Here is a 57,374-nt window from a genome sequence, read left to right on the forward strand (position 1 = left end):
ATTACTGAAATAAATAAACCAACGACTAATCCTAGTGTAGCATGCAGCCGAAGCCGTTCGGCGCGCCTGCGGGTCACCTTGTCGGCCGCATCGGCCGGGAGGCAGAAGATTTCGTCCAGCGTCAGGTAGCAGGCGTCATCGAGCTCACCCAGCCGACCGGCGCGAACCAGCCGATCCGCCCGCTCGCGCACGGCCAGTCGCAGACAGTGGGTGATCCGGACGACGCCATCGCGCGCTCGTTCCCGCGCAACGGTGGCTCCAGCCGCCATTCGCGCGGTGCGGCTCGGCGACGGATCCACGGGTTCGCGCTTGGGCGCGGGCATTTGTGCGGCGCGGGCGGCGGCGCTCACCAGAAGTGCGGGCCGGTCACCGAATGTCGGATTGATCAGCTCGCATTCGCCGGGACCGCGGTGGCCGATCCGTACCAGCTCCTCGTCGAGCGCCGCCGCGAAGGCGGGCGATATCGCCCGTGCCCCGGCGATATCGCCGGCGCGCGCCACCTCGGCGAGATCCGCGTCGGCACGGCACAATTCGGCCAGTCGCTCCACCGCGAGCATGGGTTTGGCCGATTCCAAACGGTTCAGGTCGATGGGAACCTCGCCCGCGTCCTTGCCGCGCGCATGGATGGCGGTGGCGGCGCCGGTCATCATTACGCCGATCGCCGCGGCCTGCCAGGCCTGGTGCAGGCGATCGCGCCAGAGCAGGGCGCGCACGTGCAGCTGTTCATCGGTGAGTGCGCGAATATCGCTGGCGCTCAACGCTTCCGCATGCGAAGCGGCATTGATCAGCTCCGCCGTCTTCGCGAAGCGGCGCGCGGTGGCAATGACCCGGGAGGTCGCGCGCGCCGTCGCCAGGGAGCTGGCGAGCCCGGTCGGCATCGGCGGCTTTCCGTGCGGCTGCAGGGCGATCTCGGCCGGAATATTGCCGTAGGCATCGCGACGGATGCTCTCCTCGTCCCAGCCCGGCATATTCTCCGCGGCCAGCACACCGATCGAGGCATTGATGTAGATGTGGTGGCCGAGGACGGTGGTGACCCGACTCGTCCAGTGCTCCAAGGCGATTCCGTCGAGCGCGATCATCTCGCCCATGGCCTCGTTGCTGAGGCGGATCGCACCGGCCTGCAGGTCGATGGTCAGCGGGGTCAGCGGGCCGGGCAGCGCCTCGGAGGTATTGGTTGCGGTGTGCACCGGATAGCGCTCGTCGACCCGATCGTCGAACTCACCCTCCAGCCCGTCGGGCGCAATATCGGCCAGCGGGTGGTTGTCAGAGGTGGCAGCACGGGCGGGAATCACATGCGACGGCAACGGGATAGCGCCGCGACGGGGGCGGAACCCGCCGCCGCCGGGCTTGCGCCCGATCATGCCGCGCACCAGATCGGCGATCACCTCGCGGGCGGTCCAGCCGCAGCGGAAGCCCCATTTCTCCTGTGCGACAGTCGGATCCAACAGCTGCTGCGGGCCGGTCCGACCGGGCACCCGGGACGCGTACCGTACGCCCGCTTCGCGCAGCATGCGGCGCACTTCCGCAGTGGTGACCACTCCCGAGGCCGCGAGCTCGACGATCTCCAGCCCATCCGCCCCGCCGGGCGGCAGTGCGGTCGCGGCCAGTACCAGGAAGCGGTCCAGGTCGTCGCTGTGCAGCAGCTGGAACCCGTCCGCGGATTTCGAACCGAGGATCGGCTCCAGTGCGCGGCGGGTTTCGTGATCGATCCGGCGGCCCGCTATCGGCGCGGTGCGCACCAGCACACCGTCGGCACCCCGCACTGCGGCCTCGACCTCGGATCGCCGCGCCGAGCGCGCACCCGCGATCACCGGAACCACCACGCGTGCACCGGCATTGCGTGCCGCAGCGGCGACCTCGGCAATGCCGCGTCCGGCCAGATGCGCGACGCTCGCGCAGCCCTCGACGGCCTTCGCGCAGGCCGTGCGGTCGGCGGGATCTCCGGCCGTGAACTGCACCCGCGGATCGATGCCGCGATGCCACCGCTGGTCCAGTCCGGCCACTTCGTGCCCGGCGGCCAACAGCATGCGCGCCACCGCGCGACCGCTCGGCTCGGTGATTCCGGTGACCAGGACCCGCATCGATTTCCTCTCCTCACTGGCGCCGGAACAGACAAACGTGACGCCGTTCACACACCATCGCGAGTGCGGGGCGCGGCGACCGGTTCCAGTCCCACTGACCGGGAGCATCCGACTCGACCACCGAGATCATCGTTTCCGCCACCCGGTCGGCCAGCGCAACCTCGAGACCATGACGGTCCGCAATCCGGTCGCGCCGCGCGCGGCGTCCGAGGTGAATTCCTACGACATCGAGACCGACGTGCTCATCGTCGGATACGGCTGTGCGGGGGCCTGCGCCGCATACGAGGCGGCGACCGCGGGAGCCGAGGTGCTGGTGATCGATCGGGCCGGTGGGCCGGGCGGCGCATCGGCAATGTCGGGTGGTGAGATCTACCTCGGTGGCGGTACGCCGATTCAGCGGGCGTGCGGATTCGACGACAGTCCCGAGCAGATGGCAGCATTCCTGGTGGCCGCGCTCGGACCGGGCGCGGACCAGCAGAAGATCGCGCACTACAGCGAGCACAGTGTCGAACATTTCCACTGGCTCGTCGATCGGGGTGTGCCGTTCAAACCGAGTCTCTGGGACGCGCCCGCCTGGGTGCCGCCCACCGATGACGGACTGATGTGGCTCGGCGAGAACAGTTGGCCCTTTGCCGAACTCGCCATCCCTGCCCCGCGTGGCCACCGGCCGACCGCCAATGATTTCGGCGGCAGGCTATTGCTGGACTGCCTGGTGCGTGCCGCCGAATCCGTCGGTGCGACAGCACAATACGACACCTATGTGACGAATCTGATCCTGGATGCCGACGGTGCGGTGGTCGGTGTCGTGGCCCGTCGCTACGGCCGCGAACTCACCATTCGGGCGCGCCGCGGCTGTGTGCTCAGCACCGGCGGCTTCATCGATAACGACGATATGCTCGCCGCCCACGCGCCCCGGCTGCTCGGCCATACCAAGGTGAGCGCTGGCACCGATGACGGCAGCGGCATCCGGATCGCGCAGGCCGCTGGCGCCGCCGTGCGGCATATGTCGGCCGCTCAGGTCGGCGCCTCGTTGATCCCCGGCTTCGCCGCACGTGGCATCATTGTCAACAATCGCGGCCAGCGCTTCGTCAACGAGGACACCTATCCCGGCCGCATCGGCCAGGCCGCGCTGTTCCGCCAGGATATGAACGTATGGGTAGTGCTCGACGAGCAGGGCTACGAGGAGGTGCCCGAGCGCGAGCGCTGGGGTGTGCGCCCGACCCATGTCGCCGAGTCGGTCGACGAACTCGACGAACTGGTGGCCCTGCCGCCGGGCGCACTCGCCGCCAGCATCACCCGCTACAACGAATTCGCTGCGCGCGGAACCGATCCCGACTTCCACAAGGCGCAGCGCTGGCTGCGTCCGCTGACGCCGCCGCTGGCCGCCATCGATATCAGAGCGGGCGTGCGTCCCCCCTCGGAATCCGGTGACCGCCGCGGCACCGGAGCCTCCGTATTCACCCTCGGCGGGCTGCACACCACCCGCGACGGCCAGGTCCTCGATCTCGACGACAGCCCCATCCCCCACCTCTTCGCCGCGGGCCGCGCCAGCTCCGGCCTGCACGGCGAGGGCTATATCAGCGGCACCTCACTGGGCGACGGCACCTTCTTCGGCCGCAAGGCCGGAGCCGCCGCAGCGCGCAACAAAGCTCACACCTGATCACCCGTCCAGGTGAGTTCGCCCGCCCTCCCTTCCCAAGAGTGGCAACCGATACTTTGCACACGGCGTCATCTGCGGCGACGATGCAGAATCGCTGCTCTTCGGCGGGACGGTGCGGGAAGGTGAGACGGATGCGGCTTATCATGATCGACGATGACGCCGAAGGCGGCGACGCCCTAGCGGAAGCGCTCGAACTGCACGGCCATCAGGTCGATCGCAAACACCGCGGCGCCGACCTGCTACTGGCCCACCACGGCTATCACGCCGTCATCCTCGGCCTCGAACTGCCGGATATGGACGGCCTGCAGGTGCTGCGCAAACTGCGCGAGGTCAGCTCGATGCCGGTGGTGATTCTCGGCGATCAGGCCGACGAGCGTTCGATCGTGCTCGGATTGCACAGCGGCGCAGACGATTACATCGTGAAACCGGCGCGCGTCGCCGAATTGGCGGCCCGGCTGGAAGCGGTGACGCGCCGGGTCGGCGTCGCCACCGTCGCGCGCGGTAAGACGGTCGTCAGCGATGACGTCCGGGTGGATCTGGCGGCGCGGCGGGTCGAGGTGGCCGGGGAGCTGGTTCCACTCACCCGGCTGGAGTTCGAACTGTTGCGGGTGCTGGTCGAGCGGCCCGGCATCGCGGTGAGCCGGGAACAGTTGATGGATTGCGTCTGGGGCGATTCGCTGCTCGCCGTATCGCGCAAGCTCTATGTGCATATGGCCGCATTGCGAGCCAAACTGGACCGCCCCGAACTGATCACGAATATCCGCGGCTACGGCTACCGATGGGGTCCGGACCCCTATGAGACCGCCGAAGCGGCGAAGCTCCTGAAAGCGGTATAGCGCAGCACTCCTACTCGGTATTCCGATCACCGGGACTGCTCCCCGCGGTGCCGCCGCGGTCGCCATAGCGTCGAAACCATGGCGCCGTTCGGCGAACCCAGGAACACAGGAGGAGTCCCGCATGAGCTCAGCATCGCGCAGCGATTCGATGAGGGGTGGTGGCCGGGTGACGGGTGGGACCGATAAGGTGCTCGATCGGGTCCGGGATCTGCTCCCGGTGATTCGGGAGCGGGCCGCGGAGACCGATCTGGCGCGGCGGGTTCCCGTGGCGAGCATCCGGGAACTGACCGAGGCGGGGGTGTTCCGCATGCTGCAGCCGTCCCGCTTCGGTGGTGAGGAAGCCTCGCCGGTGGCGTTCTACGAGGTCATTCGCGCGATCGCATCGGCATGCCCGTCCACCGGCTGGGTGTCATCGGTGCTCGGCGTGCACCCGTGGCAGCTCGCGCTGTTTCCGCTGGCGGCGCAGGAGGAGGTGTGGGGTGTGGACTCCGATACGCTCATCTCCTCGTCCTACGCGCCGACCGGCCGCCTCACCCCGGTTGAAGGCGGTTATGAGGTCAGCGGACGGTGGAGTTTCTCCTCCGGCTGCGATCACGCCCAATGGGCGTTCCTCGGCGCACTCGCACCGGATGAGCACGGCAATCCCAAGGACTATCTGACAATCCTGGTGCCGCGCAAGGACTATCAGATCGATGACGTCTGGCATGTGGTCGGCCTGTCCGGCACCGGCAGCAACGATATCGTCATCGAGAAGGCCTTCGTACCGCATCACCGCGCCTACAGCGCCACCGAACAATCGCAGCTGCGCGGACCGGGTCAGGAGGCCAATCCCGCTGCGCTGTACAAGATTCCGTTCGCAGGTGTGTTCTCCAACACCATTACCGCGCCCATTATCGGCGCCGCACAGGGCGCCTACGAGGCGCATATCGAGCGGATGCGCGAACGGGTGCGGCTGTCCTACGGCGGGCAGAAGGTCGCCGAGGATGGATTCGCGCATGTGCGGGTCGCGCGCGCGGGTTCGGAGATCGACGCGGCCATCTTGCAGATGGAGCACAATATCTCCGAACAATTGCGGTATGCCGAAGCGGGCGAAGAGATTCCGTACGAGGTCCGGCTGCGCACCCGGCGCGATCAGGTGCGCGGCACCGAGCGCGCGATCCAGGCCATCGAATTGCTGTTCGACAACTCCGGTGGGCACTCGATCCGCAAACCCAATCCGATCGAACGCCACTGGCGCGACGCACATGCGGGCAGTGTGCACGTGATCAACGATGTCGAACGGGCCCTGGCCATGTTCGGCCGCGGTGAATTCGGGCTGCCGGTCGAAGATCGGATGGTCTGATGGACGCGGCGGATACCAGTCGCCATATCACCGTCGACGGGCTGAAACTTCGCTATCACGAGGCGGGTTCGGGTCCACCGCTGGTGCTGCTGCACGGATCCGGTCCCGGTGTGTCGGGTTGGGCCAACTTCGGTGCGAACCTGCCCGTACTCGCCCAGCATTTCCGCTGCCTGATCCTGGACCAGCCGGGTTTCGGCGCGAGCGAGCGCCCCGAGGTGTACGAGCGCAACTACCTGCGCATCTCCGCCGATGCGGTGGTCGGGCTGCTCGATCAGCTCGCCCTGCCCAGCGTGCACCTGCTCGGCAACTCCATGGGCGGCGCGGTGGCGACGCTGGTGGCGCTCGAACACGGTCAGCGGGTCGATCGGCTGGTGCTCATGGCGCCCGGCGGCGTCGGGGTCAATGTGCTGGGACCCGAACCGTCCGAGGGGATTCGGCGGTTGCTCGACTTCACCGCCGAACCCACCCGGGAGCAGGTGCTGGCCTGGCTGCGGACGATGGTGTTCGACGAGGCGGTGCTCACCGATGAACTCGTCGACAACCGATTGGCCACGGCCGCGGATCCGGCCGCCATCGCGGCCATCCGCGACGCCTATGCGACCTTCGCGAATCCCGCTTTCGCGGAGGCGGTTCCGCTGTGGGCGCGGCTGCGCGCACTGCACCACGAGGTGTTGATGCTGTGGGGTCGCGATGATCGGGTCACCCCGGTCGAGGGTGCGCTGCTGCCGTCGCGTCAGCTGCCCCGTGCCGATCTGCGGCTGTTCGGACGGTGCGGACATTGGGTGCAGATCGAACGCAAGGACGCGTTCGAGCGTGCGGTCATCGATTTCCTGACCTCAGGTCTGTAGCGCCCTACCGCAGCGTCGCCAGCATGGTGTCCGGCCGACGTTGCGGGAATTCGGGGGCATCGATCGCGGATCCGGCGTTAGAGTCGCCCCGTGACATGGACCGCACCCGAAATCACCAGGACCAAGCCGCCGCTGATCGCCGACGAGCGGACCATGCTGCAATCCTGGCTCGACCTGCACCGTCGGACCCTACAGTGGAAATGCGCCGGACTAGCGGCCGAGCAGTTGAAACGTCGATGTGTCGCACCGTCGACGCTCTCGCTGCTCGGCCTGGTCCGCCATCTCACCGAATGCGAACGCGGCTGGTTCCGCATCGCCGCCCGTGGTGCATCGCTGGACTATCTCTACTGCAGCGAGGGCAACCCCGACGGCGATCTCGACGATATCGCCGATGCCGACGCCGCCGCGGATCTCGCGGCGCTGCGGTCCGAAATCGAACTGGCCGACGCCGCCGTCGCCGACCTGCCGCTCGAGCACGTCTTCAGCTATCGCGCCACCGAGTACAGCCTGCGCTGGGTCTATGTGCACATGATCGAGGAATACGCGCGACACAATGGTCACGCCGATTTCCTGCGCGAACGCATCGACGGCGCGACCGGTGACTGAACCGCCTCAGAGCTGATTGTGGCTGACCCACCCGGCGATCTGGGTGCGCGAGGTGAAGCCGAGTTTGGTGAGTATGTGATCGACGTGGCTCTCCGCGGTCCGGATCGAAATCACCAGTTCGCTCGCGATGTTCTTATTGCTGTAGCCCGCCGCGACCAACCGCGCCACATCCCGCTCCCGACGGGTAAGAACATCTGCCGCAACGGATTTCACCGGTTGCGCGGCCGGACGCGGCTCGGTGCCGAGGGCATAGCCGACCGCATCATCCAGCCCAAGGGCCGCGCCCGCGTCGAAGGCGGTGCGAAACTCCTTCTCGCCCATCGCATCGCGCACCTGAAGACGCACCTTATCGCCGACGACCTCGGTCATCTCATGGGCGAGCCGCTGGGTACTGCCGCGCCGCACCGTCGATGCGGCACCCATCAACCGCGCCGCCCGCTGCAGATCGCCATCGGCGGTCGCCGCCCACGCCAGCCCCTCGAATCCGGAGGCCGTCCACACGCACCGGTCGAACAGACTGAACAGCTCGACCGCCTTGCGCAGATCCTTTATGGCCTTGTCCTGCACACCTTCTCGCCAGTGGTAGGTCCCGACCGCCCAATAGCCCAACCCGCCGAGCAGATGCGAGCCGTACTCCTTCGTCTTGGCGAGGAACCGATCCGCGATGGCACCCGCGCGTTCGTCGTCCAGCACCAGCGCGCATACATAGGCGAATGCCAGGCTCTCCATCTCGACTCCGTGGTGTGCGCAGGCTCGCGCGCGGGCCGAGGCGGCCTCGGCAATATCGAGTGCCCGCATCGGATCGTCGTTGGCGAATGCCAGCAGCGCGGACAGCAGGGCATGTTCGACGAGTACGTCCTCGGTATCGAGTTCGTTGGCGATCTCCAGACATTCACCGGCGAATCGGGTCGCCGTCTCGGGATCGGCGAGCATGGCGGCGATCACCGAGGCGGCGGCCAGTGCCCGCGCCCGATCCTTCGTATGGTCGAGATCCTTGTCCAGGGCCTCCAGCAGCCAGCGATAGCCCTCCAACAGGAATCGGTAGTGCTCCCAGAACGGCCGCAGTTCCGTCGCGATTTCCAGCGCGCGATGTGCGCTGTCCGAATCGGCGAGCGAGAACTGCAGTGCCGCACGCATATTCGGATGTTCCCGGGTGACGTCGCGGAACCAGGTGACATCCTCACTGCCCCAGTACGCGGTGCGCCCCCGCTGCGCGACCCGGTGATAGTGGTCGCGATGGCGTACTCGCACCGCCCGTTCACCGCCGTGCGCGACCAGGCGCGCCAAGGCGAACTGGCGCAGCGGCTCGAGCATGGTGTACCGGCCGGTGCCGTCGGCGTCCTGGCGATGACCGAGGACGGATTTATCGACCAACCCGGTCAGCGCGTCCAGCAGCGCATCGGCCGGATCGACGATACAGACCGCCTCCGCGGCCTCGAGATCGAAGCCGCCGGCGAACACCGATAGCTGCTCCCATAGATGCTGTTCATCGGGTGTGCACAGGTCATAGCTCCACCGAATGGCGGCCTCCAGGGTCTGCTGGCGCTCCGGCGCGGTCCGCAACCCGGTGGTGAGCAGCCGGATCGCATCGTCCAGGCGCGCGAGCACCTGATCCGGGGTGAACATCCGCAACCGCAAGGCCGCAAGTTCCAATGCCAGCGGAATGCCCTCGAGGCGACGGCAGATCGCCGCGAGCGCCCCGCGATTGGCATCGGTGACCTGGAAGTCCGGATTCGCCGCGACCGCCCGATCGATCAGCAATCGCAGCGCGTCGCTATCGACCTGCGCCGGGTGCGGTGCCCGGGCATCCCCGTCCACCTCCGGCACCGCGAGCGGCGCCACCGGCATGACCTGCTCGCCCGAGACCCCGAGCGGTTCGCGACTGGTCGCGAGAATCCGCACATTCGCCGTCGCCGGAATCAGCCGGTCCACCAAGGCCGCGCACGCGTCGATCAGGTGCTCGCAGTTGTCCAGGATCAACAGCAGACTCTTGTCCGCCAGATAGTCGGTCAGGCTCACGACCGGCGAACGGGTGTCATCGCGCAGACCCAAGGTCTGCGCGACGCTCAGCGCCACCAGTTCCCCGTCGTGCACATGCGCGACCTCGACGAACCACACACCGTCGGGAAACGCGCGCCGCACCGCCTCCCCGACCCGCCGACCGAGCCGGGTCTTGCCGACGCCACCCGGCCCGGTCAGCGTGAGCACACGCGTGTTGGACAGCAGCTTGCGCGCCATCGCGACCTCGGCGCCACGACCGACGAAGCTCGTCACCTCAGCGGGGAGGTTCCCTGTCTCGTGCCGCACCACGCTGCATACCTTTTCACGTGTGGCCGCCGTCTCGGGCATTTTGACCGAGATGCCGGATTCGCGGCCAGTTCGCTAATCGACCACCAGCGTATTCGCCGCTCGCATGACCGCGGCCATCGAGGCCGCGAGTACCGAATCACTGCGTCCGCAGGCCCATCCGGTGCGCTCGCCGCTGCGGTATTCCAGGTAGGTGATCGCGGTGCCGCTGTTCCCCGAGCCGATCGACTGCTGGGTCAGGCCGAGCACCTCGACCGGATAGCCGACCCGAGCCAGTGCCGCGGTGAGCGCCTCGATCGGACCGACACCGCGAAATTCGGTCGCGCCGCCGATGGTGAGCGTGACCTCGGTGACCGCGTCGTCCCCCGCGCCGGTGGTTTGCCATGCCCGCAAACCGACCGACTCCGTCGTGGTGCCCAGATATCTCGCCTCGAACAACTTGTACAATTCGGCGGCGGTGATCTCCAGACCGGTGTCGTCGGCTCGCGCCTGGACGTGTCGCGCGAAATCGATCTGCAGTCGGCGTGGCAGATCCAGACCGTATTCGGTGTGCAGCAGATACGCGATACCACCCTTACCGGACTGGGAATTCACCCGGATGACCGCGTCGTAGCTGCGGCCGATATCGGCCGGATCGATCGGCAGATACGGAACCCGCCAGTCGAGTTCGTGTTCGGCGACCCCGGTGGCGGCGGCCCGGTCGCGGTGTTCGGCCATCCCCTTCTTGATCGCGTCCTGATGGGTGCCGGAGAACGCGGTGTGCACGAGATCGCCTGCGTACGGATGCCTTTCGTGGATGGGCATGCGCGTGCAGTACTCGACGGTCCGGCGGATCTCATCGATATCGGAGAAGTCGATCATCGGATCCACGCCCTGGGCATGCAGATTCAGCGCCAGGGTGGCGATATCGACATTGCCGGTGCGTTCACCATTGCCGAAGACACAGCCCTCCACGCGCTGGGCACCCGCGAGTACGGCCAGTTCCGCACACGCGATGCCGGTGCCGCGGTCGTTGTGCGGATGTACGGACAGGATCACGCTCGCGCGCCTGGCCAGATTCTTGTGCATATATTCGATCTGGTCGGCATAGACATTCGGCGTCGCGACCTCCACGGTGGCGGGCAGATTCAGGATCACCGGACGCCGCGGCGTGGCATCCCACAGCGTCGTCATGCGGTCACAGATATCGAGTACGAAATCCGGCTCGGTCAGGTTGAAGACCTCGGGCGAGAATTCGAATCGCACATTCGGCAGGTCACCGGCGAATTCGAGGACATCGCGGCCACCGGACAGGATCAGCTCGCGCAACTCGGCAGTATCCCTGTCCAGCACCACATTTCGCCAGGTTGGTGCGGTCGCCGTGTACATGTGGATGACGACCTCGTTGCGGATGCCGCGCACCGACGCCACCGTGCGCTCGATGAGATCGCGGCGGGCCGGGGTGAAGACGACGATCGCGACATCCGCCGGCGCGATATCGGTGTGGGCGAGCAGCCGGACGAAGTCGAAATCGGTCTGCGATGCAGAGGGGTAGCCGACCTCGATCTCCTTGTAGCCCATGGCGACCAACAGTTCGAAGAACCGTCGTTTGCGCACCGGATCCATTGGCTCGGCCAGCGCCTGGTTGCCGTCACGCAGATCGACCGGCACCCACAGCGGCGCATCGGTGAGCCGGGCATCGGGCCAATCGCGCTGGGTCAGTGGCACTTCCACGCGATCGTAGATATCGCGATAGCGGTGCGAGGGCATCCGCGAATGCCGCTGTCTGTTCCACGCCGGGGCATCGGCCGCCAGCGCACCGGACGGCGTGGCAATGGTGGGGAAAGTGCTCATGATTACTGCTTCCTGGCCTTCGCGGCCGTCACGGAGAGGTGACCGGCCACGACGCAGCCCCACGGCGGGGAGGCCGGTCGTTAGGCCCCGCCGTGGCGGCTGAGCAGAAGCATGGTGCGCATGATTGCTAGACTATACACAACTCCTCAGACAAGTAGAGAGGTTGTGATGGTCTCGCAGGTACGGCGCCAGCCACTGGCGGCGCAGGCGGCCGAACTGCTGCTCACCCGCATCCGGGACGGGGAATGGCCACTGGGACATCGCCTTCCGGGCGAGACGACCTTGGCCGCACAGCTCGGTGTCGGCAGATCCACACTGCGCGAGGCGATCCGCGAATTAGCCGGTAAGGGCGTGCTCGACAGTCGCCAGGGCGCGGGGGTTTTCGTCACCGCCCTCGACGTCACCGAGGAGTGGGACGTCGTACTGCGCCGCGCCACCATCGCCGCGGTCATCGAGGCCCGCATCGCCATCGAGGCCGAGGCCGCCGCCCTGGCCGCACAGCGCCGCACCCCTGCCGATCTGCGCACCATCCGCCGGGCACTGGCCGCGCGGGAGGCACATGGCGAACCGATCGCCGACCATGTGGATGCCGATATGGCCTTCCACCGCGCCGTCATCGTCGCCGCGCACAACGATGTGCTCACCCAACTCTTCGACACCTTCCTGCCCCGGCTGCGGGTGGCCATGATCGACATGCTCAAAATCCGCCCGGTGCCGTCCGAACCCGCCGACCACGACGCGCACATTCGGCTCACCGACGCGATCGCACACCGAAATCCCAGTGCCGCAGCCGAATTCAGCCGCTCCCACCTGACCACCCTCAAACAAGCGTTCTCGTGACCACCCGGCGGTCGCATTGCGCGACGGCGCGCACCGCCGAAACGACGGCGTCCGACCCGAACGGAGATCTCCCGTGACCGAACCCCCCGTGCTCCAACTCACCGATGTCACCTTCCGCCGCGAGGGCAAACAGATCATCGACGGCATCTCGCTGACCGTGCGCGCGGGCCAACACTGGGCACTGCTCGGCCCCAATGGCGCGGGTAAGAGCACCCTGCTCGGCTTCTGCGCCGCGGTCACCTTCCCGACCTCGGGCACCGTCGACATCCTCGGCCAGCGCATGGGCCGCGTCGACCTCGCCCCGCTGCGCCACTCGATCGGGCATGTCAATCCCCGCCACCCACTGCGCTCTCCGCTGACCGTCCGCGAGGTCGTGCTCACCGGCCTCACCGCCACCATCGACACCCCGATGCGCTGGACGCCGACACCCGATGACCTGCGCCGCGCGGACACCATGATCGATACCGTCGGTCTCGAGGGCAAGGCCGAGGAGATCTGGCCGACGCTGTCGCAGGGCGAACGCGGCCGAACCCTGATCGCCCGCGCTCTCATCGCCGAACCGCGCCTCCTGCTGTTCGACGAGCCCTCCACCGGACTCGATGTGGCGGCGCGCGAACAACTGCTCGAGACCATCGACGCGCTCGGCGAAACCCATCCCGAGGTCGCATCGATACTGGTCACGCATCATTTGGAGGAGCTGCCGAGCACCACAACCCACGCGCTGCTGATCGCCGGTGGGCGCACGGTCGCCGCCGGACCCGCGGTCGATACGGTCACGGCACAGGCCGTATCCACCGCCTTCGACCACCCGGTGACCGTGCGCTACGACGGCGGCCGCTGGACAGCGCGTGCCGCGGTCCGCGCCTGGCCGGCATAAGCAGGTTCCGGAAGAATTTCGCCGAGCATGTCGATTCGAGCCCGCGCCGTTCGATGCGTTGAGGTGAGGGTCGGACAATGCCGACCACCGAGCGAAGGATGGCCAGATGCGACACATGATGCTGATCCGAGTCGACCCGACGAATGCGCCGGAGCCGGACGAGGCACTGATCGAACAGGTCAACAAGGTGATCGAGGAGATGACGAAGGCCGGGGTGCTGCTCGATACCGCCGGTCTGCACTCGATCACCGAAGCCACCAAGATCGCCCAGTCCGGCGGGAAGCAGACCGTGCTCGACGGTCCGTTCACCGAATCCAAGGAGGTCGTCGGCGGGTACTGCATCCTGCAGACGAAGTCGAAGGAGGAGGCAGTGGAATGGACCTCGCGCTTCCTCGCCGTGCACGGGCCGGAATGGGATATCGAGGTGGAAATTCGCGAGCTGCACGAGGGCTGATGTGCGGATGAGCCGGTCGCCCGAACAGATCCGAGAATCCGTCGCAACGGTCTGGCGGATGGAGTGGCCGCGCCTGGTCGCCGGACTCATCCGGATCGTCGGCGATATCGACGTCGCCGAGGAACTCGCCCAGGACGCGCTGGTCGCGGCCCTGGAGCAGTGGCCGCGCGACGGTGTCCCGCCGAATCCGGGCGGCTGGCTCATGCTCACCGCGAAACATCGGGCGATCGATCTGGTGCGGCGCAACCAGAATCTGGCGCGCAAGCTGACCTTGGTCGGTCACGAACTGCGGACCGACCAAGGTCGCGAGCCCGAGTCCGCGGATGAGGACATCGAGGACGATCTGCTGCGGATGATCTTCACGGCATGTCATCCGGTGCTGTCCGCACCCGCCAGAGTGGCATTGACGCTGCGGTTGCTCGGCGGGTTGACCACCGAGGAGATCGCACGCGCCTTCGTCGTACCGGAATCGACTGTCGCCCAGCGCATTGTCCGGGCCAAACGCACCATCGCCACTCGGCGGGTGCCCTATGCGGTGCCGCACGGGGATGAGCTGGCCGAGCGCTTGGATTCGGTCCTGGAGGTCGTCTACCTGATCTTCAATGAAGGCTATTCGGCGACCGCCGGTGATGATTGGATTCGCGTCGAATTGTGCCAGGACGCACTGCGATTGGCGCGGATGCTGGCGCAGCTGATGCCCGATGCAGCCGAGACGCACGGCCTCGCCGCACTGCTGGAGCTACAGGCCTCGCGCTCCGCCGCGCGCATTGGACCCACGAAAACCGTTGTCCTGCTGGCGGATCAGGAGCGTTCACACTGGGATCAGCTATTGATCCGCCGCGGCTTCGCCGCACTCGGGCGCGCCCATGCGGTCAGCCGCAATCATGGGCTGCCGCCGGGCCGCTACGCGCTGCAGGCCGCGATCGCCGCGGTGCACGCCATGGCGCCCAGCACCGAGGAGACCGATTGGCGGCGCATCGCCGGACTGTATGCCGTTCTTGCCGAACGCTTTCCGTCGCCGATCGTGGATCTGAACCGAGCCGTCGCGGTCGGCATGGTGCACGGCCCGGCCGCCGGACTCGAGCTGGTCGACGCACTGGCCGCCACCGGCGCATTGGACACCTATCACCTGCTGCCCGCCGTTCGTGGCGATCTACTCGAACGGCTCGGCCGCCTGCACGAGGCACGCGCCGAATTCGCCCGCGCGGCGCAGCTGACCGGCAATAACGCCGAACAGGCGCTGCTACTCGACCGCATCGCCGAATGTGAATAAGGCGCGCGGACGCCAACTCCGCACGCCGACAACATAAACCGCGTACCCACACGCGACAATGGGCACACTCCCCGGTACGCGGCCAGCTGCTGCACGATCACCGCAACGTCCAGCCAGATGTTCTCGCGGCCGGTGCGTCCACGCAGAATACGAAAATCCAGGGCCGCAATCGCACAAACCCAGCCCCCCGCCCAGATAGGTTGCTGCCCCACCCACTCCGCCTGCTCGCCGAGCGTAGTCATAATGCGGTCGAATCCGCGTTGGCAACCACCATTCGACTACCTTCGACCGCCCCTGGGCAGGAGCTGTGTGGAGGGGGCGTTGGCGCTCAGGTGGAAGGGCGCGCTTCGGCCTCCGCCAGCTCCTTCAGCGTCAGCAGTTGCTTGCGCATCATCACCACATCGCCGAGCGCCAGGGCGCGGGCGATGATCCACGGTGCGCCGCAATGCATTCGGACCGTCAGACGGGTGCCGGTCCCCTCCGGCCGCACGGCGTAGGTGACGCAGACCTTGCCGGATACCAGGGTGATATGGCGGCACGATACGAACGAGACGAGCGTGAACGCGGACATGAACCGCTGCCCGACTTCGAGTTCGGTCAGCGCCGGATCGCGCCGCCGTGGGCTGCGCCTGCCGAAATGGTCGAGCAGGTCGTAACTGTAAGGCGCGACGCGCAATTGACACAGCCAGGCATAGACCACACTCGGCGGCGCATCGATACTGATGGCCCGGTCCGCCTGCACCCCGCCGGGTTGCAGATTGTCACAGGGCAGCGGATGCTCGCGTTCGGCCTCGGTCGCACCCCAGACCAATCCCGAAATCATGCCGTGGCCGCGATTCGCCGGAGCATATCGCGCACCACGATCTTGTGACCGCCGCTGCCGATCACCAATGCTCGATAGATCTTGCCGTGCAGGCCCGGAAATTCGGCCCAGCTGCGCGCCCGGACCAGCGTCCGGCTCGGCCCCTGCTCATCGAGTTCGAAGACCAGCGCATAGCGCGAGAACCAGTGCCGCCCCCGCAGCGCCAGCCGACTCGGCTCCTCGGCCGCATCGAGTACGAAACCAGTCGGAGCCTTCGATGGATCGTGTGGATCCTTGCAGACAACTTTCAGCAAGGCTTTCCACGCCCGATCGCGATTCGCGTCGACCGATCTGGCATGCTCATCTATGTAGGGCAATCGCTCCATATAGAAGGAACGTACTAGTAGATGGCGCCACCCCGCAAGCACGACACCGACGTGATCCTCGACGCAGCGCGCACCCTGGTGCTCACCGACGGTCCCCGCGCCGCCAGCGTGGCGGCGATCGCGGCGGCAAGCGGGGCCCCGGTCGGCACGCTCTACCATCGCTTCGGCAATCGCAACGGCGTACTGACCGCGGCCTGGCTGCGCGCGCTCGAACGCTTCCAGGATCGGATCAAAGCCGCCGCCACCGATCCGGACCCGGTCGGGGCCGGAGTCGCGATGGCCGTGGCGAGCGTCCAGTTCGGACGCGAATTACCGGACGACGCAAAGCTTTTGCTGAACCTGCGCCCCAGCGACCTACTGGACGGTGGACCGGACGCGGAATTCCGCGCCCGCCTCGACCGCATGAACGGACCGCTCATCGAACACTTGCGCCGCATCGCCGCCGCCCTCTTCGGCCGCGACGGCGACCGTGAAATCGATGCCATCAGCCGCGCCGTAGTCGACCTCCCCTACGCCGCCCTGCGCCGCCACGCCCACACCCGCACCCTCCCCGACTGGCTCGAAACCGACCTGACCGCCGCCGCCCGCGCCCTCCTCGAGTCCTACCGCCCCTGACCCTCGCCCGCAGCCCCCCAATTCAGATGGCTTCAGGTTGCGATGGATCGGATTAGGGTCGTTTCGTGGATCTTCTGGACAGGCTTCGGCTGGATGTTCCGGTCGCGCAGGCAGGAATGGGCGGCGTCGCGGGCGGCCGATTGGCCGCGGCGGTCGCGAGTGCTGGTGGACTCGGGACGATCGGGTTGCATCCGCCGGAGGAACTGCGTGCCGCGATTCGGCGGGTGCGCGACGAGGCCGCGGGGCGGGCGGTGGTGGTCAATCTGCTGATGCCGTTCCTACGGCGAGGGCATATCGAGGCATGTCTGAGCGAGGGTGTCGACGCGGCGGTGATCGCTTTCGGCGGCGACGCGCGATTGGTGCGTGAACTTCGAGATGCCGGTGTGTTCGTGTTCATGATGGTGGGCACCGAAGACCAAGCCCGGGATGCCGTGGCCTGGGGTGTCGACGGACTGATCGCGCAGGGCCGCGAAGCCGGCGGCCATCTGGTGGGAACCGTTGCGGCACTGCGATTTCTGCCGCACGCGATCGAGCTCGCCCAGGGGCGTCCGGTGCTGCTTGCCGGCGGAGTGGCCTCGTCGGCCGACACTGCCGCCGCCTTGGCAGCCGGCGCGTCGGGGGTTGTCGCTGGCACCCGCTTCCTCCTGACGGCGGAATCCGAGGCTCATGACAGCTATCGGCAGCGAGTGCTGTCCGCGGAAAGGACCATCGAGACCACGCTGTTCGGGCTGGGCTGGCCCGCTCGGCATCGAGTGATTCCGAATGGCGCCACCCAGCGGTGGTGCCATCCGGACGGCACGGTGCGACGCTTGCCTGCACTGATCAACGCGGGCAGTGCCCCGCTGGCGCGTCTGGTGCCGGAAAGCAGTGCGGGGTCCGTGGCGCGCATGCAGCGGCCATCGCTTCCGCTGTTCAGCCCGGTGGCGCCACTGGCGGGCATGCCGGGATCGTGGGTGGATCGGACAGCGCTGTATGCGGGTGAATCCGCACTGCGGATCACCGACATCATCTCCGCGAAGCAGGCGGTGGCCGAACTGGCTGGGCGTTAGGTCCCAGCGACGAGTTCGGGGGTGAGTTTGTCGAGGGTGTCGATGACCTCCGCGGCCAAGGCGAGGGCGTCGGGGGCGGGCGGATATTCCGGGCGCGGGGCGGCAATGACGCGCATTCCGGCGGCGTGTGCCGCGCGCAGCCCGTTGCTGGAATCCTCGACCGCCGCGCACTCGGTGGACTTGTGTCGAAGGAACGCGGCGGCTGCCACGTAGACGTCGGGTGCGGGTTTCCCGCGATCCACCTCCTCGGTCGAGAAGGTGACGCCGAAGAATTCGATCAGCCCGGTGCGGCCGAGCACGGTATTGATCAACGTTCGCGGTGACGAGCTCGCGACGGCCAGCGGCCAATGCTCGCTGAGGCGCTGCACCGCCTCGACCGCACCCGGCAGCAGCGGTACGGCCTGCTCGTAATGCTCGGCCATCCGCTCGATCACATCATTGGCCACGGTGTCCGGTGGCACACCGACCCCGAGCTCGGTACTGAGATAGTCCGACCACTCCCCCGTGCTCATCCCCATCAACCGCTGCTGGGTATCCGGTAGCCACCGCCCGCCGTGCTCCGCGACATAGCCGCGGCGCACCTGCTCCCATACCGGCTCCGAATCGATCAGAACACCGTCCATATCGAAGACAACTGCCGCAATGTGCATCCGGGACATAGCCTTTCGCCTACAACACCGAACAGATGACGACCCGATGGCCAACCCATCGACCCGCCCCGCGGTGGGGTTTTCGCCTAGACCTGATGAGCAACGTCCCCACACTACAGCGTGCCTCCCGACCGGTTAGGCCGCTAAACACCATCCTCCTCGGATGTCCTCAACTCACGCCAGCGCAGTGCGAGTGTTGGTTTCCGCTTCACTCGGGCCGGTTTCACCAACACGCGAGTGTGGGCCAGCGCCTTCCCGTCGGCGGACGTTGATGACCGGGGCTCGTGCCGGGCCCTTCACCTGAGCCCGTCGCGAGCATTCGGCGGGCAACCGATAACGTGTTCCATATGAGCGAACAGCAGGTCGGCAACTCGCTGCCGAGCGAGGAGCACCATGAGGGCGGGTTCCGGCCGATGTCGGCGTTGATCAACGCACAGCTGGATGAGCTCGATATTTCCCGCGGTGGGCCGCACTACGGCGCATTCGTCGAGCAGGTGCGCGGCCTGATGGACCGGGCCCGGCTGGCCTGCCCGTCCGATGAGCTGGCGCTGGAGACGATCGCCGTCCTCAAACAGCTCAACGACAAGCTGGACGCGGCGGTCGTCGACGAATGGTCCGCGCCCACCTGGACCAGGGTCGACCTGCCCGCCCGCGGCAATATCACGCTGCCGCCGTTCGTCGTCGACAAGGCGGGCAAGGACGGCGTCCAGGCCCGCATCACCTTCCGCACCTTCCACCTGGGCGGCAATAACGCCGCCCACGGCGGACAGGTGGCAGTCGGCTTCGATGATCTGCTCGGCATGGCCGCGGCGGTGCACGCGGGCTCGGTCACCCGCACCGCATCGCTCACCGTCGACTACCGGTCCGTCACCCCGCTGAACACCGAACTGCGGGTGCACGCCTGGGCCGAGCGGCAGGAGGGCCGCAAGGTCTACGTGCGGGGCACTCTGCACGACGGCGATCGGCTCTGCGCCGAAGCGAGCGGCCTGTTCATCGTGCTCAAGCCCGGGCAGCAGTGATCCGGTAGTTCGCCGGGTCCGGTCGGCGCGCCATCAATGCGCGATGCCGAGCCGGAGTCCACGGCCACAGTTCCGGAACGCCGTCCTTGCCGAGATACCAGCTCTGACAACCGGTCGCCCACACCGTATTCGGCATCGCGGCCCGCAGTTCCGCGTAGTAGCTGCTGGTGGCCTCGACGGTCGGCTCCACCGTATCGAATTCACCGTCGCGCCAACGCCGGATCCAGCCCAGGATGTGCTCGGCCTGGGTCTCCGCGATCAGTGTCAGCGGATAGTTGCCGACCGGACTGTGCGGGCCGATCAGCAGGAACATATTCGGAAAGCCCGGCATCGCAACGGTTTCGAAGGCACGCGGACCGTCCGCCCAGACCTGATCCAGGGTGCGGCCATCGGTTCCGGTGATGCCCATGGGCCGCATGAACGCGTGCGCGTCGAATCCCGTTGCCAGCACCAGCACATCGAGTTCGTGCAGCCGCCCGTCTGCGGTGACGATGCCGCGCGGCTCGATATGGTCGATCGCATCGGTGACGATCTCGACACCGTCACGCTGCACGGCGCGATAGAAGTCACTCGACACCACGAGCCGCTTGCACATCGGCTGGTAATCCGGTGTCAGTGCGGCACGCAGCGCCGGATCGCGCACGGTGCGCAGGTTCGCCCGGCACATCCGACCGACCAGGTCACGCTTGCGTCCGGGCTTGGTGACGGCGTCGAGGAAGAATTCGAAAATGTGCCGCGTTACCGCGTAGCTGAACTCGTCGAGCGCCGGGAATCTGCGGTGCGCGGCAATGGTGAGCCGCGAGTATCGGCGATTGCGCAGCGGCAGGATCCACTGCGCCGTGCGCTGGAACATGCTCAGGTGCGCGACATTTCCGGCGAGCGCCGTCACGATCTGCACACCGGTGGACCCGGTGCCGAGCACGCCGACCCGCTTGCCTGCCAAGTCGACATCGTGATCCCACCGCGCCGAATGGAATATCGCCCCCGCGAAATCGCCGAGACCGCCGATATCCGGCATGCGCGGGTGGTGCAGGATGCCGGTCGCACAGAGCACGAAATCGAACCGCTCCGATGCGCCGTCCGAGGTCGTCACGGCCCACCGTGCACCGTCGAATTCGGCCCCGACCACCTCGGTACCGAACCGGGTGCGGCTCGCCAGCCCGCGATCGTGGGCGACCTTCGCGAAGTAATCGCGGATCTCCGCGCCGGGGGAGAAGAAATGCGACCACCGCGGGTTCTTGGCGAAGGTGAACTGATAGAAGCGCGAGGGCACATCGCAGCTCAATCCCGGATAGGTGTTGTCGCGCCAGGTCCCGCCGAACCGATCGGCCTTCTCGAAGATCGTGAAGTCGTCGATGCCGTCGCGCTGCAGCATCACGGCCATGCAGATGCCCGACATCCCGGCCCCGATAATGGCGACCCGTGGGTTGCGCCGTCGCATTCCGGCCATACTTCAAGGCTATGACTCGGCCCGCCGACAGAATGCGTCGACCCGACATTTTCATGACCTTTTCGGACATTCGGCTGTTCGCTACGGTTCCGACCTTGGCTCCGGTGTCGCAGCCGCGTGGGCCTTCGATCGCACGGTGTGCGCATCATGCCGGATACCGGCCGCGATCACGGTCTCGACCCCGCCATTTGCCTGCGCGGTACCGGGCTCACCCGGCCGCCGTCGAGGATCCCGACACCGAGGTCGCCGCCGAGCAGCACTCACCGTCGCCACGCACATATCACCCTGACCCAGCGCGGCGAGGTAGCGCGCCTGTCCATGAATGACGCCAACATCCCGAGGAATCTGCTCGCGGCGCTCGGCGATGAACCCAGGCCTCGGGTGTGGAGACCGACCTGCGCTACCGCCGAAATCCTCGGCTTCGCGCTGCTGTCGTGTCCGACGATGTGCGAGGCGATCATCATCGGCCTGCGCCATATCGGCCTCAGCTCGGCCTTGGTACATCTCACCCTGACCGAGCGCGGGCGAGGTAGCGCGCCTGTGGATGTCCGCGAATTCCTCGTCGAACGCGATATCGGCGCGGTCATCCCGCGAGTTTCGCCCATGCCTTCATGCGCTGGCACGGCATCGCCCCCGGCCGCTACCGCCGGCGCCACTGACCGACCGAGATCAGGTGGAACCGGCGCCGCCACGGCTTCCACCCGATCTCGATCGTCCCTAGCTGGCCGGGAAGTGCTTGTTGCGATACTCGGCGAAGCGGGTGTCGACCTGGGCCGAGGTGAGGCCGAAATCCTCGAGGGTGTATCGGTGCGCGGGGCGAGCCGCACCGGAGGTGCTTTCCGAATGCAACTGTGTCATCGCTGCTTCGGCCTCCGGGCTCAATGACAGATCGAAGTGGTGGTAGATCGACGCGACGGTGCCGATCGGATCCGCGATGAAGTCGTCGTAGTACACATCGCAGAACTGAGCCGCGTTGTGCCGCGCGCGATCCGCGAGGAACTTATCCGCTCCCCTGGCCCACAGATCCAACTGGGCCGCACCGACGACCGGACCGCGGAACTTCTCCGACCACCCCGCCGAGGCCTGCTCATTGAGACTGCAGACCGAGGCGATGATCGTGCGCGGATCCCGGTGCATCTGGATCACCAGCGCATCCGGATACACCTCGAAGATCGCGTCCAGTGCGAACAGATGGCTCGGATTCTTCAAAACCCACCGCCGTCCGGCGTCCGGCAGCCCGATCAATTGCAGATTCCGCCGATGCCTGCGATAGGCATCGGTCCAATCCTGTTCCCGCAGCCACTCCGAGTACCCGGGCAGATAGCCGAGGCACTCATAGGACACCGACATCGCCGACTGCCGCAGCAGCTGCCAGCACTCCTCCACCTGATCCGCCGAAATATGGTGCACACCCATGAATTCCGGATGCTGCACATGATGCTTTTCGAAGGCGGCCTCGATCCGCTGATATACCGGATCGGTCGCCCACGTCTCGCGCGGCGGTCGCGGCTGCGGCATCTCGGTCAGCCACATTTCCAGGCCCTGATGCGCCGGGTCCGCATTGAGCAGTCGATGCACCGCCGTCGTGCCCGAGCGCGGCAGTCCGGTCACGAAGATCGGGCGCTCGATCGCCACCTCGGCGTGTTCCGGAAAGCGTTGCCACGCCGACTCACTGAGCAATCGCGCGATCAGGGCCCCGCGCAGGAATGCCCGATTGACCTTATTGCCGAAGGGCGTCAACTCGGCGTCCTTGGCATAGGACTCGAGCAGCACCTGCAGACCTTCGCGGTAACCGTCGTCGCCGAAATCGCTCAACCCGACGACCTTGGTGGCCGAGGCGTGCAGATCGTCGATGGTCCCGACGTCGTCTCTGCCGATCACAGTCATTCTCCTAGTGGTGGTATTCGCCGCCGTTGACATCCAGACACGCGCCGGTGATCGCGCGTGCCAGATGCGAGGCGAAGAAGACGACGGCGTCGGCGATCTCATCGGGTTCGGGCAGCTTGCGCAGATCGATGGTCTTGGCGGTCTCGGCGTACACCTCTTCGGCGGTGATCCCGCGCTGCTGGGCCAGGTAGTTGAAGTACCACTTCAAGTTGTCGGCCCAGATATAGCCGGGCGCAATGGTATTCACCCGAATTCCCTTCGGCCCGAGTTCGGTGGCCAGGCTCTGCGCCAGCGCGAGCAGACTCGCCTTGGCCATTTTGTACGGACCGAATGTGCGCCGCGAATGCCGCAGCACCGCCGAATTGATCATGACCACCGACCCCTTCGACTCGGTCAGCGCGGGCACGAACAGTCGCGTCAACCGCAGTGCGGCAAGCACATTGGTCTCGAATCCGGCGCGCACGTCATCGAGGTCGACATCGGCCAGATCGATGATCGGCGGAATCGCGAAGGCATTGTTCACCAGCGTGTCCACCCGCCCGAACGCACTCTGCGCCGTCTCGACCAGATTCGTCACCGCGGCTTCATCGTTGATATCGGTCGGCACTACCACCGCACGCCTGCCGAGTTCGGTGATCTCCTTGGCCACCTCGGTCAGCCGCGATTCGGTACGCGAGGCCAACACCACATCCGCTCCGGCCCGCGCGCTCTGCACCGCAATGGCCCGGCCCAGACCCGGACCGACCCCGGAGACCACAACAACCTTGTCCTGCAACAACATCAGCCAAGCATCCTTTCCGCCACGGCGACCTGACGCGCCGCGATCCGCGCCCGCCATTCCTCGGGTGTGACCCGAGCCTCCTGGTAATACGGCAGCCGTTCGGGCAATTCGGCAACCGCGACCACTTCAACCGTCGGCCCGTCCTCGGGTTTGAGATCCCGCGACAACTGCTGCCAGCGGAACTGCAGATATCCGCGCGCATGCCCGGTGCGCTCGATCCAGTTGGTCAGTCCGGGGTCGCGCTCGCTGATCACGAGCCGGATCATCCCGTCCGGATCCACGCGCGCCTGGTCGGCGGTGAGGCTGGTCTGGTGGTTGATGTAGTCCAGCGACAGGTACCACATGCTGCCGAGTTGGAACCCCTGATACGGCGCATCCGATTTCGGCACCGTGAGGATCATCGCCTGATCGTCATCGAGTTCGTAATGGCCGACCGAGGAGAACTGGGTGGTGAGTCCACCCGGAGTGGAGCGCGGCTCGGTCATCGTATTGACCGGCAGGTTGAGATAGAACCACTTCGGAAACGCCAGGAAGGTATTCAGCCGCGAGACCAGCATCTTCCCCGCGATGTCATAGCGCTTGCTCATCAGGTCCTTGGTCAGCGGCGGCGGTGCGTGGCCGATCGTGTCCACCCGCTGAATGCGAATCGTGCCCGCCTGCTCGGTGGCCCAGTCGCTGTACACCTCACGCACCACGAGCATGCCGGAGTCGGGCGCGAGATGGACATAGCCGCGCCGTGCCGCGCCCGGGCCGAGCCGGAGTTCGTACGAGCCGTCGGCCGCGATATCGAGGGCGCGGGCATCGAAGGCGGTCTCGCTGTCGGGGACGTCCACCGGCGAATAGTTGCCGTTGAGCACCTGGAAGCTGAGGTCGCGGGTGGTACCGCGGGTTCCGGTCACCACATATTCGGCGTCGGGACGCAGGTACGAGTGGAAGTAGAGAGTGTCCGGGTTGTCCAGGCCCATCTTCGTATAGGGCCCGGTGGACATGACGAAGAACGGAAAGTCCCGCTCATAGGCCCAGGCCATCTGGATGGAGGCGCGAATACTGCCCGCGAGGTAGTCATAGCCCTCGACGAGGTCCTGTTCGGTCCGAATATGCGGTGCGTCGGTGATGATCTGCTCGGCGGCGGCGATGGCTTCCGCGAACGGCTGTGTCAGCAAGAGGCTTTCCGATCCTTTCGAGCGACCCACAGGCGGTCGCTACCGTTGACCACTGTTCCAAATATGTACCGCTCTGGTACATTTCGATATGAGCAAGATTAGAACGTGTTCTAGGAGTTGTCCATGGTTGCCCGCAGATCCGCCCCGACCGCCCGCGTGGTCCAAGTGCTGGATTTCTTCGTCGAGCAGCGCGGCAAACGCTTCGGCCTGTCCGAACTGGCCCGCGAACTCGATCTGGCCAAGCCGACCTGCCTCGGCATCCTCACCGAACTGACCGCGGGCGGCTATCTGGTGCGCGCTGCAGACACCCGCACCTATGGCCTCGGACCTGCGCTTATCGCCGCGGGCCGGATCGCGCAGGACAGCTTCGCCAGCTCCGCCATCGCCCGCGCCGAACTCGAGCAGCTCACCGCGCTCTACCGCACCACCTGCACGGCCTCCGCCGTCGTCGGCGAGCAGATCATGGTGCTGGAGAGCACGGGGCCCGGCCTGGTCAAGGTGGGCGCGGCCTACCATTTCGCACCGCCGGTCGGGCTGATGTACGTGCTGTGGGATACCGATGCGGCCTTCGACGCCTGGCTCAACAAGCCGCCGACGGTGCCGCTACAGCAGGACGAGGCCCGGCTGCGCCAGGTCGTCGCGGAGTGCCGCGAGCGCGGCTACCTGGTCGAGAGCCTGACCGCGGCCGGTCGGCGACTGTACTCCTTGCTCGCCGGGGTCGCCGCCCATGAGCTGCCCAAAGAGGTGCGCGAACTCGTCGGCGAGCTGGTGACCAGCCTCGGGGAGCGGGTCTACGTCGGCACCGATCTGCGACCGCGCAAGGAGCACCCGGTCAGCCTGCTCGCGGCGCCGACCTACAGCGGGGACGGCAGGCAGAACATGGTGCTCACGATGTACGTCGGCGCGTCCATCACCGGCGCCGAAATCGACCGTCGTGGAACGGCACTCGTGGCCGCGGCCGACCGGGTGACCACGCGATCGGGCGGTCGCAAGCCGGGCACGGACCATTGACCATGACCGAAACGTGTTCTAGTTTTGTGACGTGAGCCAGTACGCAAAGTCGACGGCGAGCACCTACGAGCTGCCTCATCTGGACGCGCTCGAGGCCGAGTCGGCACATATATTCCGCGAAGTCGCCGCCACCTTCGAACGGCCGGTGCTGCTGTTTTCCGGCGGCAAGGATTCGGTGGTCATGCTGCATCTCGCGGCCAAGGCCTTCTGGCCCGCCCCGCTGCCGTTCCCGGTACTGCACATCGACACCGGGCACAATTTCGACGAGGTCATCGAATACCGCGACCACACCGTGGAACGATTCGGTCTGCGACTCGTGGTCGGCAGTGTGCAGGAGGATATCGACGCGGGCCGGGTGATCGAGGAGACCGGGCCGCGCGCCTCTCGAAACCGCTTGCAGACAGCCACTTTGCTGCGATCGATCCGCGAGGGCGGATATGACGCGGTCTTCGGCGGCGCGCGCCGGGACGAGGAGAAGGCGCGCGCCAAGGAGCGCGTCTTCAGTTTCCGCGACGAATACGGGCAGTGGGATCCGCGCAATCAGCGACCGGAACTGTGGAGCCTCTATAACGGTCGGCATCGCAAGGGCGAGCACATCCGGGTGTTCCCGCTGTCCAACTGGACCGAACTCGATATCTGGCACTACATTGCCGCCGAGGGCATCGAGCTGCCGCCGCTGTACTACGCGCACCGCAGGGCGGTGGTCCAGCGCGACGGAATGCTGTTGGCGCACACCAGATTCCTCGAATTGCTCGATGGCGAGCAGCCCTATGAGAGCACGGTGCGCTTCCGCACGGTCGGCGATGCGACCTGCACCGGATGTGTCGAGTCGAGCGCGACCACCCCCGCGGAGGTGGTCGCTGAGGTCGCCGCCACCCGCGTCACCGAACGCGGTGCGACCCGCGCCGATGACCGTATTTCTGAGGCTGGCATGGAAGACCGCAAACGAGAAGGGTACTTCTGATGACGACCACCACCCTGTTGCGGCTGGCCACCGCGGGCAGTGTCGACGATGGTAAATCGACCCTGATCGGTCGTCTGCTGTTCGACTCCAAGACGATCTTCACCGATCAACTCGCCGCCGTGGAGCGGGCCAGCCGGGCGCGCGGCGACGACTATCCGGATCTCGCGCTGCTGACCGACGGCCTGCGCGCCGAGCGCGAACAGGGCATCACCATCGATGTAGCACATCGCTACTTCGCCACGCCCCGGCGCAAGTTCATCATCGCCGACACCCCCGGCCACATCCAGTACACGCGCAATATGGTCACCGGCGCCTCCACCGCCGATCTCGCGCTGATCCTGGTGGACGCGCGCAAGGGCATCGTGGAACAAACCCGCCGCCATGCCTTCCTGGCCAGTCTGCTCGGCATCCCGCACCTGGTGCTGTGCGTGAACAAGATGGATCTGGCCGGCTGGTCACAGGACCGGTTCGAAGAGATCAAGGAGGAATTCGTCGGCTTCGCAACGAAACTCGACGTCGCCGACCTGACCTTCATTCCGATGTCGGCACTGCACGGGGACAATATCGTGCATCGCGGCGCGAGCATGCCCTGGTACGAGGGCTCACCGCTGCTGCACTATCTCGAAGAGGTGCACATCGCCTCGGACCGCAATCTCATCGATGCGCGCTTCCCCGTGCAGTACGTAACCCGCAGGCACGCCGAGGATTTCCGTGGCTACGCCGGCACCGTATGCGGTGGCGTATTCAAGCCGGGAGATGAGGTCGCGGTGCTGCCTTCGGGATTCACCACCACGGTCGAGGCGATCTGGGGTCCGGGCGGGACGCCCATCGCGGAAGCCTTTCCGCCGCAGGCGGTTACCATCCAACTGGCCGATCATCTCGACGTGTCCCGCGGTGATCTGATCTGCCGCCCGGCGAACCGGCCGCACGTCGGACGCGATCTCGACGCCATGGTGTGCTGGTTCGCCGAGGACGGCGAACTCACCCCGGGCGCGACCTACACGATCCGACACACCACCCGCACCGCCACAGCCGAGGTGCGCTCGCTGGACTACCGGCTCGACGTCAATACCCTGCACCGCGATGAGAATGCGGATTCCTTGTCGCTCAACGAGATCGGGCGCATCCAGCTGCGCACCCGCCAGCCGCTGCTCTTCGATCCCTACCGGCGCAACCGCACCACCGGCAGCTTCATCCTCGTCGACGACACCACCAACAACACCGTCGCCGCTGGCATGATCACCGGCCCCACCCTGCCCTCGTCCCGCGTCGTCTGGCATGGCACCGCCGTCGGCCGCGACGAGCGCCCGACCACCGGACTGACGGTCTGGTTGACCGGCCTGTCCGGCTCCGGAAAGTCCTCTGTCGCAGTCGAATTGGAGCGTCGTCTGGTCGCGGCAGGACGCCCCGCCTTCCTGCTCGACGGCGACAATCTGCGCCACGGCCTCAATGCCGACCTCGGCTTCGGCGCCGCGGACCGCGTCGAAAATATCCGTCGCGTCGGCGAAGTGGCGCGACTGTTCGCCGAGGCCGGTGTGGTGGCGGTGGTTTCCCTCATCAGCCCCTATGCAGCCGACCGCAACAAAGTCCGCGCCGTCCACGGGGCAGCCGGCATCCCGTTCATCGAGGTCTTCGTGGACACCCCCCTCGAGATCTGCGAATCCCGCGACCCCAAGGGCATGTACGCCAAGGCGCGGGCCGGTGAAATCCGTGGCTTCACCGGCATCGATGATCCCTATGAGGCGCCCACCGGTGCCGAACTCGTGCTGCGTCCCGAGGACGGCGACCCGGCCGCCATGGCCGCGGCCATCCTCGCCAAGCTGGCCGACCTGGACTGACCGAGCGGATGCCGGGCCGCCACCGCGGGGCCCGGCATCTCAGGGATGTGCACGCAATGCGGCACCGAGCCAGTCGAACACCGGCACGAGTGTCGGCGGGACCGGCCAGCCATTGATGACCGCGAGCAGCTGCCAATAGCGTTCGGAGCGCGGGTCTCCCGCGACCTCGAGCCGGGCCAGCAGCCAGCCTCGTAGCTCGGAGTCATCGGGGCGATCGAAGGTTGTCGCGTATGCGGCCGTCAACTCGTCGACAATGGGTTCGGCCGCATCGGAATTCGGCGCTATCCCCGAGGTGAGAGCCTGCCCGACCCGATCGCGCACGAGTTCGGTCAACTCGTGGTGCAGACCGGTGGTATCGCCTTCGGCGCGCTGGGTGGCCTGGTATCGAGCCATACGGCGTACCGATGCGCGAAAGTCCGGGTCTCGGGTCAATTCAGCGAGCTCCACCCATGCCTGCACCTGAGCAGGTTCCGGATCGTCGGGCAGTTCCGGCATTGCCGAGCGGATGAGATCGACGAATTCGGGATTGGCATCGGTACCGCCGAAGGTGTCTTCGACGAAATCGGAGATGAGTCGGCGCTTTTCGGCGTCGGAGAGTTCGACGAGCCTGTGCATGAGTTCCATTTCCTCGCGAGTCGGACCCCGCTCGGCGATTGCTCGCAACACCGTGCGCCGCACCCGAAGTGCGCCGATCTGGAATTCCAACGCTTCGGCATGTGCGCAGGCCACCTCGGGCACCGACAGTTTGCGTTCGAGCACCTGTCGGATGGCGGGCAGATCAATGCCGAGTTCGCGCAGGGTTCGCACCAGTTGCAGGCGGGCGAGGGCGTCGTCGTCGTAGAGCCGGTAGCCGGCGGGGCTGTGGGCGGTCGGCGGCACGACACCGGTATCGGCATAGAACCGGATTGTCTTGACCGAGAGGCCGGTCCGTTCGGCCATGGTGCCGATCGGATAAAGCGTGTCGCCGTCCATGCCCCTACCCTCCTGTCTCCCCCTGGTGGAGACGCAAGTCCCAGCGCGACGCTACGTGTCCGGTGGGCTCAGCGATGGTGCGGAAGAACTCGCGGATACCGCCGATGAGCAGGTCGGGGACCCCGAGCGCAGGGTGGCCGGAGGAATGCAACTCCGACCAGTGGCTGATGTTGTACGCCTTCTCCGCGAAGCGGCGGATCGCGTAATCACCGTCGTTCAAGTTCGCCGCAGGCACTCCACTCTGGGAGACGACCGCCCCGTCCAGATAGCTTCTGCCGTAACGAGCCTTGGGCCCGGGGTTCCGTCGAACGTAGTCAATGGTGGTCGGACACGCCGCAATCGAGCGCCAAATCACTACGCTCGGCGAGCACCTGGACTGGATAGCGCACAATCTATCTGGACGGGCGCTAGACGTCGATCGTGGGCGCTGGCTGGAGGCGCCATCTCGAGTCCATTCGACGTAATGGATCTCCGCCTGTTGAGACTTTGCCAACGGGCACCAGCAAGAACTCGCTGATACACGAAAACAGCCCCCGGCTTCGAAGCTGGGAGCTGTCTGCTACCGACGCACTCACGGCCGGTTGAACTGCCCACCCTTTGCCCCTGCGATGAACGCGTCCCACTCCCCCGGAGTGAAGACCAGCGCCGGACCAGCCGGGTTCTTCGAGTCGCGCACACCGACCATGCCGCTGTCCAGATGCGCGACCTCAACGCACTCCTTGCTCGGTCCGCTCCGGCTGCTCTTGAACCACTTCGCGCTGGACATGTCGATGTTCACCCGGTGTACTCCTCCACTAGCTCCAGCAACAGTCTCCTGGTCGCCTGTTCGTCCAACGCTACACGGCTGATCTCGGCCACTGCATCCCGATATCGTCCGACTTCGCTATCCCGTTCGAGGTACAAATCCCCTGCGTATTCCTCCACGTAGACCACTGGTGGCTCGGTGAGCTTGGACGAGGGTAGCGCTGGGAATTCGAGTAGTACGAACGATCCGACGAACGATCCGAGATGGCTCGGGGCGCTGAACGGGACGACCCGTATCGAGACATTGGGGCGGTCGCCAGCCTGCGCCAGATGACGAAGTTGGTTCGCCATCACGGACCGCCCGCCTATCTGGTCGCGGACAACGGCTTCCGACAGAATGACGTCAACCGCGAAGTCCCGTTCTTCGAGTCGAGCTTGCCGCCTGGTCGCTATCTCGATGCGCTTTTCGACGGCCTCCGTGTCCTTGTTCGGCGTTTCGGTCCAGATCATCGCGCGTCGGTATTCCGGGGTCTGGAGCATGCCGGGGACAACAGTCAGCTTCCATGCGGTCAATCGTTTGGCAGCTTCTTCGAGAGCAAGATAGTGGTCGAAGTCCGCCGGTATCTCGTCTGCATATGCGCGCCACCATCCACCGCCCGACCTCTGTGCCGCGCGAACCTCCTGGGCCAAGCCGAGCAACACTACTCGCTCGCCGTCCGTGGCTTGGTATGCGTCGCACAGAGCGTTGACATACAAATCCGACACCTTGGTGGGCTGGCCGTCCTCCATACGTCCGATGGTTTGGGGTGATACCCCGATCACTCGCCCTGCGGCTGATTGGCTCATCTTTGCCGCTTCCCGGAGGCGGTTGAGTTCCCGCCCCAGCGCGCGCCGCGCAAGCGTTGATCCTGTCGCCATCTCGTTAGCCTCGCTATCGGACGCTGTGAATTTTGGAAAGCACCACCATGGGCACACCCGTGGTTGAAGTATGGCATATCGAGCATGGAAATGCTGCGGTGGATATTCCACGCGATACGTGCCGGGTGTCTACTGGACATGCGCTCGGCGGGAACTCCCTTCCCCCTCACATCAGGAGCCGCCAGGGGCTCGGGCGCACCTTAAGCCCATTGCCGTTTCAGGGGGTCACCATGTTGAACCCAGATCTACCGCACCGCAATCCGCTCGTCGGCCCGCCTGCCGCTGTCCCGGTCGACTTCCCAGTCGATGTTGTCGAACGCTTCGCGGACGCCTTGCGCAAGTGGGCTTGCGCCGAGCTGCCCCGCCCCACCCAGCCTGACCAAGAGGTCTAAAACTTATGGAGCACATAGCTTTTGGGGATAGCCCCGCATCTCGTTGCCACTTCTACAGGCGGGTGTGTGATCTGCCCGCTGTCATCGATCCGCCCCACCTGGGGCGAATCGTCATGAAGGCCGACCACGTTTGGGCGTTGATGCTACCCGCCCAACTCGGCCAGGCTGTGAAAGTCCGTATGCAGCAAAATGATTCGTATCTCGGACCGATCCTGTCGCATCCCCGCTCGGGTCGCTGGACCTACCTCGTGCGGCCCGATATCCCCGATGACGTGCGGCTGTTCGCGGAGATGTTCCGCCTCAACGTTTCCGTTGTCCGAGCCGGTGGCACCATCGCCCTACCGTCGCCGAGCGATCAAGCCGTGGAGTTCCGGCGCTGGGTGGAACCGCCCCGCTGTACATTTCGGCCCTCCGGTCTCGTCGTAGTCGACTCAATACGCGCTTGCTCAGCTCAGCCGATGCAACGGAGGGCCGCTCATGGCTGAATGCACCTGCGACCCATGGATCAAGCTGTCGATGTGCCGGGTCGGCGCGTTCAGCACCGAGACAGACGAGTTGGTGTCGGAGGCGTGCCCGTCGCGGTTGTGCGTGGGGATGGTGCCGTTGGCCGATGGCCGGATCGGTGACCACGAGGCCATCGTGCCCGTGGGCGAACGTTGCCCATGGATCGGTGTGCGGGTCCTCGACGACCGCGCCGACTTCGCGCCCAGCGGCATCGGGATAGTGACCGGAATCGAGCCGTCCCCAACACTCGGGACGATGGATAGTCAGCCTCTTGCGCCAAACAGCGAGTACCGCACGGCACTGCGCGAGTGGCGTCATGCGCTGGACGCATGGAACAACGCGGGCGAACCCTCGGCCGGTCCTGAGTATGACCGCATGGACACCGCACGCGAACGGTTCACCGAGGCCGGGCGCGCTCGGCACACGACCCGAACAGATAACGGTGATGCGATATGAGCGCCACCGTCTCCCCGCACCCGAATGAGCCGGACGTACACCTGTCGGTGTTCCTGCACGGTGCCCGGTTCAACTACGCCGCTTGTCTCACAGCGGCGTTGGTGTTCATAAAGGAGCACCAGGCACAGCACTACGCCGATGCCGTCACGATCGCCCTCGGCGACACCAGTAGGTATCCGCGTCTGCCGTGCGAGCTCCTCTACCTTGGCCCATAAGATGCGATTTCCGGCATTGCGGACTATTGAACACATGGCGGTAAGCCGCCATCGTCGACTCACGTCAGGGATAGTGCTGGATGTTCAGCGGCGCGTGATGATCGAGAGGGTGCCGTCCTCGTAGCTCGTGACGTAGATGGTGTGATTGGCGGGATCGACTGCGACGCCCAATGGTTTCCGGCCGACCGGGACGGTGGCTTTCACAGTGTTCGTGGTGGCATCCACCACCGAGAGGGTGCCGTCGTTGTAGTCGGTCACATAGACAGTGTGGTCAGTTGGATCGACTGCAATGCTGGAGGGTTTCCGGCCCATGGGGACGGTGGCCGTCACCGCGCGCGTCGCGGGGTCCACCACCGCGAGTCTGCCGACGCCGTCCTTCTCGCCCGCAGCGTAGATGAGGTGGGTGGTGGGGTCGACAGCGACCGGAGCCGGGCCTAGGTCGATAAATACCTGCCCGTCCGGTTTGGTCGGCTTCGGAGCGCCGAAGATCCACAGGTCTACGCCCGTAGTCATATAAACGCTGTGGCTGACCGGGTCGGCGGCTACTGCTGTGTCGTTCGATGCCGAGCCGGGGCCTGGTCCGACAGCCCATCGAAATTTGCGAGCCGCGAGGTCGACCACGCCCAATCCGACGACGTTGATAGCAACGAACGCGGTGTGTGTGTCTGGGTCGACCGCAACGTCGAGCGTATTGCCGGGGACTTCGATGCTGCCCACAGTCGCACGAGAGTTGGTGTCTACGAGCAACAGCCCTTCATAGGAGTTGACGTACGCGATGTGGTTTACCGCATCGATGGCGATCCTGTCTGTCTTGTGGCCGGGAATGGTGGCTGTGATCGACCGCGTCGAGGTATCGACAAGAAACACTGTGTCTTTGCCGTCTTGCTCTCGATCCGTCACAACCGCGGTGTGAGTGTCGGAGTCCACGGCCACGGCCAACAACCTCCAACCAAGATGGAGAGTGGAGATCGTGTAGTCGCCGATGACAACCGGTCCCGTTGGGACGATGGGACCCGCCGGTTCGGGTTTATCGTTCGCGCAGCCACCCGCCAGATATCCCGCGACAAGGGCAGCGGCGATGATCCTGCACGCGGTCTGCACGCGGGCTCGCGCGGCGGGTCCTCTGCTCATCGTTGCCCCTTATGCGGGTCGATGGGCGGGACCTTGTCGTCCACCCATCCATGTCCGTGTGCGTCGTTGTATTTGCTGATCAAACTCTCCGGAATGATATCCGCGTACGCGTTGTCGAAAGCCGCCCTGTTGGCCTCAATTACAGAAGCATCGGGACTACCTTGTTCGTCGAAAAATTGATAAGCCTGACCGGAAGAGCCCGGGTGGCGATTGAATTGTTCGAATATTCCCGGATGAGTGGAATTATATCCGGACACAATGTCGGTTTGCTGGTAGAGACTGTTTGCGTCAGCGATTTTCCGAACCGGTTCGAGATCATCACTCCAATGAGTGGGTTTCTCGTTTATCGAGTAGACGTCAGGGCCGGAGACCCCTGCTTTGATGACCGGATCGAGCACCCATGCCGTAGTCGAGATTCCTGGACCGGTTGGATTCAATGCTCCGGTAACGACATCGGCAATCTCGAGCTTGGCGTTGTAGTCCGCTGTCTGCTGGTCGAGAGTGTTTTGGTGGTCGATCTTGGTGAGTGATGATAATTCGTCGTTCAGGCCGGTTTGCATAGCGCCGGTGAGTTGGGCCTCCTGGTATGCCGCGTGCGGATTGTTGCCCGTGCCCGCCTGGAAGTCGAGTTGGCCGGCAACCTCGGCGGCGCGGCTGTTGAACACGGCCGCCGCATTGGGGTTGGAGTCGATCACCTTGAACAAGTTCGAAAGGTCGCCGGGGTGATGGTCGACCCTGCTGCCGTCGCTTCCGACGCCGTCGTGGTGATCGCCCGCCGTATCGAGATTATGGGCGTAGTGGTTGACGAGCAGACCTGACTCATTGACGCCCGCGAAGTTGGGAATGTAATCCCTGAGCGCCTCACTGATGGCAATGTCGAGGCCGGGGTTGATCTGGCCGAATGCTGCGTGGTCCGAGCGGCCCGGCATGTCTTGGGCCAGGGTGGCCTCGTTGTGGGAGATTATGTTGGCAAGATGCTCGGCCGACTCTCCGGCTAATTTTTGCTCGGCCTGATCGTGTGACCCGGCCTCTTTGCCGATCCAATCGAAAATATCCTCCGCGCCGTGCTGGTCTTTGCCCCACTCGTTTTGGAGGATATCGAGGACATGGCTCTCGGCATTATAGCTGCCGCCCGGAGTGCAGGTCGAGTTCATGTTCTCTCCGGTAATGAAATCATGCACGGCCTGATGATCGTAACTCACGAAGCGGAGCATCTTGTCTGCGAGCGCACTGGATTTGGTGCCATCATCGGAAAGTCCGGCGAAGTCGTGGTTTCCGTCCTTGTTCAGTGTCGCGATCTCTGATGCCTGCTTGATCAGGCCTCGGTCGAGATCGGAGCCCTTGGCCAGGCTCTTGTCGCCTCGATCGGCTATGTCGACCAGTTTGTCGAGCTGACTTCCATATCCAACGTTCGGACCGGGATACATTGCCCCGTCGGGGTTGGTCGTATTGGGTCCGCTGGTCCAGAGAGGGTTTTCTGTCAGCACCGTTCGGACGTTGGATGGCAATTGCTGCATACCGCCCCTGTCGGGCCAGTTCCCGCTGCCATCCACGCTTGCTGTGTGCACCTGCGGATTGGATATCAGCTGCATGCTGTCGGCGATCCCGCGCTGCAACTGCTGCTGTTGGTCGGACGGGAGATGGGATCCGATATTCGCGATATCATCGATCGTCATGCCGTCCTCGGACCGCATGAGATGGCTCAGATAATCGAACTGGCCCTGAGACAGCTCGACCGGCCTGCCGGCGGCCAGTGCCTCCTTTTGCTCCGGAGTCAAGCGAGTGGCTGCTTGAATTCTTGCGAGCTCTTCCGGAGTCGCTGTGCCATTGCGGAAATCGGTCAGATCCTGATCGGCCCGAGTGCCGCTCAAGCCCGCGGAGACAGGAGCGAGTGACGCAAGGATGTCGACAGCCGCCGCGATTGCCTTCCCGGCGGCATCCATGGCCGAACCGACGGTGTCGGCGAGTCCGGTCAGGCGCGCGGTAATGTTCTCGGCCTCGTTCTTGTCTGCCATGTTGAGAACCGACCAGTCATTGGCGACAGTGACCGGCTCGACCTCGGTCGCGTGGACCGTCGACTTGATATCGCCGATCGCCTGATGTATCTGACTGTGCGCTGTTCTGCAGGCGGTGCCCAGCTCCTCATAAGCCGAGGCAATCGTCCGGATCTGCTGGTATTCGCGATCGGCGCGGTTATTGGCGGCCGTACCGGCCTCACCGGACCAATGCATGCCGGAGACCGTTCGGCGCATGCCGTCAGCGACCGCATCGATGCCCTGCATTATCTTGTCGGCGTCTGCGGCGATATCTGCTAGCGGGCTAGCGTCCCAGGACATCACCTGGTCGCGGGTTGGGCGTTCCATCGTGCCTACTTCTGAATGCTGCCGGAGTTGAGATCACCGAGCGCTGCCAGTCGAGCTGCGGCATCTGTGTCGCTGTCGTGGTAGGTGTTCGCCGAAGTGGTCAGCAGATTCGCCATCTCCTCGAGCCGACCCTGCAAAACGGACTTGGCGGAGGCGCTGGCCGGATCCGCATTCGCCAGGGCCGCGGCGATGGGAGAACCTGGCAATGCGCCAACTCCGCGACTGGCCCCGAGATGTGGGAGTTTGTTCGTATCGATGATGTCGTCACCCAGCTTGGTCAATTCACCGGCGGCCTGCCGAAGTTCCTCCGGCGACACCTTCAAACCCATGACTACCCCCGTGATTCGCACTGGCAGTTCCGCACGGTATCACGCGCCGAATGGGCGGTAAAGCGTTGCGCGACTGGCCATCTCGGGCAGGGCATCCGGCCGCCTCAACGGCGGCCGAGCAGGCCGCGATGCTCGCCAGCTGCGTAGCGAACGGCGTCGTCAGGCCACCCGTCCGGCGCGGAACCTCCTGTCTCCCGCACTTGGGCTGCATCATCATGAAGGCCGAACACGTTTGGGCACTGATGCTTCCTGCTCACCTCGGCCAGGCCGTGAAAATACATATGCAGCACCAGGGTTCGGACATTGGTCCAATCCTGTCGCATCCACGCTCGAACCGCTGGACATACTTGGTCAGGCCCGACATCCCCGATGACGTACTCCTGTTCGCCGAGATGTTCCGTCTGAACGTATCGGTGGTGCGAACCGGTGGCACTGTCGCGTTACCGTCACCAGTCGACCAAGGTGAGCAGTTCCGGCGCTGGATCGAACCACCCCGATGCACCTTCCGACCGTCCGGACTTGTGGTGGTTGACACGATCCGCGCCTGCTCAGAGCACTGCCGGCCGGTGCGACGCAGGGACGCTCATGCTCGAGTGGTCCGTGGACGGTGTGCGGGTCCTCGACGACCGCGCCGACTTCGCGCCCAGCGGTTTCGGAGTTGTGCGCCATGAATGAGGTTGAACGGCAACGTAGGACCGAGATCGCGCCGTCGGTGGCGGCGTTGCTGAAGGCTTTTCACGAACACACGCCGGAGAAATTGAATCTCGCACCTGTCGATAGCGTCACGCTCTGCCACACCGCCGACGGGATTACCGAGGTGGACGAGGACGGCTGGTGCGCCGACTACGAGAACGACCGAAGCAACGACGACGCGATAGATGCCCTGTCAGCCAGCCTTGGCGATCGCGAGAACCCGTGAGCGCGAACGTATCTCCGAACCCAGGAGAGCCGGATGTGCATCTGAGCGTGTTCCTGCACGGAGCACGCTTCGACTTCGCCGCCTGCCTCACCGCGGCGCTGACTTATATGCAAGAGCATCAGTCGCGGCACCACGCCGATGCAGTGACCATGGACCTCGGCGACGCCAGCGGCTACCCGCGTCTCCCCAATGAACGGTTGTATCTGGAACCCTGATCGAACACACAGAGTGGTTCGGACCGTTGGACACCTGCCCCGACGCGCGCTTACCGGCGGATGTTCCCACCATCGAGGCGAATGCATACTGCGATGGACGGGCAACCGTCCTGGCCGCCATCGACGCCGGGTCCGCCGGGTGCGGCAGTGGTCGGTAATCGCGCATGTCACATACATGCAGGAAAGTCGAAAGGACAACGATCAATTTGTTCAACCGGTTGCTGGCTGTCTCGGGTATCGCGGGCGCTGTGTTCACAGCCACCGTCGTCGGACTGGCCCCGCAGGCCAGTGCGCGGCCCTTTCCCGAGGGGGTGTCTTGTTCGGGCACGAGTTGCCGTAACGACACCGACGACACCTATCTCATCGAAGCCTGGCAGCACTGCCGCATCATCGGCACCGCATCAGAAACCGAAACCCCCTTCAATGTGGTGGTTCGACCCCACGAATCGGTGGAAGTCGAAGGGGTGAAGTGCCCACCGTATGTGACAACTGAACATTCGTCCCTGGGCGACGATTTTCCCTCGAGAACTAGTCAATTGCCGACCGAACCAACACGTATCGGCTATTCCGAGGCTGTGATATACGACCCCAACGCCCCCAAGGTCCGCACTGGCTCGGCCGGTTGAAACCACCGGGCGGAAACACATGACTGTGATTGATCCGCGATGACGTCGGATTTCCGGGCGGTTGTGGGCACGAAATGGGCGCGGCCGAACTCGAATGTCGAACCGAGCGCGGCCATCTCAGCGCTGCTGATTCACCCGTCCGGCTCTGTTCCATCGTGCCCCCGAACCTGGTAGCACGAGAGCGGCCCGGCACCTCGAAGGGCGCCGGGCCGCTCTCGTGCCTACTGCTTCCTACTCTCCTGTCTCCCCTTGGTGGAGACGCAAGTCCCAGCGCGAAGTACGGGCGCGACGCGATCAGCCGATGGTGCGGAAGAACTCGCGGATATCGCCGACCAACAGGTCGGGCACCTCGAGGGCCGGGAAGTGGCCGCCGGAGTAGAACTCCGACCAGTGCGTGATGTTGTGCGCCTTCTCGGCGAAGCGGCGGATCGCGTAGTCACCGTCCTTGAAGACCGCCACCCCGGTAGGCACGGTGCCTTTCGGGGCGGGTGCGAACATCGCGGCATCGTGGAAGCGCTCGTAGTAGAAGTTGGCCACGCTGCGGGCGGTGTCGGTGAACCAGTAGATGCTCACATTCGCCAGGATCCGGTCCTTGTCGATGCCTTGTTCCGGCAGTTCGTGCGACTGGTCGATCCACTCCTTGTACTTCTCGATGATCCAGCCGAGCTGCCCGACCGGGGAATCGGCCACCAGTTGCGCGATGGTGTTCGGGCGCGAGCCGTTGAGTTGCATATAGGCCGAGCCGTCGTCCTGGAAGTTCTGCATGCGCGCCATTCGCTGCCGCTCGGCGTCGGTGAGCGCGGCCATATCGGCCGGATCGCCGGTCGGGAAGGTGACCAGCGCATTGACATGCACGCCGAGCACATGCTCGCCATCGAGCCGGGCCAGCCGTGGCGCGAGAAATGCACCGTGGTCACCACCCTGCACCCCGTACCGGTCGTAGCCGAGGCGAGCCATCAGCTCCGCCAGCGCCGCCGCGACCCGGCCGTCGTGCCAGCCCGCCTCGGTAATGGGACCGGAGAAGCCGTGGCCCGGCAGCGACGGAATGACCAGGTGGAAGGCGGGCACGTCGGCTTGGCCGTGCGCCTTCGGATCGGTCAGCGGGCCGATCATGTCCAGGAAGTCGAGCACCGAGCTGGGCCAGCCGTGCAGCAACAGCAGCGGGGTGGCGTCGGCTTCGGCGGAGCGCACATGCAGGAAGTGCACATCCTGCCCATCGATAGTGGTGATGAACTGCGGGTACTCATCGAGCTCCGCCTCGACCGAGCGCCAATCGAATTTCTCGGCCCAGTAACCGGCAAGCTCCTTCAGATATGCCGTGGGTACGCCGCGCTCCCAGCCGGTGCCGGGCAGGTCGTCGATCCAGCGGGTGCGGGCCAGGCGCTCGCGCAGATCGTCGATCGCGGCCGGTGGGATTTCGATGCGGAAGGGGCGGATGTCGTTGTTCGTCATGGCATTGACTCTGCTGGTAACGGGAGTGCTGGCAAATCACGAGAATTCGTTATCTTCGGGCCGCACGCTCTTTATTGGCACCGGGCCCACGATCGAGGCATGATCGCGTGGTGTTGAGCCTTCCCGACCGCGGTGCCTTTGTCGGGCGAGCAGCAGAGGTCGCCGCGCTCCAGCAGGCGTATCGGGACGAGTGGGTGCATACGGTGCTGATCGCCGGTGAGCCCGGCCTCGGTAAATCGCGGCTGGTCAGCGAGTTCACGTCGCGGCTCGGCGCGGATGTGGTCGCACTGGTCGGCCAGTGCCCGGAGTCGGGAGACAATGGAGTGCCGTTCGCGCCGTTCGTCTCGATCATGCGCGCTCTGCTACGCCGGATCGGCATCGAGGAGCTGACCGCGCTACTTCCGGTCACCCGCCCCGCGCTATCGCGCTGGCTGCCGGAACTGGCAATGCGGGCCGGATCGGCGGAGCCCGAGTCGGATCGGATCCGACTGTTCGGCGAGATCCTGACCGTGCTGGAGCAGCTGGCACTCGCGCGTCCGGTGGTGCTCGTCCTAGAGGACCTGCACTGGGCCGACGATTCGAGCCAGGAACTGCTGGCCTTCCTGGTCGCCGATCTCGCCCAGCGCGATCTACTGCTGATCGGCACCTATCGGCCCAGCGATGCCGAGCCGCTGCGTCGGCTCGTCGCCGGACTGCGGCGCAATCCCGGTGTGCGCGTACTGAATCCGGAGCCGCTGACCAAACACGAGGTCGGTCGCCAGCTCGCCGCACTGCTCGGCCGCGAACCAGATCCGGGCATTGGCACCCGAGTCTTCCAGCGCAGCAAGGGAATTCCGCTGTTCGTTGAGGCGCTCGGCCGTGCGCTGCGAGCGGATCCCGATCGCGCACCGGAGGACGTTCCCGCGGACCTGTCCGAACTGTTGCTCGACTATCAATCCGGTCTGCCCGACGATGCCAAGGCGCTCTTGCGGCTCGCCGCCGTCGCGGGGTCGCCGGTGCGCGGCGGACTACTGGAGTCCGCCACGGACCTGACCGACGATGCGCTGGACCTCGCGCTGCGCCAGCTGACCGAGCAGCGGCTGCTGCTCGCCACCGATACCGGCTACGAGTTCCCGCACAGCCTGATTCGCGATGCCGTCTACGATGACCTGCTGCCGATCGAACGAAAGCGATTGCACACCAGACTTTCTCATGCACTGATCGCCGACGATACGCTGCGCGCCGACGACTGACGGATGGGCGAGTTGGCCTATCACGCGTACGCCGCGGGCGATCTACCGCGCGCGGTCACCGCATCCTGGGCGGCCGCCGCAGCCGCGGAATCCGAAGCGGCACATGGCGAACGCCTGCCGCATTTGGACCGGGTGCTGACACTGTGGGATCGAGTGCCCGATGCCGCGATGCTGGTCGGGGCCGATCGCCTCGACGTACTGGAATGCGTCGTCGAGGCCTGTCATCTCGGTGGCATCGTCGAGCACGGTGTCGCGGCGGCCGACGAGGCGGTGGAACTGCTGGATGCGACGACCGCACCGGAGCGCGCCGCCCGGCTCTTCTACTACCGCGCGGTGCTGAAGAATCAGAGCGGCGGCGGATCCGTCGGCGATCTCGACCGGGCACTCGAATTGCTGCCCGAGCAGCCGCCGACCGTGCTGCGTGGTGAGGCACTCGCCGAACTCGCCGCATCCCGTGTCTTCAGCGGTGATGCCGCCGGGGCCGCTCGGGCCGCCCGGGCCGCGGTCGAGGTGGCCGAACAGACCGGGACGCCAGCGCTGGCGGCGCGCGGCTACGCCTATCAGGGGTTGGCGGCGGCCGCCCGGACCGGTTCCGCCATTACGTATTTCGAAAAGGCCCATGCCGCAGCAGCCGATCCGCAGACGCTGTTGACCGTCGTGCTGTGGGAGTCGGCGGCACTCGTCACGGCGGGCCAGCACCATGCGGCTATCGAAGCGATCCAACAGGGATTACGAGCGGCTCACGAAACCTTCCGTTTCGCCGAGGCCGGGCCCATCCTGCTGGTGAAATGGGCCCAGGCGCTCACCGCTCTCGGCCGCTGGCCGGAGACGCTCGGTCTCATCGATGAATCGCTCACCGGGCACCTGCCACCGCTGAGCAAGGCCGCGCTACTGCTCTGCCACGCCAGGATCGTCCTGGCACAGGGCTCGTCAGCGGCGGCGACGAGCAGTGCCGACACCGCCGCGGCGCTACTGAGCGACGGACGGTGGGCACGCCAGTACCAGCTCCAATTGCACACTCTGCGAACCGATATCGCGATCGCCGACGGAGAAGCCCTTCGTGCGGGTGAGGTTGTTGCCGAGGCGCTGGCGGCTGATGACCTGGCCACCCATCACCACGAGGTGTGGCCGCTGCTCGCGACCGCGGCCCGGATCGAGAACGCACCAACGGATCTCGCGTCGATCGCCGACCAATTGCCGGTCACCACCGTGGTCGACACCGCCCACCGTGCCGTCTTCACCGCCACCCGGAACAGCGATCCCGCCGCCTGGGCCGAAGCGGTATCCGCGTGGCGCACCATCGGCCAGCGCTACGACCTGGCCCGCAGCCTCCTCGGTTGCGCCGAAGCCGAACTGGCGGTGGGCAATCGCACCGCCGCCCGAGAACCCCTGCGCGAAGCCGCCGAACTGGCAGCGGAATTGGGCGCGACGCCATTGACCGAGGCGGCCGGGCAACTGGCCGAGCGCGCCAGGGTCGCACTCGAGGTGAGTCGCCCGGAACCGGCGGCGGCCGCGCCGCGAACATTCGGCCTGACACCACGTGAGACCGACGTATTGCGCTTGGTCGCACAGGGTTTGAGCAATCGGCAGATCGCGGCCGAACTCTTCATCAGCGGCAATACCGCGGGCGTACACGTCTCGCGAATCCTCACCAAGCTCAGTGCCGCGACGCGAACGGAGGCCGCCGCAGTCGCCCGCAAACACGGCCTCATCGAGCCCGACTGAGCCCGGCTCGATATCGACGCCCTGAGCGGGTCGTGCGGTGGCGCGCCATTCGATATGCCCGGCCCCCTGATCCGAAGACGGCGTCCTCGATCAGCGCCTTCTTACCAGGCCAGCGCCCGCTGATCCAGCCCCAGGCGTCGATCCCACTCGCGCTGGTCACGGCGGGCTTGTCGCCTCCGTGGACGGGTATGCCGTTCGTGGTGGCCGAGCCGGCGGTGTACGCACGGCCGAACCTGAAGTACTTCGGGCGCCGTGGCGGCGCGACCTGGTTGAACATGATCAACGGCGTAGCATTCAGGTGGTTGGTCTGGAGTCTGCGGACCACGGGTGAGCGACCGAAGGTGGATGCGAAAAGCGGCCCACAAGGGGAGCTGAGTATGCGCGTCGTGGTGGATCTGAACAAATGTCTGGGGTATGCGCAGTGCGTTCCGCTGGCGCCGGATGTACTGAAGCTACTCGGCGACGAGGCGCTGGCCTACGACCCCAACCCTGACGATTCGCAACGCCAGCGGGTACTGCGGGCAGCAGCGGCGTGTCCGGTTCAGGCGATCATCGTGGAGACCTACACCCCCGATGACGGAGATGCGCAGTGAGCACCGCATCGCTGGTCGCCGATCTGGTGGCTACTTTTCGGGCGGAGGGCCGCATTGTGATCGTGGGGGCGTCGCTGGCCGGGCTGCGCGCCGCAGAAGCCTTGCGGGAGTGCGGTTTTCGCGGAAAGCTCACGCTGATCGGTGACGAGCCGCACGAGCCCTACGATCGTCCACCGCTGTCGAAACAGGTGTTGCAAGGATGGGTCCGGGCCGATCACACCAGGCTTGCGCGGCTGCGCGCGGTCGACGCCGAATGGCGGCTGGGGGTCGCCGCCACCGGCCTGGATCGGGTCAACCGCCAGGTGCTGCTGGCCAACGGTGACAAAATCGACTACGACCGGTTGCTGATCGCCACCGGGGTGCGCGCACGGCCGTGGTTCAACGCTCGAGAAGGCGCGCTGAAGGGCGTTTTCACGCTACGCACCTGCGATGACGCGGCACGTCTGCAGGCCGCGCTGCACGCCGGCGCGCGGCGGGTCCTCATCGTCGGGTCGGGGTTCATCGGGTCGGAGATGGCCTCGGTATGTTGCGAACTGGGCTTGCCGGTGACCGTCACCGAACGCGCCGACGGGCCGCTGGTCGGTGTGCTGGGCGGCGTAATCGGTGACATTGCCGCCAAGATGCAACGCGATGCGGGGGTCGACCTGCGCACCGGTGTTGCGGTCGAGGCACTGGAGGCAGACGATGAAGGCCACGTGCGGCAGGCTCGGCTTTCCGATGGAGCCACCCTCGACGTCGACATCGTGGTCGCGTCACTAGGGTCGATCCGCAACATTGAGTGGCTCGACGGCGCCGGTCTGGCCGCCGGCTTCTGGGGGGTCGGCTGCGACGCCGGTTGCCGCGCGTTCGATATCAACGGCGTGGTGACCGACAACATCTTCGTTGCCGGCGACATCGCACGTGCCCCGCACGTGCTCTACGAATACAACTTCATTTCCATGGAGCACTGGGACAACGCGGTGTGCGGGGCGCAGGTGGCTGCCAACAACATGATCAGTCTGGAGACCGAGCGCCGCGCGCACCTTCCGCTGCCGATGTTCTGGTCCGCCCAGTTCGGCGTCAACATCAAGGGTGTGGGGGTGTGCTCGTTCGGCGACGAGATCGTGTTCACCCAGGGTTCGCCGGACCAGCGCCGCTTCGCGGCCGCATACGGCCATCGGGGACGCATCGTCGGCGCAGTGACGTTCGACCACGGCAAATGGCTGGAATACTACGGCGCGCTCATCGAACGGTCGGCGCCGTTCCCGCCGCCACCACCGGGCTACGACCGGCCCCGGGACATGACACCGATCCCGGCTCGCTTCCCGGACCCGCACGTGCCCACCGAGATTCCCGACGTCGTGCTCACCGGCCACGACCCCACCTCGCGGGGAGCCGAATTTCATCCGCGGAGCTGACAACACACGCCACCGCCCGCTGTATCGAGGAGGGACCATGACTGCACAGACCGCCTGGGCGGAGGCGATGCGGTACGAAAACCGCGCCGACCCGTACCCGTTCTTCGACGAACTTCGCAAAACCCCCGTCGTACAAGTGGCCGACCACCTATATGTTGTCACTGGCTACCGCGAGGTGCTGGCGCTGGCGCACGACCCCCGGATCAGCGCCGACATTCGCCGCAGCCCGCTGGCAGCCACCCTGGCCGACGAGACCGAATCGGCGACGGGCGTCGAGGATGTGCAGGCGTACGGCGGCCGTCAGCCGAGCATCATCATGTCGGATCCGCCGGATCACGACCGCGCCCGCCGACAGGTAATGCGCCACTTCGGCCCACCACACTCGCCCAACCTGATCGCGAGCATGGAGTCCGACATCGTCCGGCTGTGCAACGAGCTGCTGGACGAGATCAAGGCCCGAGGGGCGACAAGATTCGACGTGGTAGACGACTACGCCTATCCGGTGCCGGTGACCGTGATCTGCAAAATCCTAGGAATCCCCCTCGCCGACGAACCTACCTTGCACGCCTGGATCTATGACATGTTGGCGGGCCAGGATCTGGGTCCCGACGCTGGCACCGAGGAAGGAAGGATCCGCGCAGCAAAAGGCAGGGCCAGCTCTGCAGCACTGCGGCAATACTTCGCCGAGCTGATCGAGCGGTACCTCCACCAGCCCGGCGAGGGTCTGCTGTCGGATCTGGTCAACGACACCGACGGCCCGGACGGGCCGATGTCCCCGCAGGAAGCTGTGTCCAACGCGATTCTCCTGTTCGTCGCCGGCCACGACTCGACGGTCAACACGATCTCCCACTGTGTGCTGACCCTGCTGCGCAACCCCGGTTCATTCGAGCTGCTGCGGCGGCGCCCGGAACTGATTCCGCGCTCCATCGAAGAGGTCCTGCGCCTGCAATCGGCCGTGCAGTTCTTCCCCAGCCGCAGCGCCACTGACGACGTCGAAATCGCCGACACCGTCATCCCGAAGGGCGCGGCGGTGCACCTGATGTACGGCGCCGCCAACCGCGACCCCCACCGGTTCGCCAACCCCGATCGGTTCGACCCCGAACGCCCCGACAACGAGCACCTCGGCTGGTGCAGCGGTATCCACATCTGTCTGGGCGGTCCGCTGGCACGGCTGGAAGTCAACCTCACGCTGGAAACATTCCTGCGCCGTGTGGAACGGCCGCGCTTGGTCGACGACCCACCACCGTATCGCCGAAGCCAGATCTTCCGTGGGCCCCTGCATCTCATGATCGACATCGACCACATCACCGACTGAAGACACATCAGCACAGCATGCCAACACGTCCCAGGGCAATAACCGCGCCGACTTCGACAGATGCCGATACCCGAACCCGGTCAGGTCATGATCAAAGTCAGCGGCGCCCAGATCCGGGGCTGCCCGCGGCCAATCGGACGAGGTGTCGAGGAGTTCGCTGCGGCGAAATGCCCTGTGCTGCACCAAATCACGGCCGCCGCGGCCGAGACTGCTTGTCGCCGTTCTGGAGTCGCTGCTTGGCTGCTTCGGACCGGACCTGACCGATCCGGTCTTCGGGAACAAGCTTGATGATGTCATCGCGCGATGTGATCGTCAGCTTCCGGAAGATCGCGGCCATCTGCGCGTCGATGGTCTTGCGGGAATTCCCCCGGCGGGTCGCGATCGCCGAGTTCGTCCATCCCGCCGCGGCCAGTGTCGCCACCTGCTCCTCGGCCGCCGACAACTCGTGCCAGTGCGAGGGACTGTTCCGCCTGGCCGGATGATCCATCGGCAACCTGTTCCAGGACAACGTGCCCAACGCCAACCGCTGCACCTCACACAACTCCGGGCGCAACCGGGAACCCTGCCGCAGCGCAGCGCCGAAAGCCTTGCGCCCCAACACCCCCTGGGCAACGTCGATCGCCTTGTTCGTTTCCACGTCTGAGTCGTTGCCGAGCCCTTTCAGGAACTCCTCCACTGATGATGTGGTGACTTCCAACAGCCGGCGCTCACCGAGTGCGGTGTCGAACATCGGACTACCGATCGCGCCTATGACGAGGGGGACAGCGGCGGCTTCCGCGAATAGTTGCGCGACCATTCCGCACTGACCTCGAGCAGTGCCTGAATGAGCTTTCGGACCGAGGGTGCTGGTTGGGTGTCCGTGCGCCGGATCATGCAGACGGTCAGCCGGGGCGGGGCCCAGTCGGTCAGGGGTATGGCGATCTCGTCGGCGTGGTGATCGTGGAGCGTATACCGGGGCAGCATGGCGATGCCCACTCCGGCGGCAACCATGAGCAGGCTCGAGTGCGGGTTGGTCGTCTCGTAGACGATGTCCTGCTGGGGTGGTGTGAATATGGTGTCGACCAACTCTCGCAAGGCGTAGCCGTGCGCGGAGACCACCCAGGGCTGGCCCTCGAGGTCTTCGATTCTGACGGTTGGTTTGGTTGCCAAGGGATGGCGTCGGGACACGCACAGCACGATGTCGTCGGTGATCAGGTCGGTCGCGGTGAGATTTCCGCCGACGGCCGGATCGCCGCGGTCCACGACCAGCCCGAGGTCGAGTTCGCCGCTCGTCACGCTGTCTCGTACCGCCTGGGAGCCGGATTCCCGCACTGAAAAGCGGACGTTGGGAAACGAGCTCCGGTAGGACGGGACCACTCTCGGCAGAAGTATCTGGCTGGCGGTGGTGACTGCGCCGAGACGGACAGTGCCGCTGCGCAGTCCGTTGATCAGCCCGGCCTCCTCCCGCAGGGCACGGTCGGCCTGCAGTGCCTGCCTGATATGTGGGAGCAGAATCCTGGCCTCGGCGCTGGGAAGAACTCCATTGGCCCGCCGGATCAGCAGGACGACGTTGAGATCCTCCTCGAGGCGCCGGATCTGCTGGCTGAGCGTCGGCTGTCCGACGCCCACCTCCTGAGCCGCCTTCCGCAGGGAACCGTGGCGGATCGCCGCCTCGAGATAGCGCAGCTGCTCGGATCTCATGCCGGGACCCTAGCCCGAGCGATCGACGATCGCAATCACGGTGTTCGACGGTGGACACTTCCTTTAATCAGTGACGTGCACCACTCTGGTGGGTGAACCGGGCGGCCCCACCAGGTGAGGGCCCGAATGAAAGGAGCCGAGATGTCCCGCGCCACCGAGAGCGCCGCGATGCCCTGGCTGCATCGGCTCGGCGTCGCGACGCCCGAGTTGACCGTCGTGACGGATGAGCGGCTGAAGGCGTCGGGCGAGCCGGCGTTCGGGCCACCGTGGGTGGTCAAGCCCGACATCGCGGGCAGCGGCAAGGGCCTCGCCGGCCTTGTGCATATCTGCCGGTCCCGGGACGAGCTCTCGTCCGCCGTGACGGCAACCGTTGGCATCGGCGCTCCGGCGGTGGTGGAGGAGTACATCGAGGGTGCGGAGTGCTACCTGTCCATCGCCCTGGATGAGGCCACCCGCGGGGCCGTGGTACGGGTCAGTGCTGTCGGCGGCGTCGGGTTCGACGCCCACCGGGCGGCAGCTGTGACGGTCCGTCTGACCGAGGGCCTCGCGGACCACGTCGTAGCCGCACTGCTCGATGCGGCCACCATCCGCGATTCGCGGCTGCGGAGTGCGATCGCTGGTGCACTGCAGGTCCTGTGGACCGCCTTCTGCGATGCGGAGGCCGTCCTCATCGAGGTCAACCCGTTCCGTTGGGACGGTGAGCGCCTGGTCGCCGTCGGCGTTGCGGTGGAATTCGACCCTCATGGTCACCCGGCTGCGCAGGCACTGCGACCGACACCGCTGGTTGATGCCGATGCCGTTGTCGACCGCGCGCCCACCCCGCGCGAGCTGGCAGTGCGCGAGGCCGACGCCGCCGAGCCGAACAGAGCGGGCATCAAGTTCTTCGAGTTGGACGGCGACGTCGCCTGCATGATCACCGGTGGTGGCGCGGGACTTCTCGCACTGGACTACCTGACGGACCACGGCATCCGCCCCGCCTGTTATCTCGACGCGTCGCCAGGTGCCGGTAGCGCGAAGCTGCAGACGCTTTTCAGTTCCGCGCTGTGTATTCCCGGGCTTCGCGGGGTGCTGTTCGGCGGCGCGGTGCTGAGTCTCGCCGACGCGCGGGATGTCGCGCTCGAGTTCGTTGCTGCCGCGGATCGGGCCGGATTCGACCCAACTCGGGTACCGACTGTCGTCCGGCTGGCCGGCCCGCACGAAGCAGAGGCGCACGCAACCCTGACAGATCGCCTGCCAGGAGTCTTCGTACTCGATCGCACCGCATCGCTCGAAGATGCCTGTGACCTACTGCTGTCCGCCATGGCACCGCAGGAACTGGAAGGGCTTGCCCGATGATTCGTCAACTTCTCGAAGCCGGTCCTGGGCTTATCGTGCAGGGCATCACCGGTAGGCAGGGGCAGCTGGAGACCCGCTGGATGCTCGATTCCGGGGTCGAGGTGGCAGCCGGTGTCACCCCGGGCAAGGGTGGCTCCGCGGTGCACGGGGTGCCGGTCTTCGACACGGTCGCCGCGGCCGTTGCGGCGACGGGTGGGCAAGTGGCGATGAGCTACGCGCCGCCGCAGGCTGCGGCCGATGCGGTCGCGGAGGCGGCGCAGGCGGGTATCGAGCTGATCGTGGTCAGCTCGGAGAATATTCCGCAGCACCGTTGGCTTCGGGCGCTCGAGGTCGCGCGAGCGCACAACTGCCAGGTGATCGGACCGAACTCGCAAGGCGTCGTCGTCCCAGGCGTGGGCAGAATCGGCTGTCCCGGCGGCGACGAACCGTGGCAGCGGTTCACGCCCGGATCGGTGGGCATCGTCTCGCGCAGCGGCGGCATGGCCTCCGAGCTGGCGATGTTGATGCGGACGTGGGGATTGGGCACCAGCGTGCAGATGTCCATCGGTGGTATGCCGATGGTCGGCACCACCCTCACCGATGGCGTCGAACTGGTCGCGAGCGACCCCAACACGCACGCAGTCGTAGTCTTCGGCGAACCGTCCAATAGACAAGAAAACGACTTGGCCCGCGCGGTCGCCGACGGACGAATCGACGTGCCGATCATCGCCATGGTGGCCGGGCATGCCGGTGATTCCTTGCCGGCGGCACTGCCGTTCGGTCACGCACCCCGCGCCGCCGATTCTGCGACCGTGCAGGAAAAGTGTGCTGCGCTCGCCGACGCGGGCGTCCTCGTGGCCCGCTCGACACATGGCGTCCGCGCGCACCTTGCGCAAGTACTCCCGGCCGCGAAGTTCGCTGACCGGCTTTCTTGACAGACAGGAATACTCGCCATGACCCAGATCGAATCCCGAGCGGCTTCCCCAGCCCTGACCGTCGGCACCAGCGCCGCGGACAGCACCGGCCGGCCGTGGTTCGAAGCGGATATAGCCAAACGCCGTGAGTTCGCCTTGGCGATGGGCGGCCCGGACAAGATCGAGCGCCAGCACGCGCGGGGCCGCATGACGGCGCGCGAACGCGTCGCGCGACTGGTCGACGAGGGATCGTGGCGTGAGATCGGCATGATGACCGGCGCGGCCCGCTATGACGAACGCGGGCAGCTGATCTCGGTCGAACCGTCGAATGTCGTGTGCGGCCAGGCGAAGATCGATGGACGTGAGGTGATCGTCGTGGCCGAGGACTTCACGGTGCGCGGGGGGTCGTCGGAGGCAACCAATCCCGAAAAGTGGCAGTACGTCGAGCGTTTGGCGCTGGCCTACCGTTGGCCGGTGATCCGGCTGGTCGAGACCGCCGGCGGCAGCGTCAACCTCCTCGAGCAGATGTCTGCCACCAAGATTCCCGGATACCCGCACTGGCCGATGGTGGAACTATTGGGCACCGTCCCGGTCGTCGGCGTCGCGCTCGGCGCCGCCGCCGGCCTCGGCGCGGTCAGGGTGTGCGCGAGCCACCTGTCGGTGATGACCACCGAGGGTTCCTACCTGTTCGCCGGTGGACCCGCAGTCGTGAAGAAGGCGGTGGGCGAAGACGTCACCAACGCCGAACTCGGGGGCTCGGGTGTGCATGCGCGCGGATCAGGTGTCGTCGACAACGAGGCCGCCGACGAGTTCGAGGCACTCGAGCAGGTCGTCCGCTTCTTGTCCTACCTGCCGTCGAGCGTCCACGAGCTTCCTCCGGTGACAGCCTGCGCCGATCCGGTGGACCGTCGTGATGAAGGGTTGTCCACGACGATCCCGGCAATCAAGCAGTACTCGTACGATATGCGCAAGTTGCTGGCCTCGGTCTTCGACGACGGCAGCCTGTTCGAGATCGGACGCTACTTCGGGCAATCTCAGATCACGATGCTCGCGCGTCTGGACGGTCATGCCGTGGCGGTCCTCGCGAATGATCCGATGTGGCTCGGCGGCTCGTTGACCGTCGATTCCGCCGAGAAGATCATCAGGTTCGTCGACATGGCCGATACCTTCCACCTACCGTTGGTGAACCTGATCGACCAGCCCGGCACCTTCGTCGGCAGCGATGCCGAGCAGAAGGGAACCTTGCGCAAGGGCCTCAGGGCGGCGATGGCGCTGGAACAGGCGCGTGTCCCCTGGCTCTCGTTATTCGTGCGTCGCGCCTACGGACTGGCCGGCGCCGCCTACGGACCGGTGGGCGGTGGCAGCATCAACCGGCGCCTCGCGTGGCCGACGGCGCACTGGGGATCGATCCCGATCGAGGGTGGTGTCGAAGCCGCCTACCGGCGCAGGCTCGCGGAAAGCGATGACCCGGCTGCGCTCCGCAAGGAGCTGTATGCCCGGTTCCAACCCGTGGAGAACCCGTTCCGAACAGCGGAACGATTCGGTATCCAGGACATCATCGACCCCCGCGACACCCGACCGATGCTGTGCGAATGGGTACGGCAGGCCTACCGCATCCTGCCCGAGCTTCTCGGTCCGACAGCGCGGACCATGCGGGCCTGACCCGCACACCCTCGGGAACCCGACTTACGAGGAATGGAACATGACTCTCCAACACGCAGACGTCCGACGCATCCTGGAACTGCTGGATGCCGCGGAACATCTCGATTCGCTCGACCTTCGCATCGGAGACGTCGTGCTGCAGGCGCGCAAACCCGGCGCTGCGCCGCTGAGTGCGCTGCCGGTCGCGCCTCCCGCGGCGGCCCCGATCCCAGCGGCCCCGGCCGTCACGACGCCGGTGCCCGCACCGCCCAGCGCCCCGACCGCCGCCCCGACGGCGGTCGGCAGCCCGGCGACGTCCGAGGTCCCGGATCGGATGATCGCGATCCGGGCACCCATGCCCGGCACGTTCTTCCGCACGCCGGCACCGGATCAACCGCCGTTCGTGGAAGCGGGCCAGCAAGTCGAGGCGTCCGCGACGCTGTGCCTGGTCGAGGTGATGAAGATGTTCAACTCGGTGACGGCGCCCGCGGCGGGCCGGGTCCATTCGATCCTCGTCGAGCACGGTCAAGCTGTGGGGCACGACCAGATCCTGATGATCGTCGATCCGGCCGACGCGGAGGCCGCGGCATGACCGGTGACATTCCTGTCGTTCAGCACGACATCCGGAGAGTGTTCGTCGCCAATCGCGGCGAGATCGCGGTCCGCATCATCCGAGCGTGCCGTTCACTCGGCATCGAAACTGTTCTCGGTGTCTCCGAAGCGGACGTCGACAGCCTGGCCGCGCGGATGGCTGATGAGGTCGTCGTCATCGGCCCGCCCCAGCCGACACACAGCTACCTGCGGGCGGACCTGCTGGTTGGTGCTGCGAAGCGGACCGGGTGCGATGCAGTCCATCCCGGCTACGGATTCCTGTCCGAACGCGCGTCCTTCGCCCGCGCCTGTGGTGACGCCGGACTGATCTTCATCGGGCCGTCGCCGGAGGCCATCGACAGCATGGGCGACAAGATCACGGCGGTCGGCCTGGCTACCCAGGCGGGCGTTCCGTGCGTGCCCGGCTCCGGGGCGGTGTCCACTCCGGACGAGACCTTGACGGTCGCCACCGAGATCGGTTTTCCCGTGCTGATCAAGGCGACTGCGGGCGGCGGCGGCCGCGGGATGCGGGTCGTGGGGTCGGCCGGGGAACTCCCGGACGCGTTCCAATCCGCATCCTCGGAGGCCCAATCGGCCTTCGGCGATCCCACGCTGTATGTGGAGAAGTTCATCGAGCGAGCGCGGCACATCGAGATCCAGGTCATCGGTGATCGGTTCGGCAATGTCGTGCATCTGGGTGAGCGAGAGTGTTCGACGCAGCGGCGGCATCAGAAGCTGATCGAGGAGGCGCCCTCGCCAGTGCTCGGGGAGAACGAACGCGCCGCCATGGGCAACAGCGCTGTCCGCCTCGCACAGAATGTGGATTACGTCGGTGCGGGCACAGTCGAGTTCGTCGTCGACGATCGCGACAACAGCTACTACTTCCTGGAGATGAACACTCGCATCCAGGTCGAGCATCCGGTGACCGAGATGATCAGCGGCCGCGACCTGGTGGCCGAGCAGATCCGCATCGCTTCCGGCCTGCCACTGTCGTTTACGCAGGACGACATCGTCTTGGCTGGCCACGCCATCGAGTGCCGCATCAACGCTGAGGACCCCGATCGGGGTTTCTTCCCCAGTCCCGGGGTGGTCGAAGGGTGGGTGCCACCCAGCGGGGAGGGTGTGCGTGTCGACACCCACTGTTATGCGGGGTACACGGTCTCGCCGTACTACGACTCGCTGCTGGCGAAGATCGTGGTGCATGCCACCACCCGGGCGGAGGCGATTGAGAAGATGCGCACCGCGCTGGCCGCGTTGACCGTCACCGGTCCGACGACCACCGCGACGTTCCACCGTGCGGTGCTGGCCCACCCAGACTTTTCCGAGGGCAACGTCACCACGAGATGGGGTCGAGGACGTCTTTCTCCCGTCACGTGACCGGGACCTCGGCACTGGTCAGTCCCTTACGGCGGCGGGAGTATCGGCATGAGCAGCCACCAGTTGACCTTTACCGACACCAGCTTCACCGACGGCCAGGCCGCGGTCTGGGCCGGTGGTCTTGATACTCCGATGCTCCTCGCTCCCGCCGCAGCGCTGTCGGTCAGCGGGCTCGCGGCGGTCGAGGTGCTCGGTCCGGCGGTCGTGGACACATGTCTCGCCCGCGGCGAGCATCCGCTGCAGCGGGTGGAGGTTGCGGGTCGGCACTACGGCGGTGTTCCGCTGCGCGCCACCGTCAACCTGCTGACCGGGCATGGGCGTCGGGGTGCCGACGTGCTCGGCCGCACGACGATCGGCGGCTGGTTGTCGGCGCTGGCCGCGGCGGGTGTGGCGCAGGTGGTCCTGCTGGATCCGTTGCTGGACCTGCCTCGTCTCGAGGGGGCCTTGGAGTCTGCCGCCACCGCGGGGCTGACCGCCATTGCCGCTCTTCCCTATACGGCCGACGACGGCGTGGCGGATGAAACCTATGCCGAGCGGGCAGCATGGCTCGCCGCGGCCGGCGCTGCGCGGGTGATGGTGCGGGACGAGAGCGGGGTATTGACGCCGAGCCGGGCTCACACCCTGTTGCCGGCGTTAGCGGCGGCGCTGGGCAGTACTCCGCTCGACCTGCATACGCGCTGCCATACCGCGCTCGGCACGGTCGTCGCGCTCGAGGCCGGCCGGCTGGGTGTGAGTGGCATCGACACGGCGTTGCCTGCTGTGGCGAACGGGGCGTCGCTGCCGTCGCTGCCGTCATTGATCCGCGTCCTGCAACGCGAGCAGCCCGGTCTGGATCTGCCTGTCCTGGACAAGCTGCTGGCCGCGGATGCGATCCTCGCCGATATCGCCGACCAGGAAGGCTTTGCGGCTGCGGCGGCGTGGCCCTTCGATCTGGCGACCTACGTTCATCAGCTGCCCGGAGAGGTGGCGGCCGAGGTTCGCGGGGTCGTGCGTGAGCGGGGACGCTGGGCGGAGTTGCACGAGTTCGCAACCGAGTGCGCGGCCGTGCGCCGTGAGATGGGCTCGCCGCCGATGGTTGCCCCCTTCGCCCGCGCGATCGCCGAGCAGGCGCTGTGTCACTTCGACGGCGAGGCGAGATACGAAAGCCTGCGGCCGGTGCTGCGCCGGTTGCTGCAAGGCGTGTACGGCACCCCCGACGGCGAGGCTCGCAGCGACCTCCAGCTGCGGGTCGGCGCATTGCCGTCATCCGAGTCCACCACAGTCGCAGCCGATTTCGAAACCGGCGATGAGGATGCATTGCTGGCCTGGGTGGCTGGAGTCACGATCGCCACGGTCCCGCGACGGGTGGAGGTGGCGCCGTACGAGTCCTCGACACCCTACGAGCGCCTCGCTCATGGCGTGGCCGAGCGTGCCGGCCGCTACGCGATGTTGAGCGTGCACGCACCCGGCGTCCACATCCATCTGCAACAGGAAGGGTGATCCCGTGCTGACCAACCTCCGAAACATTGTCGAGGCCGAATACGCCCGGACGGGTAAGCGCCGGACGATCACCCTGACCGACGGCACGCTGCGGGATGCTCATCAGTGCCTGTGGGCGACCCGGATGCGCACCGAGCACATGCTGCCGATCGCGAAGAAGATCGAGGACGCGGGCTTCGGTGGCGTCGAAGCGCTGGCGATGGTGGGCTTCGACGTCGGTGTCCGGTTTCTGAATCAGGATCCGTTCGAGCGGGTGCGGCTGCTGCGGGAACGGATCCCCACGACTCCACTCCGCGGCGCTGTCCGCAGCAACCTGTTGCACGGCTTCTATCCCCAGCCCGACGACCTCAACGAGCTGTTCATCGAGCGGATGTTCGTCAACGGCATCGGTGACTTCGGGTTCCTGGACTCGCTGCACTCGTGGGACAACGTGGCACCCGCAATCCGCGTCGCCCAGCGGCTGGGGGCGAAGGTCACGATCGCTTTGGTGTTCAACCTCGCGCCGGGCTACGACGACGATTTCTATGTCCGGCAGGCACGGGAGATCGTGGATCGGTTCGCCCCGGACACGATCTTGTTCGGGGATGCCGGGGGCAGCCTGACCGTGGAGCGGACCCGGACGCTGGTGCCGGCGCTGCGCGCGGCGATCGGTGACACCCGGCTGGAGCTGGGTACGCACTGTTTGACCGCGACGGGTCCGCAGGTCGCCCTGGAGGCGGCGGTGTATGGCGCGGATCAGATCCTGACCGCGATCGATCCGTTGGCCAACGGCAATTCGCTGCCCTCGGCTCAGATGATGGCCCGAGACCTGCGCGCGCTGGGGTTCGACGTCGCCGTCGACGACCGGTTGCTCGACGAGGTCGGGGACTATCTGGGCAAGCTCGCCGATCAGCTCGGTTACCCGGTGGGTGTCCCCGCGGAATACGACCCTGCGAACTATCACACGCAGTACGCGGGCGGCGCGTTGACGAATCTCGAGGCGCAGCTGCAGGCGGCCGGGATCGCGGACAAGCTGCCGGCGGTGCTCGAGGAGATCGGGCGGGTCCGGGTGGAGCTGGGTTCGCCGGTCATGGCTACGCCGTTCCCTGCGATCGTCGCGGCGCAGGCGGTGATGAACGTCTTGAACACCGAGCGCTACGCCGTGGTGCCCGACGAGGTGAAGAAGTATGTGTGCGGGTATTTCGGTGCGTTGCCGCTGCCCATCGACGACAACGTCCGGGACCTGGTGATGAACAACGGCTCGCGCGACATCTCCGAGACACCGCCGGTCCTCGACCCGATCCTGCCGCGACTGCGCAGCCGGCACGGACACCTGCCGCCGGAGCAGATGATGCTGCGGTACATGTACGACGACCAGAAGATCGACGCACTTGTCCCGGTCGAGGACACCTTCAGTGTCGAGCAGTCGATCGTGGAGCTGGTGGCCGGGCTGGGACGGATGCCGGGCCGGCACAATGTGCGACTGGTGGCACCCGGCGTCGAACTGCACGCCCATGGCTGAGCACACGCCGCGTCCGGACAACCCCTCGCGTCCGGAGCCTCGTCCGACCACCGAGACGGCGGCCTACTGGGAGGCCGCGGCAGACGGGCGGCTGGTGATCCAGCGTTGCGCGCAGTGCGGGCGCCACCAGTTCTACCCGCGGGCCTTCTGCACGACCTGCTTGTCGGAACCGCTGGAGTGGGTGGCGACCGCGGGGCTGGGGCGTATCTACACCTTCACGGTGTGCCGGGTTCCCGCGCATCCCTCGATGGCGGACAAGGTCCCCTATGCGGTCGCCATGATCGACCTCGACGAGGGGGTGCGGCTGCTGACCAACATCGTGGACTGCCCGATCGACCGCATTCGCGTCGGCGCGCGAGTCGCCGTGTGCTTCGAGCGGGTCAGCCCTACCACCGTCCTTCCCCAATTCACTCTGGCAGATCTGGGAGACCGATGATCACCGACTACTTCGACGCGGGTGCCGCTCGATACCCGCAGCGCACGTTTCTGCAGTCCGATACTGTACGGCGCAGCTACGAGGATGTCGTGGTCGCTTCGCACGCGATCGCGCATGGATTGACCCAGGAAGGGTTGGCCAGCGGCCGGATCGGCATTCTGTCCCCGAATCATCCCGATGCGTTCGTGGCGATGCTCGGGATACTGCGGGCGGGTGCCACTTATGTGCCGCTCAACGCCCGTGATCAGGTCGAGGACCTGATCTGGTTCATGCGTTTCACGGAAGTGTCGGCGCTGGTCTACCACGAGCAGTACCTCCCACACATCGATCGCATCCGCTCCGAAGTACCCACGCTCACAGCGTGTATCGCC

General features: G+C 66.0%; 55 protein-coding genes (1 of these 55 running past the window's edge). 35 read left to right on the plus strand and 20 right to left on the minus strand.

Annotated features, from left to right (window positions below; all coding sequences use genetic code 11):
- A partial coding sequence (locus tag ABZW16_RS03945) for an NAD-dependent epimerase/dehydratase family protein (RefSeq protein WP_354951907.1) occupies nt 1-2,081 on the minus strand: 2,081 nt, incomplete at its 3' end.
- A gap of 169 nt (nt 2,082-2,250) precedes the next feature.
- Here ABZW16_RS03945 and ABZW16_RS03950 point away from each other — a divergent pair.
- The 5 genes from ABZW16_RS03950 (at nt 2,251) to ABZW16_RS03970 (ending at nt 7,373) form a co-directional block, all read left to right on the plus strand.
- Entirely contained in the window at nt 2,251-3,741 is a 1,491-nt protein-coding gene (locus ABZW16_RS03950) for an FAD-dependent oxidoreductase (protein WP_354951909.1), read from the plus strand.
- A gap of 131 nt (nt 3,742-3,872) precedes the next feature.
- Nucleotides 3,873-4,577, plus strand: a complete 705-nt coding sequence (locus ABZW16_RS03955; RefSeq protein WP_354951911.1) for a response regulator transcription factor — start codon at nt 3,873-3,875, stop codon at nt 4,575-4,577.
- Between the two features lie 121 nt (nt 4,578-4,698).
- Nucleotides 4,699-5,919, plus strand: coding sequence for a 3-hydroxy-9,10-secoandrosta-1,3,5(10)-triene-9,17-dione monooxygenase oxygenase subunit (gene hsaA / locus ABZW16_RS03960; protein WP_354951913.1), 1,221 nt, complete (start codon nt 4,699-4,701; stop codon nt 5,917-5,919).
- Complete coding sequence (locus tag ABZW16_RS03965) at nt 5,919-6,767, plus strand: alpha/beta fold hydrolase (protein WP_354951915.1); 849 nt, start codon at nt 5,919-5,921, stop codon at nt 6,765-6,767. Before hsaA ends, ABZW16_RS03965 begins: the two co-directional genes overlap by 1 nt.
- Nucleotides 6,768-6,857: 90 nt before the next feature.
- Nucleotides 6,858-7,373, plus strand: coding sequence for a DinB family protein (locus tag ABZW16_RS03970; RefSeq protein ID WP_354951917.1), 516 nt, complete (start codon nt 6,858-6,860; stop codon nt 7,371-7,373).
- A gap of 6 nt (nt 7,374-7,379) precedes the next feature.
- Here ABZW16_RS03970 and ABZW16_RS03975 read toward each other — a convergent pair whose 3' ends face one another.
- Complete coding sequence (locus ABZW16_RS03975) at nt 7,380-9,683, minus strand: LuxR C-terminal-related transcriptional regulator (protein WP_354951919.1); 2,304 nt, start codon at nt 9,681-9,683, stop codon at nt 7,380-7,382.
- A 72-nt stretch (nt 9,684-9,755) separates the two neighbouring features.
- The gene (locus ABZW16_RS03980; protein ID WP_354952074.1) at nt 9,756-11,429 is read right to left on the minus strand and encodes a 2-isopropylmalate synthase; all 1,674 of its coding nucleotides are present in this window, start codon (nt 11,427-11,429) and stop codon (nt 9,756-9,758) included.
- Nucleotides 11,430-11,681: 252 nt separating this feature from the next.
- Here ABZW16_RS03980 and ABZW16_RS03985 point away from each other — a divergent pair, with 252 nt between their 5' ends.
- The 4 genes from ABZW16_RS03985 (at nt 11,682) to ABZW16_RS04000 (ending at nt 14,957) form a co-directional block, all read left to right on the plus strand.
- The gene (locus ABZW16_RS03985; protein WP_354951921.1) at nt 11,682-12,353 is read left to right on the plus strand and encodes an FCD domain-containing protein; all 672 of its coding nucleotides are present in this window, start codon (nt 11,682-11,684) and stop codon (nt 12,351-12,353) included.
- A 73-nt stretch (nt 12,354-12,426) separates the two neighbouring features.
- Entirely contained in the window at nt 12,427-13,230 is an 804-nt protein-coding gene (locus ABZW16_RS03990) for an ATP-binding cassette domain-containing protein (protein ID WP_354951923.1), read from the plus strand.
- A gap of 106 nt (nt 13,231-13,336) precedes the next feature.
- A complete protein-coding gene (locus ABZW16_RS03995) occupies nt 13,337-13,684 on the plus strand; it encodes a YciI family protein (protein ID WP_354951925.1) in 348 nt (115 codons plus the stop codon).
- A gap of 58 nt (nt 13,685-13,742) precedes the next feature.
- Complete coding sequence (locus ABZW16_RS04000; RefSeq protein WP_354951927.1) at nt 13,743-14,957, plus strand: sigma-70 family RNA polymerase sigma factor; 1,215 nt, start codon at nt 13,743-13,745, stop codon at nt 14,955-14,957.
- Nucleotides 14,958-15,285: 328 nt separating this feature from the next.
- On the opposite strand, the gene ABZW16_RS04005 is transcribed toward ABZW16_RS04000, so the two are convergent.
- Both ABZW16_RS04005 and ABZW16_RS04010 read right to left on the minus strand, forming a co-directional pair.
- A complete protein-coding gene (locus ABZW16_RS04005; protein WP_354951929.1) occupies nt 15,286-15,780 on the minus strand; it encodes a hypothetical protein in 495 nt (164 codons plus the stop codon).
- Nucleotides 15,777-16,145, minus strand: a complete 369-nt coding sequence (locus ABZW16_RS04010; RefSeq protein WP_354951930.1) for a hypothetical protein — start codon at nt 16,143-16,145, stop codon at nt 15,777-15,779. The genes ABZW16_RS04005 and ABZW16_RS04010 overlap by 4 nt, the downstream gene beginning before the upstream one ends.
- Before the next feature lie 21 nt (nt 16,146-16,166).
- On the opposite strand from ABZW16_RS04010, the gene ABZW16_RS04015 reads away from it, so the two are divergent.
- Entirely contained in the window at nt 16,167-16,760 is a 594-nt protein-coding gene (locus ABZW16_RS04015; protein ID WP_354951932.1) for a TetR/AcrR family transcriptional regulator, read from the plus strand.
- 65 nt (nt 16,761-16,825) lie between these two features.
- Nucleotides 16,826-17,809 (plus strand): nitronate monooxygenase, encoded by a 984-nt coding sequence (locus ABZW16_RS04020; protein WP_354951934.1) that lies wholly within the window; start codon nt 16,826-16,828, stop codon nt 17,807-17,809.
- Here ABZW16_RS04020 and ABZW16_RS04025 read toward each other — a convergent pair.
- Nucleotides 17,806-18,459: an HAD family phosphatase gene (locus ABZW16_RS04025; RefSeq protein ID WP_354952076.1), complete on the minus strand. Its 654-nt coding sequence runs from the start codon at nt 18,457-18,459 to the stop codon at nt 17,806-17,808. The genes ABZW16_RS04020 and ABZW16_RS04025 overlap by 4 nt on opposite strands.
- A gap of 347 nt (nt 18,460-18,806) precedes the next feature.
- Between ABZW16_RS04025 and ABZW16_RS04030 the strand changes: the two genes are divergently transcribed.
- Nucleotides 18,807-19,478 (plus strand): PaaI family thioesterase, encoded by a 672-nt coding sequence (locus ABZW16_RS04030; RefSeq protein WP_354951936.1) that lies wholly within the window; start codon nt 18,807-18,809, stop codon nt 19,476-19,478.
- On the opposite strand, the gene ABZW16_RS04035 is transcribed toward ABZW16_RS04030, so the two are convergent.
- The 4 genes from ABZW16_RS04035 to ABZW16_RS04050 all read right to left on the minus strand — a co-directional run bounded on the left by ABZW16_RS04035 (nt 19,459) and on the right by ABZW16_RS04050 (nt 24,759).
- Complete coding sequence (locus ABZW16_RS04035; protein WP_354952078.1) at nt 19,459-20,919, minus strand: NAD(P)/FAD-dependent oxidoreductase; 1,461 nt, start codon at nt 20,917-20,919, stop codon at nt 19,459-19,461. The two genes, ABZW16_RS04030 and ABZW16_RS04035, sit on opposite strands and share 20 nt — an antisense overlap.
- 726 nt (nt 20,920-21,645) lie before the next feature.
- Complete coding sequence (locus tag ABZW16_RS04040) at nt 21,646-22,809, minus strand: sulfotransferase (protein WP_354951938.1); 1,164 nt, start codon at nt 22,807-22,809, stop codon at nt 21,646-21,648.
- Nucleotides 22,810-22,819: 10 nt separating this feature from the next.
- Nucleotides 22,820-23,596 carry an SDR family oxidoreductase gene (locus tag ABZW16_RS04045; protein ID WP_354951940.1) on the minus strand — a complete coding sequence of 259 codons (777 nt, stop codon included), beginning with the start codon at nt 23,594-23,596 and terminating at the stop codon, nt 22,820-22,822.
- The gene (locus tag ABZW16_RS04050) at nt 23,596-24,759 is read right to left on the minus strand and encodes a hypothetical protein (RefSeq protein WP_354951942.1); all 1,164 of its coding nucleotides are present in this window, start codon (nt 24,757-24,759) and stop codon (nt 23,596-23,598) included. Before ABZW16_RS04050 ends, ABZW16_RS04045 begins: the two co-directional genes overlap by 1 nt.
- A gap of 123 nt (nt 24,760-24,882) precedes the next feature.
- Between ABZW16_RS04050 and ABZW16_RS04055 the strand changes: the two genes are divergently transcribed.
- From ABZW16_RS04055 to cysC, 3 genes are read left to right on the plus strand one after another with little or no spacing between them, the layout of a single operon-like run.
- Nucleotides 24,883-25,770 (plus strand): helix-turn-helix domain-containing protein, encoded by an 888-nt coding sequence (locus tag ABZW16_RS04055; RefSeq protein WP_354951944.1) that lies wholly within the window; start codon nt 24,883-24,885, stop codon nt 25,768-25,770.
- Between the two features lie 31 nt (nt 25,771-25,801).
- Entirely contained in the window at nt 25,802-26,734 is a 933-nt protein-coding gene (gene cysD / locus ABZW16_RS04060; protein WP_354951946.1) for a sulfate adenylyltransferase subunit CysD, read from the plus strand.
- The gene (gene cysC, locus ABZW16_RS04065; RefSeq protein WP_354951948.1) at nt 26,734-28,572 is read left to right on the plus strand and encodes an adenylyl-sulfate kinase; all 1,839 of its coding nucleotides are present in this window, start codon (nt 26,734-26,736) and stop codon (nt 28,570-28,572) included. The genes cysD and cysC overlap by 1 nt, the downstream gene beginning before the upstream one ends.
- Nucleotides 28,573-28,611: 39 nt before the next feature.
- Here the strand turns inward: cysC and ABZW16_RS04070 are convergent, their stop codons facing one another.
- From ABZW16_RS04070 to ABZW16_RS04085, 4 genes are all read right to left on the minus strand, one after another.
- Complete coding sequence (locus ABZW16_RS04070) at nt 28,612-29,544, minus strand: MerR family transcriptional regulator (protein WP_354951950.1); 933 nt, start codon at nt 29,542-29,544, stop codon at nt 28,612-28,614.
- 4 nt (nt 29,545-29,548) lie between these two features.
- Entirely contained in the window at nt 29,549-29,764 is a 216-nt protein-coding gene (locus tag ABZW16_RS04075; protein WP_354951952.1) for a hypothetical protein, read from the minus strand.
- Nucleotides 29,765-30,115: 351 nt separating this feature from the next.
- A complete protein-coding gene (locus ABZW16_RS04080; protein ID WP_354951954.1) occupies nt 30,116-30,322 on the minus strand; it encodes a DUF397 domain-containing protein in 207 nt (68 codons plus the stop codon).
- The gene (locus ABZW16_RS04085) at nt 30,319-31,206 is read right to left on the minus strand and encodes a helix-turn-helix transcriptional regulator (protein WP_354951956.1); all 888 of its coding nucleotides are present in this window, start codon (nt 31,204-31,206) and stop codon (nt 30,319-30,321) included. Before ABZW16_RS04085 ends, ABZW16_RS04080 begins: the two co-directional genes overlap by 4 nt.
- A 230-nt stretch (nt 31,207-31,436) precedes the next feature.
- On the opposite strand from ABZW16_RS04085, the gene ABZW16_RS04090 reads away from it, so the two are divergent.
- From ABZW16_RS04090 to ABZW16_RS04100, 3 genes are all read left to right on the plus strand, one after another.
- On the plus strand, nt 31,437-31,598 hold the full coding sequence (locus ABZW16_RS04090) for a hypothetical protein (protein ID WP_354951958.1): 162 nt from the start codon (nt 31,437-31,439) through the stop codon (nt 31,596-31,598).
- A gap of 477 nt (nt 31,599-32,075) precedes the next feature.
- A complete protein-coding gene (locus tag ABZW16_RS04095) occupies nt 32,076-32,558 on the plus strand; it encodes a hypothetical protein (RefSeq protein WP_354951960.1) in 483 nt (160 codons plus the stop codon).
- Nucleotides 32,555-32,773: a hypothetical protein gene (locus tag ABZW16_RS04100; protein ID WP_354951962.1), complete on the plus strand. Its 219-nt coding sequence runs from the start codon at nt 32,555-32,557 to the stop codon at nt 32,771-32,773. Before ABZW16_RS04095 ends, ABZW16_RS04100 begins: the two co-directional genes overlap by 4 nt.
- An 84-nt stretch (nt 32,774-32,857) precedes the next feature.
- Here the strand turns inward: ABZW16_RS04100 and ABZW16_RS04105 are convergent, their stop codons facing one another.
- Genes ABZW16_RS04105 through ABZW16_RS04115 form a run of 3 tightly spaced genes read right to left on the minus strand, consistent with a single transcriptional unit; the run spans nt 32,858 to nt 36,596 of the window.
- Complete coding sequence (locus tag ABZW16_RS04105) at nt 32,858-33,874, minus strand: YncE family protein (RefSeq protein WP_354951964.1); 1,017 nt, start codon at nt 33,872-33,874, stop codon at nt 32,858-32,860.
- A 26-nt stretch (nt 33,875-33,900) separates the two neighbouring features.
- The gene (locus tag ABZW16_RS04110) at nt 33,901-36,267 is read right to left on the minus strand and encodes a hypothetical protein (protein WP_354951966.1); all 2,367 of its coding nucleotides are present in this window, start codon (nt 36,265-36,267) and stop codon (nt 33,901-33,903) included.
- Between the two features lie 5 nt (nt 36,268-36,272).
- Entirely contained in the window at nt 36,273-36,596 is a 324-nt protein-coding gene (locus ABZW16_RS04115) for a type VII secretion target (RefSeq protein WP_354951968.1), read from the minus strand.
- Between the two features lie 667 nt (nt 36,597-37,263).
- Between ABZW16_RS04115 and ABZW16_RS04120 the strand changes: the two genes are divergently transcribed.
- From ABZW16_RS04120 to ABZW16_RS04130, 3 genes are all read left to right on the plus strand, one after another.
- Nucleotides 37,264-37,515 (plus strand): hypothetical protein, encoded by a 252-nt coding sequence (locus ABZW16_RS04120; protein WP_354951970.1) that lies wholly within the window; start codon nt 37,264-37,266, stop codon nt 37,513-37,515.
- Between the two features lie 35 nt (nt 37,516-37,550).
- Nucleotides 37,551-37,730, plus strand: coding sequence for a hypothetical protein (locus ABZW16_RS04125; RefSeq protein ID WP_354951972.1), 180 nt, complete (start codon nt 37,551-37,553; stop codon nt 37,728-37,730).
- A 206-nt stretch (nt 37,731-37,936) separates the two neighbouring features.
- Nucleotides 37,937-38,356: a hypothetical protein gene (locus ABZW16_RS04130; protein WP_354951974.1), complete on the plus strand. Its 420-nt coding sequence runs from the start codon at nt 37,937-37,939 to the stop codon at nt 38,354-38,356.
- 294 nt (nt 38,357-38,650) lie between these two features.
- On the opposite strand, the gene ABZW16_RS04135 is transcribed toward ABZW16_RS04130, so the two are convergent.
- Complete coding sequence (locus ABZW16_RS04135; RefSeq protein ID WP_354951976.1) at nt 38,651-39,808, minus strand: epoxide hydrolase family protein; 1,158 nt, start codon at nt 39,806-39,808, stop codon at nt 38,651-38,653.
- A gap of 110 nt (nt 39,809-39,918) precedes the next feature.
- On the opposite strand from ABZW16_RS04135, the gene ABZW16_RS04140 reads away from it, so the two are divergent.
- From ABZW16_RS04140 to ABZW16_RS04160, 5 genes are all read left to right on the plus strand, one after another.
- On the plus strand, nt 39,919-41,040 hold the full coding sequence (locus tag ABZW16_RS04140; RefSeq protein ID WP_354951978.1) for an AAA family ATPase: 1,122 nt from the start codon (nt 39,919-39,921) through the stop codon (nt 41,038-41,040).
- A gap of 3 nt (nt 41,041-41,043) precedes the next feature.
- A complete protein-coding gene (locus tag ABZW16_RS04145) occupies nt 41,044-42,765 on the plus strand; it encodes a response regulator transcription factor (protein ID WP_354951980.1) in 1,722 nt (573 codons plus the stop codon).
- Nucleotides 42,766-43,142: 377 nt separating this feature from the next.
- Nucleotides 43,143-43,358: a ferredoxin gene (locus tag ABZW16_RS04150; RefSeq protein WP_354952080.1), complete on the plus strand. Its 216-nt coding sequence runs from the start codon at nt 43,143-43,145 to the stop codon at nt 43,356-43,358.
- Entirely contained in the window at nt 43,355-44,755 is a 1,401-nt protein-coding gene (locus ABZW16_RS04155) for an FAD-dependent oxidoreductase (protein ID WP_354951982.1), read from the plus strand. The genes ABZW16_RS04150 and ABZW16_RS04155 overlap by 4 nt, the downstream gene beginning before the upstream one ends.
- Nucleotides 44,756-44,792: 37 nt before the next feature.
- Nucleotides 44,793-46,070: a cytochrome P450 gene (locus ABZW16_RS04160; RefSeq protein ID WP_354951984.1), complete on the plus strand. Its 1,278-nt coding sequence runs from the start codon at nt 44,793-44,795 to the stop codon at nt 46,068-46,070.
- 187 nt (nt 46,071-46,257) lie between these two features.
- Here the strand turns inward: ABZW16_RS04160 and ABZW16_RS04165 are convergent, their stop codons facing one another.
- Both ABZW16_RS04165 and ABZW16_RS04170 read right to left on the minus strand, forming a co-directional pair.
- Nucleotides 46,258-46,800 carry a helix-turn-helix transcriptional regulator gene (locus tag ABZW16_RS04165; protein WP_354951986.1) on the minus strand — a complete coding sequence of 181 codons (543 nt, stop codon included), beginning with the start codon at nt 46,798-46,800 and terminating at the stop codon, nt 46,258-46,260.
- 17 nt (nt 46,801-46,817) lie between these two features.
- The gene (locus ABZW16_RS04170) at nt 46,818-47,750 is read right to left on the minus strand and encodes a LysR family transcriptional regulator (RefSeq protein WP_354951988.1); all 933 of its coding nucleotides are present in this window, start codon (nt 47,748-47,750) and stop codon (nt 46,818-46,820) included.
- Between the two features lie 141 nt (nt 47,751-47,891).
- On the opposite strand from ABZW16_RS04170, the gene ABZW16_RS04175 reads away from it, so the two are divergent.
- The 9 genes in view from ABZW16_RS04175 to ABZW16_RS04215 are tightly spaced (at most 48 nt apart) and all read left to right on the plus strand, a layout consistent with a single transcriptional unit that may run on beyond the window.
- Nucleotides 47,892-49,085, plus strand: coding sequence for an ATP-grasp domain-containing protein (locus ABZW16_RS04175; RefSeq protein WP_354951990.1), 1,194 nt, complete (start codon nt 47,892-47,894; stop codon nt 49,083-49,085).
- Entirely contained in the window at nt 49,082-49,999 is a 918-nt protein-coding gene (locus ABZW16_RS04180; RefSeq protein ID WP_354951992.1) for a CoA-binding protein, read from the plus strand. The genes ABZW16_RS04175 and ABZW16_RS04180 overlap by 4 nt, the downstream gene beginning before the upstream one ends.
- Nucleotides 50,000-50,017: 18 nt before the next feature.
- Entirely contained in the window at nt 50,018-51,640 is a 1,623-nt protein-coding gene (locus ABZW16_RS04185; protein ID WP_354951994.1) for a carboxyl transferase domain-containing protein, read from the plus strand.
- A 40-nt stretch (nt 51,641-51,680) separates the two neighbouring features.
- Nucleotides 51,681-52,211, plus strand: a complete 531-nt coding sequence (locus ABZW16_RS04190; RefSeq protein ID WP_354951996.1) for a biotin/lipoyl-containing protein — start codon at nt 51,681-51,683, stop codon at nt 52,209-52,211.
- On the plus strand, nt 52,208-53,587 hold the full coding sequence (accC, locus tag ABZW16_RS04195; RefSeq protein WP_354951998.1) for an acetyl-CoA carboxylase biotin carboxylase subunit: 1,380 nt from the start codon (nt 52,208-52,210) through the stop codon (nt 53,585-53,587). Before ABZW16_RS04190 ends, accC begins: the two co-directional genes overlap by 4 nt.
- 48 nt (nt 53,588-53,635) lie before the next feature.
- Entirely contained in the window at nt 53,636-55,066 is a 1,431-nt protein-coding gene (locus tag ABZW16_RS04200) for a hypothetical protein (RefSeq protein ID WP_354952000.1), read from the plus strand.
- 4 nt (nt 55,067-55,070) lie between these two features.
- Nucleotides 55,071-56,567, plus strand: coding sequence for a pyruvate carboxylase (locus tag ABZW16_RS04205; RefSeq protein WP_354952002.1), 1,497 nt, complete (start codon nt 55,071-55,073; stop codon nt 56,565-56,567).
- The gene (locus tag ABZW16_RS04210) at nt 56,560-57,003 is read left to right on the plus strand and encodes a Zn-ribbon domain-containing OB-fold protein (protein ID WP_354952004.1); all 444 of its coding nucleotides are present in this window, start codon (nt 56,560-56,562) and stop codon (nt 57,001-57,003) included. Before ABZW16_RS04205 ends, ABZW16_RS04210 begins: the two co-directional genes overlap by 8 nt.
- A protein-coding gene (locus ABZW16_RS04215; RefSeq protein WP_354952006.1) for an AMP-binding protein crosses the window boundary here: on the plus strand, nt 57,000-57,374 show its start. Its footprint extends 1,170 nt past the window's final position; 375 of the gene's 1,545 nt are visible here — the first part of the coding sequence; its start codon is at nt 57,000-57,002; the stop codon falls past the right edge of the window. The genes ABZW16_RS04210 and ABZW16_RS04215 overlap by 4 nt, the downstream gene beginning before the upstream one ends.

Source organism: Nocardia sp. NPDC004604 (assembly GCF_040609795.1).
GTDB lineage: Bacteria > Actinomycetota > Actinomycetes > Mycobacteriales > Mycobacteriaceae > Nocardia.

Excerpts from the sequence above, each read along its gene's own strand:
- ABZW16_RS04115 (WP_354951968.1), bottom strand. The coding sequence starts at position 36,596 with ATGGGTTTGAAGGTGTCGCCGGAGGAACTTCGGCAGGCCGCCGGTGAA.
- ABZW16_RS04095 (WP_354951960.1), top strand. The coding sequence starts at position 32,076 with ATGGCTGAATGCACCTGCGACCCATGGATCAAGCTGTCGATGTGCCGG.
- accC (WP_354951998.1), top strand. The coding sequence starts at position 52,208 with ATGACCGGTGACATTCCTGTCGTTCAGCACGACATCCGGAGAGTGTTC.
- ABZW16_RS04085 (WP_354951956.1), bottom strand. The coding sequence starts at position 31,206 with ATGGCGACAGGATCAACGCTTGCGCGGCGCGCGCTGGGGCGGGAACTC.
- ABZW16_RS04135 (WP_354951976.1), bottom strand. The coding sequence starts at position 39,808 with ATGACGAACAACGACATCCGCCCCTTCCGCATCGAAATCCCACCGGCC.
- ABZW16_RS04015 (WP_354951932.1), top strand. The coding sequence starts at position 16,167 with ATGGCGCCACCCCGCAAGCACGACACCGACGTGATCCTCGACGCAGCG.
- ABZW16_RS04000 (WP_354951927.1), top strand. The coding sequence starts at position 13,743 with ATGGAGTGGCCGCGCCTGGTCGCCGGACTCATCCGGATCGTCGGCGAT.
- ABZW16_RS03955 (WP_354951911.1), top strand. The coding sequence starts at position 3,873 with ATGCGGCTTATCATGATCGACGATGACGCCGAAGGCGGCGACGCCCTA.
- ABZW16_RS04100 (WP_354951962.1), top strand. The coding sequence starts at position 32,555 with ATGAGCGCCACCGTCTCCCCGCACCCGAATGAGCCGGACGTACACCTG.
- ABZW16_RS04005 (WP_354951929.1), bottom strand. The coding sequence starts at position 15,780 with ATGATTTCGGGATTGGTCTGGGGTGCGACCGAGGCCGAACGCGAGCAT.
- ABZW16_RS04145 (WP_354951980.1), top strand. The coding sequence starts at position 41,044 with ATGGGCGAGTTGGCCTATCACGCGTACGCCGCGGGCGATCTACCGCGC.
- ABZW16_RS03950 (WP_354951909.1), top strand. The coding sequence starts at position 2,251 with ATGACGGTCCGCAATCCGGTCGCGCCGCGCGCGGCGTCCGAGGTGAAT.
- ABZW16_RS03995 (WP_354951925.1), top strand. The coding sequence starts at position 13,337 with ATGCGACACATGATGCTGATCCGAGTCGACCCGACGAATGCGCCGGAG.
- ABZW16_RS04200 (WP_354952000.1), top strand. The coding sequence starts at position 53,636 with ATGAGCAGCCACCAGTTGACCTTTACCGACACCAGCTTCACCGACGGC.
- ABZW16_RS04090 (WP_354951958.1), top strand. The coding sequence starts at position 31,437 with ATGTTGAACCCAGATCTACCGCACCGCAATCCGCTCGTCGGCCCGCCT.
- ABZW16_RS04035 (WP_354952078.1), bottom strand. The coding sequence starts at position 20,919 with ATGCGACGGCGCAACCCACGGGTCGCCATTATCGGGGCCGGGATGTCG.
- ABZW16_RS04170 (WP_354951988.1), bottom strand. The coding sequence starts at position 47,750 with ATGAGATCCGAGCAGCTGCGCTATCTCGAGGCGGCGATCCGCCACGGT.
- ABZW16_RS04150 (WP_354952080.1), top strand. The coding sequence starts at position 43,143 with ATGCGCGTCGTGGTGGATCTGAACAAATGTCTGGGGTATGCGCAGTGC.
- ABZW16_RS04070 (WP_354951950.1), bottom strand. The coding sequence starts at position 29,544 with ATGGACGGCGACACGCTTTATCCGATCGGCACCATGGCCGAACGGACC.
- ABZW16_RS03980 (WP_354952074.1), bottom strand. The coding sequence starts at position 11,429 with ATGCCCTCGCACCGCTATCGCGATATCTACGATCGCGTGGAAGTGCCA.
- ABZW16_RS04110 (WP_354951966.1), bottom strand. The coding sequence starts at position 36,267 with ATGGAACGCCCAACCCGCGACCAGGTGATGTCCTGGGACGCTAGCCCG.
- ABZW16_RS04160 (WP_354951984.1), top strand. The coding sequence starts at position 44,793 with ATGACTGCACAGACCGCCTGGGCGGAGGCGATGCGGTACGAAAACCGC.
- ABZW16_RS04010 (WP_354951930.1), bottom strand. The coding sequence starts at position 16,145 with ATGGAGCGATTGCCCTACATAGATGAGCATGCCAGATCGGTCGACGCG.
- ABZW16_RS04045 (WP_354951940.1), bottom strand. The coding sequence starts at position 23,596 with ATGTTGTTGCAGGACAAGGTTGTTGTGGTCTCCGGGGTCGGTCCGGGT.
- ABZW16_RS04175 (WP_354951990.1), top strand. The coding sequence starts at position 47,892 with ATGTCCCGCGCCACCGAGAGCGCCGCGATGCCCTGGCTGCATCGGCTC.
- ABZW16_RS04120 (WP_354951970.1), top strand. The coding sequence starts at position 37,264 with ATGAATGAGGTTGAACGGCAACGTAGGACCGAGATCGCGCCGTCGGTG.
- ABZW16_RS03985 (WP_354951921.1), top strand. The coding sequence starts at position 11,682 with ATGGTCTCGCAGGTACGGCGCCAGCCACTGGCGGCGCAGGCGGCCGAA.
- ABZW16_RS04190 (WP_354951996.1), top strand. The coding sequence starts at position 51,681 with ATGACTCTCCAACACGCAGACGTCCGACGCATCCTGGAACTGCTGGAT.
- ABZW16_RS04055 (WP_354951944.1), top strand. The coding sequence starts at position 24,883 with ATGGTTGCCCGCAGATCCGCCCCGACCGCCCGCGTGGTCCAAGTGCTG.
- hsaA (WP_354951913.1), top strand. The coding sequence starts at position 4,699 with ATGAGCTCAGCATCGCGCAGCGATTCGATGAGGGGTGGTGGCCGGGTG.
- ABZW16_RS03965 (WP_354951915.1), top strand. The coding sequence starts at position 5,919 with ATGGACGCGGCGGATACCAGTCGCCATATCACCGTCGACGGGCTGAAA.
- cysC (WP_354951948.1), top strand. The coding sequence starts at position 26,734 with ATGACGACCACCACCCTGTTGCGGCTGGCCACCGCGGGCAGTGTCGAC.
- ABZW16_RS04210 (WP_354952004.1), top strand. The coding sequence starts at position 56,560 with ATGGCTGAGCACACGCCGCGTCCGGACAACCCCTCGCGTCCGGAGCCT.
- ABZW16_RS04030 (WP_354951936.1), top strand. The coding sequence starts at position 18,807 with ATGAGCGAACAGCAGGTCGGCAACTCGCTGCCGAGCGAGGAGCACCAT.
- ABZW16_RS04185 (WP_354951994.1), top strand. The coding sequence starts at position 50,018 with ATGACCCAGATCGAATCCCGAGCGGCTTCCCCAGCCCTGACCGTCGGC.
- ABZW16_RS04025 (WP_354952076.1), bottom strand. The coding sequence starts at position 18,459 with ATGCACATTGCGGCAGTTGTCTTCGATATGGACGGTGTTCTGATCGAT.
- ABZW16_RS04180 (WP_354951992.1), top strand. The coding sequence starts at position 49,082 with ATGATTCGTCAACTTCTCGAAGCCGGTCCTGGGCTTATCGTGCAGGGC.
- ABZW16_RS04165 (WP_354951986.1), bottom strand. The coding sequence starts at position 46,800 with ATGTTCGACACCGCACTCGGTGAGCGCCGGCTGTTGGAAGTCACCACA.